Below are 55,625 nucleotides of genomic sequence, written 5' to 3'. Positions count from 1 at the left end.
AACGGATTCGCTTTTTCCTTCAAGGTGTCACAGGAACAGCATCCCGACGCATTTCCTGCGCGTAGTAGGCCCAGAACAGACGTGCCGCGACGCTACGCCATGGCGCCCAGGACGCGGCCAGCGAATCAATCTCGCGGGCGGTCGGGCGCAGCTCGAGACCAAGCCCGTGGCCGATCGCGTTCTGCAACGCGATATCGCCGGATGGAAAGACATCCGGATGCCCGGCACAAAACAGGAGATAGACCTCCGCCGTCCAGCGGCCGACGCCCTTGATGGTCGTCAGCTCGCGGATCGCCTCCGGGGCTTCGACATTGCAGATCGCGTCGAGGTCGATTTCGCCGGCAACGACCACCTGCGCCACGCGCCTCAGCGCATCGGCCTTGGCGCGGGAAAGCCCGATCGTTCGGCAATCCTCGTCGCTGAGTGTCAGGGCGGCAGGCGCGGTGATCTCGCCGAGCGAGGCTTCCATGCGTTTCCAGATCGCAGCAGCACTTGCCTTCGAGACCATCTGCGACACGATGATGCTGGCAAGACCACGATAGCCGGGGTCGGTTCGCCTGAGCGGCACAGGCCCGGCCTTGGCCACGACATGTTCGAGGCGGGCGTCGAGCATCATCAGGCCGGCAAGCCCTGCCTCGATGTCCTCATGTGTTCGGATAATCCGCATGGCGCCTCCAAAAAGCGGATGATTTTTATACCGCTTCCATGTCAAAGGGAAACGATGGCAGACACGTCATCCGTTCAACCCGTTTTCCGTTTCGCACCGAGCCCGAACGGCCTTTTGCATCTGGGCCACGCCCTGTCGGCGATGCTCAACCACGATATGGCAAAAGCGTCGGGGGGACGGTTCCTGCTGCGCATCGAGGATATCGACCGGACGCGTAGCCATCAGGAGTTCGAGACCGCGATCTTCGACGATCTCGCCTGGCTCGGGCTTGAATGGGAACGGCCGGTGCGCCGGCAATCGGACCACCTCGACTTCTACGCATCCGCTCTCCAGCGGCTGAACGACATGGGCCTCGTCTATCCCTCGGTCCTGTCGCGCGGCGAGATCAAGGCGGCGGTTGCCGCTGCGGAAGCAAAGGGCCAGGATTGGCCGCGCGATCCGGATGGCGCACCGCTCTACCCCGGGCGCGAGCGCGATCTGGGACCGGGTGCGCGTAAAGACATCGTTGCAGGCGGCAAGCCCCATGCCTGGCGGCTGGATATGAAAAAGGCGGTGCTTAAAGCCGGCGCAGCGCCCCTGACCTGGCAGGAGACCGGCGGCGGGCCGGATGGAGAGACGGGCACCATAACGGCCGATCCTGCGGCCTGGGGCGACGTCATTCTGTCGCGCTCCGATGCGCCGTCGAGCTACCACCTGTCCGTCGTTGTCGACGATGCGCTGCAGGGCGTTACCCATGTGGTGCGCGGCCGCGACCTCTATCACGCGACCGCCCTGCATCGCCTGCTGCAGCGGCTGCTCGATTTGCCGGAACCGGTCTACCACCATCACCGCCTGCTGCTCGGCGCGGATGGCCGGAAGCTTTCCAAGAGCAATCGGGACACCGGCATCTCCGCCTTCCGCGAGGCCGGCCGCACGCCGGCCGACATCCGTGCTTTGGTCCTCTGACGGAATTCAGTCCTCGGTCGTGCGGCCCTGGAAGCTGCGCCGCACCATGCGCTTGACCCGGTACTTGAGGATCGCGGCATTGATCTCGGCACCAATGATGAAGATCGCCGCGACCATATAGAGGAACACCAGCACGATCATGATCGAGGCCAGACCGGCATAGGTCGAGACATAGGTCGCAAAGGTCGAGAGATAATAGGCGAAGGTGTAGCCGCCGATCGTCCAGCAGAGCAGTGTCAGGAAGATGCCAGGCAAGACATCGACCACCTTGCGGTGGCCGTCCGGCAACCACAGATGCGACATGAAGAGCCCACCCGTCACCACGACCAGCGCCAGCGGCAGGCTCCAGTTGTCGACCGTCGCCAGAACGCCGTCGAGCCAGGGCAGCCATTCGCCGGCATAACGAAGCGCCAGCGGCACGGCGACGAGAAGGATGCTCAGCGCCGCCAGAATCAGCACCCCGGCAATCACGAACCCAAGGCTCGCCAGGCGCGTCACATACCAATAGCGGCTCTCCGTCACCCGGTAGGCGCGGTTGAGCGAGACGCGCAGGGCCTCGACGCCATTCGACGCGAAATAGGCGGCCGCGAGCACCGAAACGGTCAACAGGCCGCCGCGGGGAATGGTCAGCACCTGGACGATCTCGTTGGCGATCGGCGTCGCGATCGATTCCGGCCAGGCGTCGAAAATGAGATGGACGGCAGTCTCGGCAAACTGGTCGGCGCCGAGGAAACTGCCGAGCGCGGTGCCGAAAATCAGGAAGGGGAAGACCGCAAGCAGGGACGACAGCGCCACATGGCTCGCCATGGCCCAGCCGTCGTCCAGACTGAAGTGCCACAGCGCATCGAAAACGACTTTCCAGGTGATGCGAATAAACGCTGGCATTTCCACTCCGGCCCTGTGGGCGCCGCGGTCGCCTGCTTTCGCATGCGGGTCCCGCGGCGCCGTTCCATGGCATTGGCGCACATTCGCCCGTAGCAACGTCCACGGGTTTGGGCTCGCGCAATTCAATTGTATCCCGCCGATGAATATGGGAAACGGGGGCAGGATTTCTACAGGAATCGACAGGATGTCCGATCGCCCCACAGTCATTGTCACCGGTTGTTCATCCGGGATCGGCGCCCATTGCGCCCGCGCGCTGCATGCGGACGGCTGGCGGGTCTTTGCGACTGTGCGCCGCGACGAGGACCGAAGCGCCCTTGAAAGCGAGGGCATCGAAACCTTCCTGATGGACTATACCCAGCCGGAAACGATCGCCGCCCTGGTCGAGGCGGTCATGGCGCGCTCCGGCGGCCGTATCGATGCGCTGTTCAACAACGGCGCCTACGGCCAGGCCGGCGCGGTCGAGGACCTGCCGACCGAGGCACTTCGGCTGCAGCTCGAAACCAACGTCATCGGCTGGCACGACCTGACGCGGCGGGTGATCCCGGCCATGCGCGCCCGCGGAAGCGGCCGCATCGTACAATGCTCCTCCATCCTCGGCATCGTACCCTATCGCTGGCGCGGCGCCTACAACGCCTCGAAATTCGCGATCGAGGGGCTGTCGCTGACCCTGAAGATGGAACTGGCCGGAAGCGGCATCGACGTCAGCCTGATCGAGCCCGGGCCGATCGCCTCCAGGTTCACCGCCAATGCCGTGACCTATATCGAGCGCTTCATCGACCTGAAGAATTCCGTGCACCGCGTAGAGTACGAACGGCAGCTGCGACGGCTGAAGGGCGAAAGCAAGCCGGCTGCCGGCAAGCTCGGACCGGAGGCGGTCTACGCCGTGCTCAAGCATGCGCTGACGGCAAAGCGACCGAAGCCGCACTATATTGTAACTAGGCCCGCCAGGCAGGGTGCGCTCCTGAAGAAGCTCCTGCCGGCAGCACTGTTTTACCGCATTATCGGCCGGCTAGGCTGATCGTAAACGCAAGGAAGCATTCGATGTCCAGTTTCTTCACCGGCCTGACCCTGCTCGTCATGGGCCTGGTCGTCATCGTTCTGATCCGCGGCCTCGTGAACATGGCCAAGGGCGGCAGCGGCAACACGTCGAACAAGCTGATGCAGGCCCGCGTCCTGCTGCAGGCAATCGCCATCGTCCTGATCATGCTGACGCTGTGGCTCACCGGCGGCGGTCGCCCATCCTGAGGAACGTGACGACACCATGGTCAAGCTCAACAAAATCTACACCCGGACGGGCGACAACGGCACCACCGGGCTCGTCTCCGGTCCGCGCCGCCTGAAGAGCGATCTGAGGGTCGATGCCTATGGCGCGGTCGACGAAACCAACGCCTTTGTCGGTCTTGCACGGCAACACACCGCCGATGTCGCCGATCTCGATGCAATCTTGATGCGGATCCAGAACGATCTGTTCGATCTCGGCGCCGATCTCGCCACCCCGGACACCGGCGAGAAGCCGGAATACGAACCGCTTCGCATCGTCGCAAGCCAAGTCGCCTGGCTCGAAACCGAGATCGATCGGCTGAACGCCGATCTCGACCCCCTGCGTTCCTTCGTGCTGCCGGCCGGCAGCGCCGCATCCGCAGCACTGCATGTGGCGCGGACCGTCGCCCGGCGTGCCGAACGGCAGATGGTGGCGCTTGCCCAGATCGAAGCCGAAATCGTCAGCCGCGAGGCGATCGCCTACATCAATCGGCTGTCGGATTTCCTGTTCGTCGCAGCCCGCTTGGCAAACGACAAGGGCCGTGCCGACGTCCTTTGGATTCCCGGGAAAAACAGATAACGTTTCCCCACTGCACAATCTCAGCCTCAAGCCGGGTTCGATCTAAGGGTGAGATTATGCAGTCAATCAAAGTGTTACAGCGACCTTTGCGCCTGGACAGGCGCGCGCTGTAGAATCACGCTTCGGGAGACCGCATGTTCATACCGCTTCACGATAAGAACACCCTGAAGCACATCAAGGTTCAGTATGTGACGATCAGCCTGATCGTCATCAACATCGTTGTCTGGCTGATAACCGGGCCGATCGCGACGGAAGAGTTCGCCAACGCGACGCTGCTGGGCTTCGGCTATATCCCGGCGCTCATCTTCGATTATGCCCAGCTCGATCCGTCGCTGATCATCGTGCCCGACGGCTTCACGTTCATCACCTATTCCTTCCTGCATGGCGGCTTCATGCATCTGGCGATGAACATGCTGTTTCTCTGGGTGTTCGGCGACAATGTCGAAGATGCGCTCGGGCATTTTCGCTTTCTGCTGTTCTATCTCGCCTGTGCCGCTGCCGGTGCCCTGGCACATGGCCTGCTCGACCCGGCATCGGAAGCGCCGCTGATCGGCGCATCGGGTGCGATCTCCGGCGTGGTCGCCGCTTATTTCCTGTTGCATCCGAAGGTACGCGTCTGGGTTCTGGTGTTTTTCCGCATACCCTTGCCCCTGCCTGCGGCCATTCCGCTTGCCTTCTGGATCGGTCAGCAATTCTTCATGCTGGCGGTCGATCCGGGCAGTGGCGTCTCGTGGAGCGCCCATGTCGGCGGCATCATCGCCGGGCTCGTGCTGGTGGTCATTTTGCGACGCCGCGGCGTCCCGCTCTTCGACCGAACGATCGTCACGCCGCGCGCCGTCGAACACAAGGTGGAGTCCGTCGTCGTCACGCCGCAACCCACGCCGGAAACGCGGAAACCGCCGACACCCTGGGGTCGACCAACCGCTTGAACCCACCGGCTTGGCATGTCTCCCTTCCCGCTTTCGCCATTATTTCAAGGGTTTGAGCGCCACCGCATGATCGGGAATGAACCCTCATGCCGCATCCGCGAAGAGGTCTTGTCAGGTCACTTTCTTACGTGTACGTAAACGTTATTCCAATTCTCGGGGTTATATCGATTTAGCGCCATGCACAGTGATTGTAATTGGAGAAAAAACGCGTATCGATGTCGCCAACCGACAATCAGGCGGCTCCGTTAAGGCGCATTTTCCTGCGAAAGCTCTTGGAGGGAAGAATCCATGAAAATACTTGTGACGGTCAAGCGGGTGGTTGACTACAACGTCAAGATCCGGGTGAAGGCGGACGGCTCGGGTGTCGAGCTGGCGAATGTGAAGATGTCGATGAACCCGTTCGACGAGATCTCGGTGGAAGAGGCGCTGCGGCTGAAGGAAGCCGGCAAGGCCGACGAGGTGGTGGTCGTCTCCGTGGGTCCGGCCAAGGCCGAGGAGACGCTGCGCACGGCGCTGGCCATGGGTGCCGACCGGGCGATCCTGGTCGAGACCGACGACCAGGTCGAGCCGCTCGCCGTCGCCAAGATCGTCAAGGGCGTGGCCGAAGCCGAGCAGCCGGGACTGATCATCGTCGGCAAGCAGGCGATCGACGACGATAGTAACCAGACCGGCCAGATGCTGTCGGCATTGCTCGGCTGGGCCCAGGGCACCTTTGCCTCCAAGGTCGAGATCGGTGACGGCAAGGCGACAGTGACGCGTGAAGTCGACGGCGGCCTGCAGACGATCGACATCAAGCTGCCGGCGGTGGTGACCACCGACCTGCGCCTCAACGAGCCGCGCTATGCGTCGCTGCCGAACATCATGAAGGCGAAGAAGAAGCCGCTCGACAAAAAGACACCCGCCGATTTCGGCGTCGACACGACGGCGCGGTTGAAGGTGCTGAAGACCGAGGAGCCGGAAGGCCGCAAGGCCGGCATCAAGGTCAAGTCGGTGGCCGAGCTGGTCGAAAAGCTCAAGACCGAAGCCGGCGTATTGTAAGTTCAGGAAAGGGAGATTTTATCATGGCTATTCTGCTTCTGGCTGATCACGACGGCAGCCACCTTTCCGACCAGACCGCCAAGGCGCTGACGGCAGCCGCCAAGATTGGCGGCGACGTGCATGTGCTGGTGGCCGGTGCCGGCGCCAAGGCGGCGGCCGACCAGGCTGCCAAGCTATCGGGCGTATCCAAGGTGCTGGTCGCTGAGGACGCCTCGCTTGCCAACAACCTGGCTGAACCGCTGGCAGCGCTGATCGTCTCGCTGTCGGGCAATTACAACACCCTGCTTGCCGCCGCCACTTCGGTCGGCAAGAACGTCATGCCGCGGGTTGCAGCCCTTCTCGATGTCGTCCAGGTTTCCGAAATCACCGAGGTTGTCTCTTCCGACACCTTCAAGCGTCCGATCTATGCCGGCAACGCCATCCAGACGGTGCAGACAAGTGAAGCGAAGAAGGTGATCACCGTGCGCACCGCCTCGTTCGCGTCGGCCTCCGAGGGCGGTTCGGCCTCGGTCGAGACGATTTCGGCGGCAGTCAATCCCGGTCTGTCGACCTTCGTTGCCGATGCGCTGTCGTCGTCGGATCGTCCGGAGCTGACGTCGGCGAAGATCATCATCTCGGGCGGCCGGGCGCTCGGTTCGGCGGAGAAGTTCCAGCAAGTGATCCTGCCGGTTGCCGACAAGCTCGGCGCTGCCGTCGGTGCCAGCCGCGCTGCCGTCGATGCCGGCTATGCGCCGAACGACTGGCAGGTCGGCCAGACCGGCAAGGTGGTCGCCCCCGATCTCTACATCGCCTGCGGCATCTCCGGTGCGATCCAGCATCTGGCCGGCATGAAAGACTCGAAGGTTATCGTCGCCATCAACAAGGACGAGGAGGCACCGATCTTCCAGGTCGCCGACTACGGTCTTGTCGCCGACCTCTTCGAAGCTCTGCCGGAGCTTGAAAAGGCGCTGTAACCATTCGCCAACCGCACTGCCCGAGCCTCAAGGAAAAGGGCTGGCAAAAGCGCTGACTTGGCATTAACAATCTACCGGGCCGGCCAGACCGGCCCGGTATTTTCGTATGTGACGGCGGCATGGCCGCCAAAATTCTTGAAGATGGATGTTCGCCGCGATGATCAAGACGGTCGGAGTTATTGGTGCCGGGCAGATGGGCTGCGGCATTGCGCATGTTTCGGCCATGGCCGGATACAAGGTGCAGATCTACGATCTTGCCGCTGATCGCATCGAGGCAGGCCTTGCCACCGTCAACGGCAACCTTGCCCGCCAGGTGTCGTCCGGCAAGATGACCGACGAGGCACGCAAGAGCGCGCTGGCGCTGATCAAGGGCTCGTCCGACATCAACGACCTGTCGCAGGTGGACCTCGTCATCGAGGCCGTCACCGAAGACGAAACCATCAAGCGCAAGATCTACGGCCAGGTGTGTCCTATCCTGAAGCCGGAAGCGCTGCTGGCGACCAACACGTCGTCGCTGTCGATCACCCGCCTGGCCTCGGCAACCGACCGCCCGGAAAAGTTCATGGGCATCCACTTCATGAACCCGGTTCCTGTGATGAAGCTGGTCGAGCTCGTGCGCGGCATCGCGACGGACGAAGGCACGTTCAAGGCCGCCAAGGAATTCGTCGGCACGCTCGACAAGACCGTGACGGTTGCCGAAGACTTCCCGGCCTTCATCGTCAACCGCATCCTGCTGCCGATGATCAACGAAGCGATCTACACGCTCTATGAAGGCGTCGGCACGGTCGAGGCGATCGATACCGCCATGAAGCTCGGCGCCAACCACCCGATGGGCCCGCTGCAGCTCGCAGACTTCATCGGCCTCGACACCTGCCTGTCGATCATGCAGGTCCTGCACGACGGCCTGGCGGACTCGAAGTACCGCCCCTGCCCGCTCCTGGTAAAATACGTCGAAGCCGGCTGGCTCGGCCGCAAGTCCGGGCGCGGCTTCTACGACTACCGCGGCGACGTGCCGGTACCGACCCGCTAATCGCCCATCCCCGAAATTCAAAGCCCGGCGAAACGCCGGGCTTTTCTGTTTTCAGAGGGTGATGGCCAGCTGATCAGCTGCCGGCAGCCGGGGCGATTGCCGCACTGATCAGCGCCTTGGCATCGTCGCTGTCCCATGCGGCCGGGCCATTCATCGAGCCGATCAGGCATCCCTTGTCATCGATGAGCAAGGTTGCCGGCAGGCCGAAGGCCAAACCTTCCTTTTTCAGATTGTTGAAGACACCCATCGACGCATCGCGGTAGTAGCGAAGGTCATGCACGGCGGTCTCGTCGAGGAAGGCCTTCGGTTTTTCATCGTCGCCAACATCGATGTTGATCGCGACCACCTCAAACTTGTCGCTGCCAAGAGACTTCTGCAGCGCGTTGAGGGCGGGCATCTCCTCGCGGCAGGGGCCGCACCAGGTGGCCCAGAGATTGACGAGCATCGTCTTGCCGGCAAACGCGGCAACCGTCGTCGGCTTGCCATCCGGGCCGTTGAAATCGAGCGCAATCGGGCGCGGCGACGCAGCCGGCGACATCGCAGCCACCTGGCCCTTCATGAACGGCGTCAGCGAGGCGACCTTTTCGCCGGTCAACGGGCAGACGGCAGCAGCCGTTTCGGTCGGCTCGGCATTGCCAGACCCCGTCTCCTTCACGTATACCGCAGCCGCACCGACGATCACGCCGAATACGGCGGCGAGCGCGAACAATTTCACGGCTGGGGGGGATTTCTTCTGGTCGGGCATTTCATTCTCCAAGGCGGGCATTCTTCATGGCTGATGGCAATTCCGAGACGAAATCCTCCAACCAGATGTGGGGCGGTCGCTTCGCCTCGGGTCCGGACGCGATCATGGAGGAGATAAATGCCTCGATCGGCTTCGACAAGAAGCTCTATGGCCAAGACATCCGCGGCTCAATAGCGCATGCGACCATGCTGGCGCATCAAGGCATCATTTCGACTGACGACAAAGACAAGATCGTTCACGGTCTCAACACGATCCTGTCAGAGATCGAAAGCGGCCAGTTCGAATTCTCGCGCCGCCTCGAAGACATCCACATGAACATTGAGGCTCGGCTTGCGACCCTGATCGGCCCGGCCGCCGGCCGGCTGCACACGGCCCGTTCGCGCAACGACCAGGTAGCGCTCGACTTCCGTCTGTGGGTCAAGGAAGAACTGCAGAGAACCGAAAAGGCGCTGACCGGCCTGATCGCCGCCTTCCTCGACCGCGCCGAGGAACATGCCGAGACCGTCATGCCGGGCTTCACCCATCTGCAGACGGCCCAGCCCGTCACCTTCGGCCATCATTGCATGGCCTATGTCGAGATGTTCGGCCGCGACCGCTCGCGCGTGCGCCACGCCATCGAGCACATGGACGAAAGCCCGATCGGTGCGGCCGCCCTTGCCGGCACCGGCTTCCCGATCGATCGGCACATGACTGCCAGCGCACTCGGCTTTGCCGGCCCCACCCGCAACTCGATCGACACGGTTTCGGACCGCGACTTCGCGCTCGAATTCCTGTCGATTGCCGCAATCGCCGCCACACACCTGTCGCGCCTTGCAGAAGAGATCGTCATCTGGTCGACGCCGCAGTTCGGCTTCATCCGTCTGTCCGACGCGTTTTCGACCGGCTCCTCGATCATGCCGCAGAAGAAGAACCCCGATGCCGCCGAACTGGTGCGCGCCAAGACCGGCCGCATCAACGGCTCGCTGATCGCACTTCTAACCGTCATGAAGGGCCTGCCGCTCGCCTATTCCAAGGACATGCAGGAAGACAAGGAACAGGTCTTCGATGCGGCCGAGAGCCTCGAACTCGCCGTTGCCGCAATGACCGGCATGGTGCGCGACATGACCATCCGGGCCGACCGGATGAAGGCTGCTGCCGGCTCTGGCTATTCGACGGCAACCGACCTTGCCGACTGGCTGGTGCGCGAGGCGGGCCTGCCCTTCCGCGACGCCCACCATGTCACCGGCCGCGCCGTCGCCCTTGCCGAACAGAAGGCCTGCGACCTCGCCGATCTCTCGCTGGAAGACCTGCAGTCGATCCATCCTTCGATCACCGCCAAGGTGTTCGACGTGCTGACGGTCGAAGCCTCCGTCGCCAGCCGCACATCCTTCGGCGGCACTGCACCGAACGAGGTTCGCAAGCAGATCGCCTGGTGGCGCGCCCGCAACTGATGCTTGTCACCCGAAACTGCTCAGCAGTTTCGGGACAACGCCGGGCAGAAGCGCAAGGGCCTGAAACAGGTCGAAGAATCAGGGTGCACAAGCGCCGGAAAAATCGATAAGACATCGCACCAGCATCAGTCCCCGCGAAGGAAAATCACGATGACATTCACGAAGGCGGCCCGGTTTGCGCTTCTTCTGGCGATCCCCGGGCTGGTTCTTGTCGGTTGCGGACGCAAGGGCGATCTCGACCGACCTGGCTCGACGGCACCGATCAATACCTTGACGCCCGCCGGAACCGTCGAAAAGAAAGAACAGGTAGACGACCGCCGTTTCCTGCTCGATCCCCTCCTCTAAGCCGAGCCACGCCCCGTGAACCATTTCGAATACCGCGACGGAATTCTCTACGCCGAAGACGTGCCGGTGACCGACATCGCCCGTGCCGTCGGAACGCCCTTCTACTGTTATTCGACAGCAACGCTCGAGCGGCACTACAAGGTCTTCTCCAAGGCCTTTGCCGACGTCGATGCGATGGTCTGCTACGCCATGAAGGCCAACTCGAACCAGGCCGTGCTGAAGACGCTTGCGCGTCTTGGCGCCGGCGTCGACGTCGTGTCGGGGGGTGAGCTGCGCCGCGCACTGGCCGCCGGCATTCCGGCAAGCCGCATCATGTTTTCGGGCGTCGGCAAGACCCCGCAGGAAATGGACCTGGCGCTCGAGGCCGGTATCTACTGCTTCAACGTCGAGTCCGAACCGGAACTCGAGGTCCTGAACCAGCGCGCCGTTCGCGCCGGCAAGCGTGCGCACGTCTCCTTCCGCATCAATCCGGATGTCGACGCCCGCACCCATTCGAAGATCTCGACCGGCAAGAAGGAAAACAAGTTCGGCATTTCGTGGGAGCGCGCCCGCGCCGTCTACGCCCATGCCGCGACGCTGCCCGGCATCCAGGTCACCGGTATCGACATGCATATCGGCAGCCAGATCACCGAACTGCAGCCGTTCGACGACGCTTTCAAGCTGCTGCGCGAACTGGTCGACACGCTGCGTGCCGATGGCCACGCAATCGACCACGTCGACATCGGCGGTGGCCTCGGCATTCCCTACAAGGAAGACAACAATCCGCCGCCGCTACCCGACGCCTATGCCGAAATCGTCAAGAGCCAGCTGCAGTCTCTCGGCTGCAAGATCGTCACCGAGCCGGGCCGGCTGATCGTCGGCAATGCCGGCATCCTGGTGACCGAGGTCATCTACGTCAAGGACGGCGGCGACAAGACCTTCGTCATCGTCGACGGCGCCATGAACGACCTGATCCGCCCGACGCTCTACGAGGCCTATCACGAGATCCGGCCGGTTCGCATCTCGGCTGCCAATGCGCCCCGCATCAAGGCCGACGTCGTCGGTCCCGTCTGCGAGACCGGCGACTACCTGGCGCTCGATCGCGAGATGGCTATGCCGAAGCCTGGCGATCTCTTCGCCATCAGCTCTGCCGGCGCCTATGGCGCTGTCCAGGCCAGCACCTACAACAGCCGGCTGCTGATCCCGGAAGTGCTGGTCAAGGGCGATCGTTTCCATGTGATCAGGCCTCGCCAGAGCTACGAAGACCTGATCGGGCTCGATTCGGTTCCAGATTGGCTCGACTGAGCAACCTTTCGGATCGGACGATGATCTGTGGATCGCCCGCGCGGGCGATCACGATTTTGTTGTCGCCCTCGTCTTCGCCACAAACGATGTTATCCTGATCATTCAATAGGTCGGTCACGAGCGGTCATGAGCGACCGAAAGGGAACTTGGGCGGATGACGCAATTCCGGCAGGATGAAACGCCACAACCGAAGTCGTTTGCCAGAACTCTGGCGCTGAAGAGGTTTGTCGCGCGGGCGGTGTTGACCGCCGAGCAGGTTTTGCCGCGCGCCCTCGTTCCCGCTTCGATCGTGCTCCTGTTTCTGTCAGCCGCCTGGCTCGGTCTCTTCCGCATTGCTCCGCTTTGGCTGCATGCCACCCTGCTTCTGGGTTTCCTGGTCGCCTTCATCGCCTCCCTCGTTCCGCTGACCCGGCTGAGATTGCCTGCGAATGTCGATGCCGATCGCATGCTGGAAGAGCGCAACGCCCTTCCCCACCAGGCGATCCGCGTCCAGGACGACATTCCGGCAACCGGCGGCGCCTTCGGCGAGGCGCTGTGGCGCGAACACCAGACACGCATGGCGAGGATGATCCGCGCGCTCGACACGGGCCTGCCACGTCCCGACATTGCCCGGCACGATCCGTTCGCGCTGCGCGCGCTGCCGGTTCTGATCGCCTGCGTCGCTTTCGCCTATTCCTATTCCAACCGCGCGGGGCTTCTCTCCGACGCGTTCCACCTGCCGCAGGCCGCAAGCGAAGTCGCCGACATCCGGGTCGATGCCTGGGTGACGCCGCCCGCCTACACCGGGCGTGCGCCGGTCTTCCTCACCGGCCGCCAGGGTGTCGCGTCCCCATCTGACGAAACGGCGGCAATCACCATTCCGCAGTTCAGCGATCTGACCGTGCGCGTCACCGGCGCCGGCACGGAAGAAACCGTCCGTTATTCGGAAGACGGAGCGGCAGAGCCGATCATCATCCCGACCGCCGGGGAAAAGCCGGACGAAAAGACTGCGTCAGCGGAACCGGCGGCCCAGAAGGCGCCCGACAATGCCGTGCGCAACCACCTCTACAAGATCGTCAAGGACGGCGAACTATCGGTAGGCGGCCAGAAATGGACGTTCAAGATCACCCCCGACAGCGTGCCGCAGATCGCCTTTGACGGCCTGCCGAAGCCCACCCCAAATGCCTCGCTCGACATCGCCTTCCTGGCGACCGATGACTACGGCATCGCTCAGGCCTGGGCCGAGATCAAGCCGTTGGACGAGCAGGTGAAGGACGCACGACCGCTCTATCCGCTTCCCGAGTATCGTCTCGACCTGCCGCGCCGCAACGCCCGCGAGGCCAAGGGCACGACCAGCCGCAACCTCAGTGAACATCCCCTTGCCGGCAAGCGCGTTCGCGTCACCCTTGTTGCCCGCGATGCCGCCGGCCAGGAGGGACGCAGCGTGCCGCAGGACATGATTCTTCCGGCGCGGCAATTCTTCAATCCCCTGGCGGGCTCCGTCGCCGAACAGCGACAGGTCTTTGCACTCAACGCCAACGACCTGCCGCGGGCAATCGACCTCAATGACGCGATCGCCAGCTTCGCCGAAGAAACGATCCCCAACCTCACCCATTTCCTGCTGTTGAAATCGGCGCGTTCGCGCATGGCGCTGGCGCGCAACGACGACATGCTGCGCGACGCCGCCAAACATCTCTGGGAAATCGCGCTTGGCATCGAGGATGGCGATCTGTCGCTCGCCGACCGCCGCCTGCGCGATGCGCAGCAGGCCTTGTCGGACGCGCTTGAGCGCAACGCACCCGACGAAGAGATCGCCAGGCTGATGAAGGAGCTGCGCGAAGCCATGCAGGAGTATATGCAGGCGCTCGCCAAGGAGGCTGCGAAAAACCCGCGCATGGCGGCCAATCCGGATCAGAACAATGTTCTGCGCCAGCAGGATCTCGACAAGATGATGAACCAGATCGAGAACCTGGCGCGATCGGGTGCACGCGACCAGGCCCGTCAGATGTTGTCGGAGCTTCAGCGGATGATGAACAACCTGCAGGCCAACCGCGGCCAGCAGCAGATGGGCGAGCAGAACAACGCCATGCGCGAGCAGATGGACAAGCTCGGCCAGCTGATGCAGGAGCAGCAACGGCTGATGGACGAGACGTTCAAGCTCGACCAGGCGCAGCGCGACCGCATGCAGCGCGGCGACCCACTGCAGGGCGAGGACAACGAGCTTTACGGCCAGGAGATGCCTCAGGACCCCGGTCAGCGCGGTGACGAGAACGGTGAGCAAAACCCGCTCGACGACATGACCGCCGAGCAACTGAAGGACGCGCTGAAGCAGCTGAAGCAGCAGCAGGATGCGCTGGGCAAACAGCTCGGCGAGTTGCAGAAGGGCTTGGAAAGCCTGGGCATCAAGCCCGGCAAGGGGTTCGGCGACGCCAAGCGCGAAATGGAGGGCGCCTCCGGATCGCTTGGCAAGGGCCAGGGCGAGCCGGCCGTCGGCAGCCAGGGACGCGCGCTACAGGCGCTGCGCGAGGGCGCCCAGGACATGATGAACCAGATGCAGGCGCAGGGACAGGGACCCGGCCAGGGCGTTCCGCAATATGGCCAGAATGGCCGCGATCCGCTCGGCCGGCGCCAGCAGAATGCCGGCCCGGACTTCGGCGACCAGGTCAAGGTACCGGATGAAATCGACACCCAGCGGGCGCGCGAGATTCTCGACGAAATCCGCCGCCGGCTCGGCAACACCTTGTCGCCGGAAGCCGAGCGCCAGTATCTCGAGCGCCTGCTCGACATGCGCTGATCCGCGGCCTGCAAGGACAGACGGAAACGGCAACGCCCTTGGAGCGGAAACGCGCCAAGGGCGTACTTAATTTGTCAGATCGTCAAACCCGTCAATGCCCTGCCCGGGGACGGGCAGTCGGAGAGAACGGTCAGGCGGCGAGCGCCAGCGCCACGGCCTTGCGGATGTCAGGCAGGGAGAAGGGTTTGGAGATAACGTCGATGATCTTGTCGGCGAGATCGTCGGCACGCTCGCGCTGCTCGGCATAGCCGGTCATCAGCAGGATCTTCATCGCCGGAAAGGCGGCGGAGGCCTGATGCGTCAGCTCGATGCCGTCCATGACAGGCATGCGGATGTCGGACAAAAGCAAATCGAAATTCTCGGTCTGCAGGCAGGCAAGCCCGTCTGCGCCGTCTCCAGCCTCCACGGTCTCATGTCCATCGAGCCTCAGGGCCCGGGCGACGAAGGAACGCAATGCATCCTCGTCCTCGGTAATCAGGATCTTCGCCATCATGGCCTCCCGCGTTCGCTGCGACGGCACGGCTCTCGCGCGAAGAGGCCGGCCCATTCCAATGGATACGGCAACGCTCACAAGAATCGTGATGGCAGGCCGCAGCGGCACGCAGCACCCTCAGCGGGACGAAGCGCGACACGGCCCCAAACAACCAGCTTTTTCTTTGTGTTCGGTAAACGCCGGGCGGCTGGATTTCGGAATGCTCGTTTTGCAGCGCCCCTGCTCCGAGCGCTGAACGCGGCCCGCAGGCCGTTACAGCGCTGCGATCTCAGAGGCCGCAGCGCCGCACATTCTCATCCCTACTCGGCGTCGCCAGTGACCACGCCGACGAAGGGCAATTCGCGGAATGCATAAGCCACGTCCATGCCGTAGCCGACGACGAAATGATCCGGGCATTCGAAGCCGACATAATCCGCCTCAAGCTCGACCTTGCGCTTGACGCGCTTGTCGAGCAGCACCGCGATGGTGACGTTGCGCGCGCCGCGCTCGTACATCAGTTCCTTGGCAAAGCGCAGGGTGCGCCCCGATTCCAGGATATCGTCGATCAAAAGCACGTCCCGGCCGTGCACGTCGCTATCAATGTCCTTGATGATCTTCACGCCTTGGGACACCGTGCCGAGCCCATAGCTCGACAGCGTGATGAACTCGACTTCCGGTGCAAGGCCGGTATTGTGCATGGCGCGGATCAGGTCTGCGGCAAAGATAAAAGAGCCCTTCAACACCGCGATCACCAGAAGGTCCTTGTGCGGACCAGTGACGATCATGTCGGCAAGCTCATTATTGCGCGCGGCGATCGTCTCTGCCGTATAAAGGGGCTCGATATTCTTTCCGCGAACGACGGGCATGCGGCTTCTCCAGCGTTTCATCCGGAAGACAAACGCCTTCCCTTTTGCGCCCGCTTAGCACAATCAGCGCACGGAGACACCGTTTTCGGCGAAGGAAACCTTCACCTCGGGCATTTTTCCACCTGCATATGGGAGCCTGGTCACGAAGCGGCGGCTCTCGCCGGGTGCGATTGCTGCACCCTCCGGCATCAATCGCGTCGCCGTAACCTTGCGGCCATTGCTGATCACATCCACCACGACCAACGGCAGGCGCTGGAGCGCGGAGGAGGAATTGTCGATGGCGCCGTAGACCGAAAGCACCCGCATGCCGCCGGAATAATCGAGTGAGGCGGTGACGTCGGTGATCGCCAGCGGCTCGCTTTCCACCCCGTCACTGGTCGAAAGGGCGATGATCCCTGCAAACGCCGCCAGGGCGAAAGCTGCGACGAGCCCGGCAAACTGGCGTGCCGGCATGGCGCGCAACCGCGTCTCGGCGAAAGACAACAGGCGCCGGAGCAGCACTTGTTCGTCGCGAATAACCGTCAGCGTCGGGCCATGGCGTCGGGTTTGCTGCCGATTGTCGTTGAAAACAGGATAGGGATTGCGGCGGGCCGTCGGCGAAACGGTCTCGAATTCGGCGTCGACATAGTCGATGTGGCGCGTCGCGGCTGCAGCCTTGCGCGGACCGCGGTCCGGTGGCAGCAGATCGGCATAGGTCGCAGCGTCTGCCGATTTCGTGCGGAATGCCTGCATCGCGTTTTCCTCCTGGATCGCGGGCGGGCCTGCCGTCCCATGCGAAACCATCGGGCAATGCGCCGATCCCGAACGGTGCAAGAATCAGGGCATTGCATCAAATCTTTCCGACACGTAAACCGAAATGGTTAATGCTTCGGAAAGAGGCCGTGAAACCGGCGCCTTTTCATGAAAAATTAACCGCTGCTTAACCATGGTTCTGCTGGCGGTTTTGCCTTTCGGTGGTTGTCGTCCTATGCGCAGATGGCCGGCCTTCAGGAAAACTGCACGGGTCGTGAGAGAGACTGGGCTACCCTTTGATTCATTTTGAGAACGTCGGACTGCGTTATGGTATGGGGCCGGAAATTCTCCGGGACCTGACCTTCGATATTCCGCGCCGGTCGTTCCAGTTCCTGACCGGTCCGTCCGGCGCCGGCAAGACGACGCTGCTGCGCCTGCTCTTCCTTTCGTTGCAGCCGACGCGCGGGCTGATCCGCATGTTCGACCGCAACATTTCGTCGATCCCGCGCGAAGAGTTCCCGATGCTGCGCCGGCGCGTCGGCATCGTTTTCCAGGACTTCCGCCTGCTCGACCATCTGACCACCTACGAAAACGTCGCTCTTCCCTTGCGCGTGCGCGGCAAGGACGAATCGAGCTACCGCGCCGACGTGCTCGAACTGTTGAAATGGGTCGGGCTTGGCGAGCGCATCAATGTGCTGCCGCCGGTCCTGTCAGGCGGCGAGAAGCAACGCGCGGCAATCGCCCGCGCCCTGATCGACCGCCCCGAAATCCTGCTAGCGGACGAGCCGACCGGCAACGTCGACCCGCCGATGGCCCGCCGCCTGCTAAATCTCTTCCTCGAACTCAACCGGCTCGGAACTGCCGTCGTCATCGCCACCCACGATCTGTCCCTGATGGATCAGGTCGAAGCGCGACGCATGATCCTTTCGCAAGGGCGGCTCGATATCTATGAGTGAGGGCCGCACCAAACGCACCCACGAGGTGCCGGAGCAGCAGCCGGAACCGCAGCAGCAGCCGCGCCGCACAGAGATGCGCGTGCGGCCCATGGGGCCGATCGTGCCGTCCACGAACGTGTCCGGTCATGCGCTGATGTGCGTGATCGCGATCATGTCGTTCCTCGCCTGCCTGACGCTCGGTGGCGTCAGCATGGTGCGCGCCACAGCCCAAAGCTGGCAGAGCCAGATTTCCCGCGAGATCACCATCCAGATCAAGCCGGACGACAATCTCGACATGGAAAAGGCGCTTGCCGACGCGCGCGATCTGGCTTTGACCTTCAGCGGCGCGACCGGCGGCAACATCGTCGACCGCGCAGCAACCGCCCGCCTGCTCGAGCCGTGGCTCGGGGAAGGCCTCGATCTCGACGAATTGCCGGTTCCCCGCCTCGTCATCATCACCATTGACGAAAACAACCCGCCCGATTTCGCCGCGATGCGCAAGGCGCTGACCGAGATCATCCCCCAGGCCTTCCTCGACGATCACCGCACATGGGTCGACCGCCTGGTGGCGATGGCCAACACCACCGCGATGATCGGCACCGGCGTGTTGGTCCTCGTCTTCTCGACCATGGTGCTGACCGTCATCTTCGCCACGCGTGGCGCGCTCTCAGGAAACCGCCATATCGTCGAAGTGCTGCACTTCGTCGGCGCCGAGGCCGGTTTCGTAGCCTCGGAGTTCCAGAAGCATTTCTTAAGAATAAGCCTCAAGGGCGCCGGGGCCGGCGGGCTGCTGGCGGCGCTGTTCTTTGCGCTGGCAGGCTATTGGCAATCGCGCACGTTGGCGACGCCGGAAACGGACCAGGCGACGGCCCTCTTCGGCACGTTCACCATCGGTTACAGTGGTTATCTCGGCATTCTTGCCATCATGATCGTCATTGCGGTGTTGACGACGCTGACGGCACGGCTCACGGTAACCCGCACGATCTACGAGATCGACCTGATCCGCTCCGATCCCGGACGTACGGATACCTACCAAAGCTGACGCCGAGATGTTTCGCCTTTATTCGATCCATTCCTTGCCGCAATCTGGCGCTATCTGAAGAGAATCATGATGGCGCAAGGACTTCGCGGGAGCGGGATGGCCGGAGGAGGAAAATGGCAAGGCGGGGCCGAGCAGGAACGCCGACCCCGCAGTCCCTTGCGCAAAATTCTCCGCCGCACGTTCTTCATTCTGCTTGTGCCGTTCGCGATCGTGGTCGCAGCCTTCCTCAATTTCGCCGATACCGTCGCGTCCCTGCAGCCGCCGGAAGACCCGAAGGCGGAAGCAATCGTCGTCTTGACCGGCGGCTTCCAGCGTATCGATCAGGCGGTCGACCTCTTGAAATCCGGGGCCGGCAAAAGGTTGCTGATTTCGGGCGTTCACCCGGCAACCACGGGCAGCCAGATCCGTCGCAATACCCAGAGTTCGGCCGATCTCTTCAAGTGCTGCGTCGACATTGGGCATGAGGCGATCGACACGATCGGCAATGCGACCGAGGCGAGCCAATGGATCAGCGACCGCGGCTACAAGCGCGTGCTGGTCGTGACCAACAACTACCATATGCCGCGAAGCCTGCTCGAGTTGCGTCGCGCCCGCCCGGAGACCGAATTCATCGCCTATCCCGTCGTCAACTCGGACCTCAAGACGACGAACTGGCTGCGCAATCCGATGGTGCTGAAATCGATCCTGCTGGAGTTCGGCAAGTATTCCGTCGCCTCCGTGCGCGATATGGCCGGCGCTCGCCCGGCGAGCGGTTTGCGCACCGTTCCCTCGCGAGCGACGCCGGCCGAAGAATAGTCGCTGGCACCCCTTAATCAGCAAAGTGACGACGGGCGGTTTTCCTGCGGCGTTTATTCGTGTACGCAGCGATCCATCGGCCCACGGGCTGTATATCCCTGAACTCGCCTCTCGAGAGCCTGCTGATGATCGTCCTGCGTTCGGTCCTTTTCAATCTGGTCTTCTACGTCAATCTGATCCTGCAGATGATCGTCTTCACGCCGGCCTATTTTCTGGTGTCGAGAAAGACGGCCTGGTTCGTCCCGAAGAACTGGGCGCGCAGCAATCACTGGCTGTTCGAAAAGATGGTCGGCACGACCTTCGAGATCGAGGGTTTGGAGAACATTCCCAAGAGCGGCTATATCTTCGCGCCCAAGCACCAGTCGTTCTGGGATGTCTATGCGCTCCTGCCCTGGCTCAATGATCCCTTCTTCATTCTCAAGCGCGAACTGACATGGATCCCGCTGTTCGGCTGGTACATCCAGAAGCAGCGCATGGTGCCGGTGAACCGCGCCGCCCGTGGCCGTGCTATGACCGAAGTCATGGATCGCACCAAGCAGGAAATGGCGTCCGGCCGCGAGCTGATCATCTATCCCGAGGGCACCCGCCGGCCGCCGGGCGCACCGCCGCACTACAAATACGGCATCGCCCGCCTTTACCGTGACCTCAATGTGCCGGTTGTGCCCGTTGCCATGCATCCCGGCCTGTTCTGGCCACGCCGCAAGTTTCTGCGCTTCCCCGGTCATTTCAAGGTGCGCGTGCTGCCGCCGATCGAGGCGGGCCTCGATCCGGACGAATTTCTCGCCAGACTGATCGAAGTGACCGAGACGGCAAGCGACGAGCTTTTGATCGAGACCGTCAGGAACAACCCGCATCTGCCGCTGCCTCCATCGGCAAGGCAGCGCCTCAGCGAGTTGAAGGCAATGGGTCGCGGCTAAGCAGCGACGGCTCCCATGCCTCCAGCGACGATGCGTTCAGCGTCGCCACGACTTCTTCCAGCCAATGGTCGCGAATGCCCATCTCCTTGAGGTGGGCAAGCGTGTTGAACACGTATTCGCTGTTCGGACCGGATTTTCCTGAGGAGACGGCGACGATCGCCGCCGCCTCCGGCGCGCTCAGCGCACCGGCATACTGCACATGGGCGCGGTCGATCACGTAGGTCAGCGCCGAAACACGCCGCCCGTCGGCAAGCTGCACCGGCATCGTCTTTTCCTTGTAGACATGGGTGACGAGCTCGCGCTCGCGCAGATAGTCGATTACATCGGCCTTCTCGCTGCCGTCGACGCGAAAGGCCGTACCGATGCAGGAGCCGCCATAGTCAAGCCCCAGCACCAGGCCAGGCCGTTGCTCAGTGCCGCGATGGACCCACGAGCGCACGCAAAGCGCCCGACGATAGCCGAATGCCCGCGCCGTCGATCTTTCCTCGAACCGGAAGCCCGGGTTCCACATCAGCGACCCGTAGCCAAAGACCCAAAATTCGTCCATATCCACTGTCATTCAATCCGCGCTGTCTGCTCGTCGCCGAATCGTCGGCTCATCGGTGGTCAGCCATGTCGGTTTTTCTACGGCACAGCATCTCGGCACGGAAGAGACAAGTCGTTCCCGTGCATCGAATGAAAGATAATAAGCAGGATCGGCGGCGCCACCCGAAAGGCGGCCGCGATCTGAGTTTGGTGGAGTACGCCTTATCATGACCGCAACCGCAGTCGCCAACCCCTCTCCGGTCAGCCGGAAGTTTCGCTGGCTGATCGCCGGCATCGTGATCGTCTGCGCCGCCTATTCGGCCGGCTGGTTTGCAGTCGCCGACCAGGTCGAGAAGCGCCTGACGGCCCAACTCGCCGACGGCCGGGTAAACGGGCTTAGCGGCGAGTGCACGAACATGGACGTGCGCGGCTTCCCCTTCCGCATCGGCCTGTTCTGCGACAAGGTCAATCTCGACGACACCCGCCGCGGTGCCTCCGCCTCCTTCGGTGCGCTTCGAACCGCGGCACAGGTCTACCAGCCCGGGCACGCGATCATCGAGCTCGACGGTCCGGCCGAACTGCGCGTGTCGCCCGGCCTCAACGTCTCGGCCGACTGGACGCTGCTGCATGCGAGCGTCAGGGCGACGCTTTCCGGGCTCGACCGCAGTTCGCTGACCTATGACAACCTGACCGGCACCGTGCGCCTGCCGCTGACCGGTGACAGTTTCGGTTTCGGCGCGAGCCACGGCGAAATGCACCTGCGTCAGAACGGCAACGACCTCGATGCAGCCTTAAGCGTCGACAAGCTCGATCTTCGCCCGGAGAACGGCGCGAGCTTCGCGCCGCCTGCCAATGTCGCCGCAGACCTCACCTTTGTCGACAAGGCGAGCTGGATGGGCTCGGGCATCCCGACGCCGGCCATGCTGCGCGGCAGCAAGGGTGAGCTGCGCCAGATGACAGTCGATCTCGGCTCGGGCATGAACGCTAAGCTGTCGGGCCCCTTCTCGGTCAACGACCAGGGGCTTATCTCCGGTGAGTTTTCGTTGACGATGACCAATATCGACGCCTGGCGGGAGAACCTCGTCACGCTCATCCCTGATGATGCGAACCTCGTCAACAACACCGCCAACATGTTGAAGGCGCTTGCCAACGGCAAGAACGAGGCGACGGTCAAGCTCAACGTGCGCGACGGCACCGCTTTCCTCGCCTTTATCCCGATCGGCGTTTTGCCGACGCTCTGATCCGGCTACAGTGAAGGGCCGCGACTTCCGGCAGCATTCGCGAGAGTAACAGAGCCCGGGACGTGGATCATTCCATGCTCCGGGCCTTTTCGTTTATCGGCTATTTTTGGTCCATCGCGTGACGGCCGAAGTCCGGCATGGCCGTATCCTGGCCGGCCTGGATGATCGAGCGGCGGATCGCGCGGGTGCGGGTGAAGAGATCGAACAGCTTGTCGCCGTCGCCCCAGCGGATCGCCCGCTGCAGATAGGCCAGGTCCTCGGAAAACCGCGACAGCATTTCCAGGATCGCATCCTTGTTGTGCAGGCAGACGTCGCGCCACATGGTCGGGTCGGATGCGGCAAGACGGGTGAAGTCGCGGAAACCGGACGCCGAGTATTTGATGACTTCGGATTCGGTCACTGCTTCCAGGTCGTCCGCCGTGCCGACGATGTTGTAGGCGATGATGTGCGGCAGGTGCGAGACGATCGCCAGCACCTTGTCGTGATGCTCGGCATCCATTTCCTCGACCATCGAGCCTAGCGTTTCCCAGAACAGCCGCAGCCGTGCGATCGCTTCCTCGTCCTGGCCGGCCGGCGGCGTCAGGATGCACCAGCGACCGCGGAAGAGACCGACGAAGCCCGCGTCCGGGCCGGAATGCTCGGTACCGGCGATAGGATGGCCGGGCACGAAATGAACCGTGTCGGGCAGATGCGGCGCCATCTGGGCAATGACCGAGCCCTTGGTCGAGCCGACATCGGTGACGATCGCGCCGGGCTTCAGGTGGGCGGCGATTTCCGCGGCCACTGCACCCGACGCACCGACGGGCACCGACACGATGACGAGATCGGCACCGCGCACCGCATCGGCAGCCGACAACGTGTAGCGATCGCCAAGACCAAGCTCCTCGGCGCGCGAAAGCGTCGTTTCACTGCGGGTCGAGATCACCAGGGTCCCGGCGAGCTGCTTCTCGCGGATTTCCCGGGCGATCGAAGAGCCAATGAGGCCGATGCCGATAAGCGCGATCGTTTCAAACTGCTGTGTCATCATTTCCGTCCCATGAATTCTGTCAGCGCCGCAATCACGCCCTCATTGGCCTCCTGCGAGCCGATGGTCATGCGCAGGGCATTGGGAAAGCCGTAGGCCGCGACCGCGCGCAGGATGTAACCGCGATGAGTGAGGAACGTATCCGCGTCGTTCGCACGCTTGCCGTCCTCGTCCGGGAAGTGGATGAGCACGAAGTTGGTCACCGATGGCGTGACCTGGAGGCCGATCGCTTCCAGCGCCACACGGACGCGCTCCAGCCAGACGAGGTTGTGGTCGACAGCCTGTGCGACGAAGGCCTGATCGCGCACGGCCGCGGCGCCGGCTGCAATCGACGCCGCACTGAGATTGAACGGCCCGCGCACGCGATCGACCGCGTCGATCACTTCCGGCGGCGCATACATCCAGCCGATGCGCAGGCCGGCAAGCCCGTAGATCTTGGAGAAGGTTCGGGTCATCACAACGTTGCGGTTGGCCGACACCAGTTCGAGCCCGGCCGCATAATCGTTGCGGCGAACATATTCGGCGTAAGCCGCATCGAGCACCAGAAGCACGCCCTCGGGCAGGCCCGCATGCAGACGACGAACTTCGTCGATGGGAATGTAGGTGCCAGTCGGGTTCGCCGGATTGGCGATGAAGACGATCTTCGTGCGCTCGGTGACTGCCGCGATAATGGCATCGACGTCGACCGTGGCGTTCCGTTCCTTCACTGTGACCGGCGTACCGCCGGCGGCCATGATCTGGATCTTGTAGACCAGGAACCCGTGCTCGGTGATGATGCCTTCGTCACCGGGCGCCAGATAGGTGTGGCACAGGAGACCGAGCAGTTCGTCCGAGCCGTTGCCACACAGGATGTTTGCCGGGTTGAGCCCGTGCACGGCGCCGATCCCCTCGCGCAACGCCCGTGCCTGGCCGTCGGGGTAGCGCTCCAGATTGAAGGCCGCCGCCTGGAAGGCCTCGATCGCCCTGGGGCTGGCGCCGAGCGGCGTCTCGTTGGAGGAGAGCTTGTGAACCTTGGCGACACCGGGAGCATGCTCCTTGCCGGGCACATAGGCGGCAATGTCCAGAATGCCGGGGCGCGGCTGCGGGCTCTTGGAGGCAAGGCTCATCGGATCAGCTTTCAAGGCAGGAAATGAGGCCAAGCCAATACCGGCGCAATCGGCATTTGTCGAGGGTCGGCAAGCCCTGCGAGAGCGGCGATCAGGTAGGCGCGCGCGGTCGCTCCCGGGTGCTTGGGATACCCTGCGGCCCCAGCACCGGCACGAACACGCGGCGCGACGCTCGCGCGGCAACCGGCAGGCCCTGATAAAGCCGCTTCTGCGCCTCGACCACGATCACGCCGGAGAAGACCGGCCAGAGCGACCGGCCAAGCCGCTCGAAACCCCGGCGCAGGCGCAGGATCATCTTCAGTTTCGATGGCGGGAAGAACAGCGCCTCCGCCGAGGCGCCGGGCGTAAAGTTCGTCTCGCGCAGAAGCGCCGTCAGCTGGCTGCGCGAATAAGGCCGCCCGGAGCCAAACGGCGTATGCTCCATGCGCGCCCAGACGCCGCGGCGGTTGGGCACGACGATCACCAGCCGGCCGCCCGGCGCCAGCACCCGCCAGATCTCCTTCATCGTCTCACGCGGGCTTTCGGCAAATTCCAGCGAATGCACCATCAGCACCCGGTCGATGGAAGAATCGGGCAGCGGCAGTTCCTCGTCGAACACCAGAGCGGTCGACGACAGCTCGGCAACCGGCCAGTTCACCGCGCCCTGCCCCGCCGGCATGAAGGCGAAGGTCCGCTCCGTATCCTTCCGAAAGCGCTCGAGATAAGGCACGGCATAGCCGAGCCCGACGAGCCGCTCCTCGGGTAGGCGTGCCCAGACCGAGGACAGCGCCATGGTAACGGACTGCTCTGCCATGCGGCCCAGTTCGGAGTGATAGAATTCTCGGAGGTCGACGATATCGGTGTGCATGCGCAACATGTTAGCCTTGAAGCGGTAGACTTCAAGGCAAGCCTCGCTACATTCGGCGGCAGTCACCACAGCACCGCGTGCTCATAGAGCGTGCAAAGAGGCGCTGTAGCGTTAAACTCGCCGCATGATTTGCCCTTCGATCGATCGCGATCGAAGGCTCGTGCAGCAGAAGCCCGATCGGAAAATACGCCATGGCCGCGCTCGAACTTGACCTCTTTCTTTGCCGCACCGACAATTTCGGCGTGCTGCTGCACGACCCGGCGAGCGGCGCCACCGCATCGATCGACGCGCCTGAGGAGCAGCCGATCCTGGAGGCCCTGGAGCGGCGGGGCTGGACGCTCACCCACATCCTCACTACCCATCACCATGGGGACCATGTCGCGGCCAACGTCGCGCTCAAGGATCGTTTCGGCGCCACCATTATCGGGCCGGCAGCGGAAGCCGCAAATATCCCCGGCATTGACGGACGCGTGCGCCACGGCGAACGCTTCGATTTTGCCGGCCACCCGGTCGACGTCATCGAGACGCCCGGGCACACCGCCGGGCATATCTGTTTCCACCTTCCGGATGACAAACTGCTCTTTGCCGCCGACACCCTGTTTGCGCTCGGCTGCGGCCGCCTGTTCGAAGGAACCCCGGATACGATGTGGCAGTCGCTCAGCCGGCTTCTCGCCCTGCCCGACGACACCACTGTTTATTTCGGCCACGAATACACCCTTTCAAACGCCCATTTCGCCGTGACGATCGACCCCGACAACGAGGCGCTGAGGGAGCGCGCGGCCGAAATCGAGGAAACCCGCTGCGATGGCGGCTTTACCGCTCCGACGACCATCGGCCTTGAGAAGCGTACGAACCCATTCCTGCGCGCCGCCGACCCGAAGATCCGCGCGCGTCTTGGCATGGAAGGGGCAACCGACGCGGCTGTCTTTGCCGAAATCCGCAAGCGGAAGGACAATTTCTGATGACAACCGAGCTGGCGCCGGCCGCCATCATCGAGGTCCTTGGGTTGACGCGCCATCCCGAGGGCGGCTGGTACGTGCAGACCTTCCGCGACGGAAACGGTGGACCGCGCGGACACTCGACGGCGATCTACTATCTCCTGGAGCGCGGCGAGCGCTCGCACTGGCATCGAGTGCGCGATGCGGCCGAGATCTGGCATCACTATGCCGGAGCGCCGCTGGAACTCAGCATTGCCGCCGACGGCGAACCTGCAACGGTTCTGCGCCTCGGCCCCGGCATTTTGGACGGCGAACGCCCGCAAGGGCTCGTGCCGCCCAACTGGTGGCAATCCGCCGTCTCGCTCGGCGACTGGACGCTCGTCGGCTGCACGGTGGCGCCGGGTTTCGATTTCTCGGTCTTCGAGATGGCCGCTCCCGACTGGGCGCCGCCTGAGACATAGAGCATCTCCAGGAAAACCGCGAAGCAGCTTTCCTGGAAATGCGTAGGATCAAAGAGAGAGCGGTCCACCGCTACTCCGCCGGCTGCGACGCCGTCCGGCCCTTGCGGAAGATCATGTCCTTGGCCGCCAGCACCGCACCGCCCGTGACGAAGAGGCATGCGGCGGCGATACGCCACGACGGCTCGGCAAAGCCGAACAGGATAAGGATCAGCGTCGACAGAACAGGTGCTGCGTAGCTGGCAACGCCGAGCAGCTGGATATTGCCGTTCTTGACGCCGAAGTCCCAGGCATAGAAGGCCGCCCCCACCGGCAGCAGGCCGAGGCCCGCGACCGCCAGCCACTCGAACGTCGTTTCCGGCCAGACGGTCGTCTCCAGGCCCAGATGGCACACGAACGAGAGGAGCGACGTCGCAAGACAGAAGCCGGTGACGACGTCGGTCGAAACCGCCTCGAAGCGGCGCGTCAAAAGTGAATATCCCGACCAGGTGAAGGCGCACAGCAAGGCGGCGCCGTAACCCATGAGATAGGCGTCGTCAAAGGCGATGCCGTTGCGGGCGATGATCATGATCGTCCCCATCAGGCCCGAGAAAGCGCCGGCAACGTGGTACCAGCGCAGCCGCTCACCCGGCAAAAGCGCGGAGCCGACGACGATCAGCAGCGGCCAGAGATAGGCGATCAGGCCCGCCTCGACGGCCGGCGCGTTGCGAAGCGCGGTAAAGTAGAGAAAGTGATAACCGAAAAGACCGGCGATGCCGGTGATCCAGACCTTGGCCGGCTGCTTCAGCAGTGCAAGCCGCTCGGGCTTCAACGCGAGAACGACCAAGCCCGGAATGCTGCCGATGAGGAAACAGATCGCCGACAGCTGGAACGGCGGCATCTTGCCGGACGCAGCGGTAAACAGCGCCAGAAGCGACCACATCAAAATGGCGGTCGCACCGATCAACGTTGCCTTGAATTTCATGTCTCATCCCCCAAACGGCTCCTTGGCGGAAACCGGCGCGGATAAAATCACGACTCGTCGCGAAATGTTAGTGGCGATGGTCGCCCGCTGGCGGCTTCAACCACCAAATCGCGTCGCCGAGACCGTCACGGGACCAAGCTTGGTCGGGATGCGCACATAAACGGGCGCATAGACATCGACGGCGTCCGACTTGGCAAACCAGATTTCCATGGTCTGCAGCCGCCTGAGATATTCGACGTCCTCACGCCCCTTCTTGTAACCCGCCTTCGGGACGAAACGGATGCCGCAGACGATTGCCTCGCCCTCAAACCCCTTGGTCTTGAACGGCCTGGTCCCCTTCGCCGACAGCTTGATGTCCAGACGCGATTCGCCGTCGAAGATCGGCAGCGTATTGGGGCAGACGCGGGCCTTCCCCGGAATGATCAGCCCCGACAGCGGATCGAGCACGTTGCGCATGTCACGTGAGGTCACCGGCACCCAGTTCTTCGGCAGCGGCGTCCGTTTCGGTGTCATGCTGGCATGCACGACGTTGCCGTTGGCGTAGCTGACGTTGATCGCCCGGCCCTTCTTGCCGCTGCGATAGGACATCGAATATTCGTTTGCGCGCAGATGGTCGCGGCCGATGACGCCGGAAACACGGGTCTGGCCCGAGGTCCGGCTGAAAATGTCGACAAGGCCCGCCGAATGCAGCGTCCCTGATATCGTATAGCGATTCTTTTCAAGCGCCGTATGGAACGACGCTCTCGCAAGCGGCAAACCGGCAAGCGAGATGCTGTAATCCGTCTGATGCTCGACATCCGCAGCAAGCGATGCTGTGGAAAACAATGCCACTGACAACAGCGCTACCGCGCGAGAACCGATGCGCAACTTCATGCCTTGAGAGATCCATTACTCGAATGCCGTCGCAATGCCTTGGAATGCAGGGCGTTTACGGCTTTTCTACGCCTTTCCCGAGAGATCCGACCACATGGCCACCGACCGCGTCATGGACGTTCTGCTGCATCCGTAAGACTACAGATAGCGCATCATAAACCGGTTGGAATGGCTCGCGTGAAGCATTATTGTGACCGCGATCGAGCTTGCCTGATGCAGAAACGGCCGCAAGAAACGGCGGTTTTCCGAGAATGCAAGAGGTTTGGCTTGACGGGCGGGCTGTCTCTGACTATAGAACCGCAACTTTCCAATAATGGCCAACAGGAACGCGGCCTGGGCTCTGGGCCCGCTACCGCATCGTCCGGCGGCGATAAAGAGAATAGGTGTACCATGTCCCGTAGTTGCGAATTGACCGGCAAGGGCGTCCAGTCGGGCAACAATGTCAGCCACGCCAACAACAAGACCAAGCGCAAGTTCCTTCCGAACCTGTGCAACGTCACGCTGATTTCCGATGCTCTCGGCCAGCGCTTCCGCCTGCGCGTTTCCGCAGCGGCTCTCCGCTCGGTTGAACACCGCGGCGGTCTCGACGCTTTCCTCGTGAAGGCTGACGAGAACGAGCTGAGCATGCGCGCTCGCCTGCTGCGCCGTCAGATCGTCAAGAAGAACGCTGAAGCCGCCGCCGCTTAATCGGCGCCAGCGTCTGTCTTCGACACGACTTTAAAAAGGCTTGCGGGTTTATCCGGCAAGCCTTTTTCTCGTGTGTAAATTGCATATTTCATCGGCCCGGCGTCCAAGCCTGGCTTCCGCTCAACTGGTGGCATCTCCCAGGATAAAAAAATGCTGATCAACCGCACGTTCTTCATCTATGTTGCGCTCATGACCCTGGTGGTCGTGGCCTCGAACTTCCTCGTTCAATACCCGCTGCCGGGCTCGATCGCCGGCATGCAGCTCGGCGACCTCCTGACCTGGGGTGCCTTCAGCTATCCCTTCGCATTCCTCGTCACCGACCTGACCAACCGCCACTTCGGCCCGCGCATTGCGCGTCGTGTCGTCGTGGTCGGCTTCCTCGTGGCGATCGTTCTCTCCTTCTTTGCAGCCACGCCGCGCATCGCGATCGCCTCCGGCTCCGCCTTCCTGTTCGGCCAGCTGCTTGATATCTCGGTGTTCAACAAGCTCCGCCGCCAGAGCTGGTGGCATGCGCCGCTGGCAGGCTCTCTGATCGGCTCGGCGCTCGACACGGCCATGTTCTTCTCCTTCGCCTTTGCGCCGTTCTTCGTGTTCTTCGGACCGAATGACAGCTTTGCTCTGGAGACAGCCCCGCTGCTCGGCATCCTGGCAACCGAGGCTCCACGCTGGATTTCCTGGGCTTTGGGTGATCTGACGGTGAAGATCCTCTGCGGCATCGTTATGCTGCTGCCCTACGGCGCACTGATGAGCGTGATCAAGCCCATGCCTTCAGGCAAGGCTGCGGCCTGAGCCCATCGGACACAACTGATTGATGACGGGGCCGAACGGCCCCGTTTTCATTTGATCAGGCGGAATTCCAGCATCAGATTGCGCTCGAGGATCGAGTGGTTGTCATCGGAGACGACGATGACGCGGACATCGCCATTGGGGCCAGCGACAACGTCGAGGCCCTCCATGTTGTCGATCTGGTAGCCCATGTCGGCTTCGAGGATGACATCGCCGTCGACCACGGCGCCCGGCCGGATGGTAGCGCCCGGGATGCGGCGGATGCGCATGCCGAGACCGGAGGCGAAATTGAACCGCCGCTCCAGCAACAGAAGGTCGCCATCGGGCAGGAAGGCGCCGTCTGTGACGGCGTAGGGATCGGTCCGGGTAACGGCAAAGGCGCCCTTCATCGGGCCATCGAGAATGCCTGCCAGAAGATTGTCCGCCTTGTCGACGCTACGCTCGGACACAGTGACGGCAGCGCCGCCGAGCGGGCCATCCTTCGGCGAAATCGCCACGGTCTCAAGCCCGCCATTGTTGCGCAGCTCGGTCATTGGAAACGGCAGCGGCATGCTGCCGGCCGGCCCCGAAGTTGAGAACCCCGGATCCGGATAGATATCGATGCGATGCGCCTGTTCGTAGCTGACGATCACCTCGCCCTCACGCAGCGCCAGCCCCTCCGAATCCACCTTCCACTTTTCCAGCCCGACCGCACCGCTTCTGTCCGCCATCGGCGTTGCCGTCAGGTCCGTCAGGCCGTAAAGCCTGCCGGCAGCGTCGCGGATCACAGCGCCTTCGAGCCAATGGCCCGTATCCATGACGGCGACGAACGAGGATCCATCCGGCCGGAAACGGATCGCCGAAACCGCGCCGAACAGCGCGTTTGGAGACGTCATCTCCAGGCCGCCGATGAATTCCAGCTGACCGAACCGCGTCTGGTTCGAGCCGACCTTGAAAGCGTCTATTTGCCGGCTGGCAATGGGCAGCGTCTCGCTGCCACCGGCAGCCCACGCCACGCCAGTCGAGGCCAACAGGGAAAGAACGAGGAGACCGCGGCCAAGCATCTGAGGGAGTTCCTTCGGGCGGCAGAATAGGCAGGGAGGAGATGGCAACCGCGGCTGCTGCCAAGGGGATGAACGGGGCGACGGAAGGTCGCCCCGGTTTTCGCGAAAGATTATCCTGCGCGGCGTATCCGCCCCGGACGGCGGCTCATGCTTTCGTCTTCAAACAGATCGGCCAGCTGCTCGGTCATCGCACCGGCCAGTTCGTCCGCATCGACGATCGTCACGGCGCGGCGATAGTAACGCGTCACGTCGTGACCGATGCCGATTGCCAAAAGCTCGACCGGCGAGCGCGTCTCGATCTGCTCGATCACGGCGCGCAGGTGCCGCTCGAGATAGTTGCCCGGATTGACCGACAGCGTCGAATCGTCGACCGGCGCGCCATCGGAGATCATCATCAGGATGCGGCGCTGCTCGCGCCGCGCCATCAGACGCTCATGCGCCCAGATCAGCGCCTCGCCGTCGATGTTTTCCTTGAGCAGGCCCTCGCGCATCATCAGGCCGAGATTGCGGCGTGCACGCCGCCACGGCGCATCGGCCGACTTGTAGATGATATGGCGCAGGTCGTTGAGCCGGCCCGGCGATTGCGGCTTGCCGCCGGCCAGCCACTTCTCGCGCGATTGCCCACCCTTCCACGCCTTGGTGGTAAAGCCGAGGATCTCGACCTTGACGCCGCAACGCTCAAGCGTGCGCGCGAGAATGTCGGCGCAGGTCGCCGCAACCGTGATCGGCCGGCCGCGCATGGAACCGGAATTGTCGATCAAGAGGGTCACGACCGTATCGCGGAAATTCGTATCTTTCTCGCGCTTGAACGACAGCGGCTGCATCGGATCGATGACGATGCGCTGCAGGCGGGCGGTGTCGAGATAGCCCTCTTCCAGGTCGAATTCCCAGGACCGGTTCTGCTGCGCCATCAGGCGGCGCTGCAGCCGGTTAGCGAGCCGCCCGACAGCACCTTGAAGGTGTGAGAGCTGCTTGTCGAGGAAGGCGCGCAGCCGGTCGAGTTCCGCCTCGTCGCAGAGCTCTTCCGAGGCGATGGTCTCGTCGAACTCGCGGGTGAAGACGGTGTAATCGACCTTTTCGTTGAAGTCGGCGAACGGCTGGTTCGGGCGCTTGACCTCGCCGGGCGTCTCGCTGTCCTCGTCGCCCTCGTCCTGCAGGTCGTCGTCGGAAATCTCCGCGCCGTCCATTTCGCCTTCTTCCATCTGCTCTTCGGCAGCCTGGTTTTCGTCGGCAGGGGCCGCATCGTCGCCGGCTTCCTCGTCGCTGGCGTTTTCGTCCTGCTCCTGGCTGCGCGGCTGGTCCTCGTCGGTCTCGCTTTCCTGCTCGTCCGGCTCGATGTCGTCGTCGCCGTACTTCTCGGCAACATCCATCGACGTCAGCATGTCGCGCACGACGCGGGCGAAGGCCTGCTGGTCGTTGAGCGCCGCCGAAAGGTTGCGCATGTCGCCGGCGGCCTTTTCCTCGATGAAGTCGCGCCAGAGATCGAGCACCTTGCCGGCCGATGCCGGCGGCTTCTCGCCGGTCAGCTTCTCGCGCACCAGCAACGCCACGGCCTCGCCGAGCGGCGCATCGGCCTGCTTGCTGATCGCGCCGAAGTTGGCCTTGGAATATTTCTCCTCGAGCATGGAGCCCAGGTTCTTGGCAACGCCCTCCATACGCAGCGAGCCGATCGCCTCGACGCGCGCCTGCTCGACGGCGTCGAAGATCACCCGCGCATCGGCGCCCTGCGGCGACATCGTTGCGTGGATGCGCGCATCATGACAGGCCTTGCGCAGCGCCATGCTGTCGCCGAGACCGCGCGTCACGGCAAGCTCCTGCCGCGTCGGCCGCTTGGAGATTTCGGGCAGACGGATGCGTTCGCCGGTAATGCCCGGCCGCTCGTTGGCAAAAGCCACCTCTACCTCGGCATCGCCCGCGATCGATCGGATGCAGCCGGAAAGCGCCCGCTTGAACGGTTCGGCTGCATTTTCGCGCGTGGTCGGCTTTGCCTTGGAGTTCGAGCTCACGACAGTTCCTTCTTCAGCCAGATGCGGTGAAATCCCGGCGGGAAATCATCGAGTTTGCCATAAACGTCATAACCCAGCTTCTGATAGAAGCCGTCGCCCTGGAAGCTGAACGTGTCGACATAGATGTAGCGGACGCCGCGGCCTGCGGCGACTGCCTCGACACGCGCAACGAGCTCACGCCCGCTGCCCGAACCTCTCAGCGCCTCGTCTACCCAGAGCAGTTCGATGAAGCACCAGTTCCAGGCGGTGTAGGCGACGATGCCGCCCACGATCTCGTCACCACCGTCACGCATCGAAATGGCGAAGCGCTTGTACTTCGCGCTTCCAGCCTTTTCGAGGTTGAAGGCCTTGAGGCCCTTGAACACCGCATTGGCGGTCTTCGAAACGCTCCTCTCCTCAACGAAGCGAAGCGCCGGTGCGCCCTTCGCCTCCGCCATGGCTCAGGCCGTGGCTTCCAGTACGATATTGGCGGCGCTCTCCTTGAGCTCGACGCCGAAAGCACGCTGGTAATGCTCGGCCACCAGTGCCCGCTCCAGCTCGTCGCACTTGTTGAGGAAGGTCACGCGGAAGGCAAAGGCGATATCGCCGAAAATGTAGGCGTTCTCGGCCCAGGTGATGACCGTACGCGGGCTCATGACCGTCGACAGATCGCCGTTGATGAAGGCGGCGCGGGTAAGATCGGCAACGCGCACCATCTTGGAAACGGTCTCGCGGCCCTTGTCGGCAGTGAAGCCCTTGACCTTGGCGGCGACGATATCGACTTCCTTATCATGCGCCAGGTAGTTGAGCGTCGTGACGATCGACCAGCGGTCCATCTGCGCCTGGTTGATCTGCTGCGTGCCGTGATAGAGGCCGGTGGTGTCGCCGAGGCCGACGGTGTTGGCGGTCGCAAACAGGCGGAAGGCCGGGTGCGGGCGAATGACGCGGCTCTGGTCGAGCAGCGTCAGGCGGCCGGAGGATTCCAGCACCCGCTGAATGACGAACATCACGTCCGGACGGCCGGCATCGTATTCGTCGAAGACGAGCGCGACATTGTGCTGGTAGGCCCAGGGCAGGATGCCGTCCTTGAACTCGGTGACCTGCATGCCGTCCTTGACGACGATCGCGTCCTTGCCGACGAGGTCGATACGGCTGACATGGCTGTCGAGGTTGACGCGCACGCACGGCCAGTTGAGGCGCGCTGCGACCTGCTCGATGTGGGTTGACTTACCGGTACCGTGATAGCCCGAGACCATCACGCGTCGGTTATGGGCAAAGCCTGCGAGAATGGCGAGCGTGGTTTCGCGGTCGAAAAGGTAGTCCGGATCGAGATCCGGCACGTAGGCGTCGGCCTTCGAGTAGGCGGGAACGCGCAAATCCGTGTCAATGCCGAAAGCTTCCCGAACCGATACGGTCGTGTCGGGGAGGTTGGAAATGTCGAGGTCAATCTTGCTCATCATGTCTCCAGAGCGGCCACCGGACGGCACCCGCGCATTCGCCTGCAAAAGTGCTTCTGTAATAATCCGCGTTGTTAGCAGAAACCAGCCTGTTTTAACAATTGGTAGGCTTGAATTACTGCTCGAAAACGCTCCTCCGATCCCCTGTCTCCGCCATTGGCGTCCGGGTGGTGTTTCTTGACCAGATCCTTATAGGCCGCCTTGATATCGCTGGCGTTCGCAGAAGCGCTAAGGCCGAGCGTTTCATAGGCCTTGGCCTCGAGCGTCTTCAGCTTGCGCTGGCGCGGCTCGGGACGGCCGGCGCGCGCTTTTGCCTCACTGACGAAACCGAAGGGATCGCGCATGCGCGCCTGCGCCCCTGCAGAGCCCGAACGGGTCTGCGATTGGGTCGGGCTATTCTTGGCATTCTTGTTGACGCCGACCGTCCAGGTCGGGCGATGGCCTGTTACCGCTTCCTTCTGGTAGCGTGCGACCTCGTTGTCGGACAGGCCCGAGAAATAGTTGTAGCCCTTGTTGTATTCCTTCACATGCTCGAAGCAGAACATGAAGTACTGCCCTTCGGCGTTGCGGCCGACGGGTGCGCGATGGACGCCCTTCTTGTCGCAGCCGTCCCACTGGCAGGTGGGCGCGGTCGGCTCTGCGCGCGGCTCGACCTTGCGCCGTGTCCGAATGCGATCGAAGTATTTTGAATCAAGTCTCATGGCGCTCATTATGGGGGTTGGCCGAGGCCACAACAAGAATTGACAAAGCGGAATGTTACTGGCTTTGTGCGGGCCTTTTGCGCCGCCAAGGCCGCGCTGCCGGACCCGACCAACACAAGGCCATCCAGCAACCAAGGAAATGGGACGGAAGAATGTCGCTGCGCGATACGATCGAACAGAAATTGACCGAAGCCTTCCACCCCGAACGGCTGGCCGTGATCAACGAAAGCCACCTGCATGCGGGCCATCAACCGGACTTCGACGGCGGCGGCGAGACCCACATGCGCGTCCGCATCGTTGCCGACGCCTTTGCCGGCATGAGCCGTGTGGCGCGCCATCGCGCCATCAACGACCTGTTGAAGCCCGAACTCGATGCCGGCCTGCATGCGCTGGCTGTGGAGCCGGCTGCCCCCGGCGAGCCGACGCGCTGGTAGGTATCAGCCGATCGGCGTCTGGTCCTCGGCCGGGCGAATCCTGAGTTTCGTGATCCTGTTCTTCACCCGCTTCATCACGATGAAGCGCTTGCCGTGGAAGGTGAAGGCCTGGCGCTCCTCCGGGATGCTCTTCGACTCGTGGATGACCAGACCGGCCACCGTCGTCGCTTCCTCGTCCGGCAGCGACCAGTCGAGCGCGCGGTTTAGATCGCGGATCGGCACCGAGCCGTCGACCACGATCGAGCCGTCCGCCTCCTGGCGAACACCCTGGATATCAAGATCGTGCTCGTCGGCGATATCGCCGACGATCTCCTCCAGAATGTCCTCGAGCGTCACAAGTCCCTGAACCTGGCCGTATTCGTCGACGACGATGGCAAGATGCAGCTTGCGGCGCAGGAAGGCGTTGAGCTGGTCCTTGAGATTCGTGGTGTCGGGAACGAACCAGGGCTTTTGCGCAATCTTGACGATATCGAGGTTTTCCGGCTCGACATCAGGTTCGGCAAGCGCGCGCAGCAGATCCTTCGAATGTACCACGCCGATGATGTTGTCGGTGGCACCCCGCCACAACGGCAGGCGCGTAAACGGGCTTTGCAGGATATCGCGCACGCAGACTTCCGGCGGATCGTCGGCATTGATCGCCCGCATGTTGGTGCGGTGGATCATGATATCAGAAATCTCGAGTTCCCCGAGGTCGAGCACACCGCCGAGGCGATCCCGGTCGGCCTTGATGACCGAGCCCTCGCGGTGCAGCAGATCGACCGCGCCGCGCAGTTCGTCATGCGCCGAAAGCATCGACATGTCGGAGGAAAGATTGACACCGAAGAGCGACAGGATACGGCGGACGATGCCGTTGACGAGGCTCGACAATGGCCCGACCACGGCGACGAAGGGACGCACGGCCGGTGCCACTGTCAGCGCGAAACGATCCGGCGACGCGATCGCCCAGCTCTTGGGCAGCACTTCGGAGAAGATGACCAGCAGCACCGTCATGGCGACGGTCGCGATCGCCACGCCCGAATTGCCGAACAGGCCGATCAACAGGCTCGTCGTCAAGGACGTGGCGAGAATATTGACGAGATTGTTGCCGATCAAAAGCGCGCCGATCAGCCTGTCGCGGCGCTCGATCAGGCGGTTGACGATGCCGGCCCGCACATCGCCATTGTTCTCAAGCGTGTGCATGCGCGAGCGCGATGCCTCGGTCAGCGCCGTTTCGGAGCCCGAGAAGAAGGCGGAAAACAACAGCAGGCAGAAGACCGCGACAATCGACAGCCAGTATTCGCCGAGAAACGCCAAGAATGCTTCGCCGGTCATTGCGGGTGTTTTTCCCTCAGGAAGTTCAGAACCTCGGAGGCCGGCACGTCGTCGGCAACGAAGGACTGGCCAATGCCCCGGGTCAGGATAAAGGTGAGCTTGCCGCCCTTGACCTTCTTGTCCTGGGCAATCGCGTCCATCAACTTTTCAGCTGGCGGCAGGCTGCCAGGGATTTCGGCCATGCGCGTCGGCAGGCCGACTGCTCTCAAGTGCGTTTCGACCCGGGTCGCATCATCGGCGCTCGCAAGGTTCATGCGCGTCGAGAACTGATGGGCCAGCACCATGCCGATCGCCACCCCCTCGCCATGCACCAGGCGGGCACTGTCGTATCCGGTGGCGGCCTCCAACGCGTGGCCGAAGGTGTGGCCGAGATTGAGCAGCGCACGCAGGCCGTTCTCGCGCTCGTCCGCAGCCACCACATCGGCCTTGGCCTGACAACTGACCGCAATCGCCTCGATGCGCGCGGCCCCGCCGGAAAACACCGCCCGCCAGTTCGTCTCCAGCCAGGCGAAGAAGTCCGGCTTGTCGATCAGACCGTATTTTGCAACCTCGGCATAGCCGGCGCGGAACTCGCGCGGGCTCAGCGTGTCCAGCACGTCCGTGTCGGCGAGCACCAGATCCGGCTGATGGAAGACGCCGATCAGATTCTTGCCGTGGGGCGAGTTGATGCCGGTCTTGCCGCCGACCGAGGAATCGACCTGGGCCAGCAGCGATGTCGGGATCTGGATGAAGCGCGAGCCGCGCCGCACGATGCCGGCCGCAAAACCGGTCAGGTCGCCGATGACCCCGCCGCCAAGCGCGATCACCGCGTCGTTGCGCTCGATCCGGGCGCCAAGAATGGCTTCGCAGGCGGGTATGAGATGCTCGAAGCTCTTGGTCTTTTCGCCGGCCGGCAACACCAGCGACACGGCCTCGATGTCTCTCTGCTTCAGGCTCGCCATCAGCGGTTCGAGGTAGCGCGGACCGACATTTTCGTCGGTGATGACGGCCACCTTGCGCCCGTTGAGGCGCGAAGCGATCTCGTTACCGGCTGCAGCGATCAGCCCCGGTCCGATCAGAATGTCATAGGAACGTTCGCCGAGGTCGACCCGAACCTTGCGCTCGGCAGCAGGCATCACATGGCTATTCATCATTTGGCACTTTCCGGAAATCTATGACGGCGGTGAGAACGTCCTCCACCATCGTCTCCTTGTTCACATCGCGCGACATCACCGTCAGATCGGCTTCGGCGTAGATCGGGTAGCGGGCGCGCATCAGGTTTTCGAGCGTCTGCTTGGGGTTCTCGGTCTTCAACAGCGGCCGCGTGTCGCGCTTGTTGACCCGCTCCCAGAGCACGTCCAGTTCGGCATTGAGCCAGATCGTCAGGCCACCGCGCTTGATCTGGCGGCGCGATCGCTCGTTGATATAGGCACCGCCGCCAGTGGAAACGACACGGGGGCCGGTGCGCAACAGGCGTTTCAACACGCGTGCTTCCAGCGCCCGAAACTCGTCCTCGCCGTAGCGGGTAAAGAGATCGCTGATCGTCATGCGCGAAACGCGCTCGATCTCATGGTCGGAATCGACGAAGGGAATGCTGAGCGCCTGCGCCGTCAACCGGCCGATCGCCGATTTTCCGGCGCCCATCAGGCCGATGAAAACGAGATTGCGTTTACCGAGCGCAAGCTTCGCCCGCTCGGCAAGCGTCGCGGAAACCGGTTCGATCACGTCATTCATTGGACTTCTTATTCCCCATTCCCTTCCGGTATCGACAAATCGGGGTGGAGCGTCAAGCCGTCGCGCGCGTCCGTGCATGCTTCTTGAACTTGGCGAAAGGGGCGTTCATATAGATCGGGCATCCGCCAAAGTGCGGCACGTCCGCTATGACGCGCACAAGGTTGCGCTAGCACATTCAACGGCTGCATGATTTTATCCTTAAATTCGCTCCGGTTTAAGGGATCCTGCAGAGGAGACTGAAATGCCCACCCTGTTCCGGTTCCTGTTCTTCTGCGGCGTCATCGCCGGGCTGATCTGCGGCACGATGATTGCGCTCGTCACCTTCGTCGAGCCGGTCGAGCGCAACGTGACCGTGAAGATCCCGTCCGAGCGGGTCAACAAGACACAATGAGCGATCTTTCCGCGGCACATGTCGAGGCTTTCCTCGAAATGATGAGCGCCGAACGCGGCGCCGCCGTCAACACGCTGCAATCCTACGAGCGCGATCTGGAAGACGCGTTGTCCCACATGCGCGGCAGAGGAACGGGGCTGACGAGTGCGGCGACCGACGATCTCCGGCACTACCTCGCCCATCTGGCGGGCCAGGGCTTCAAGCCGTCCTCGCAGGCGCGCCGGCTGTCGGCGCTTCGGCAATTCTACAAGTTCCTCTATGCCGAAGGCCTGCGCGCCGACGACCCGACAGGCATTCTGGACGCGCCGAAGAAAGGCAGAAGCCTGCCGAAGACGCTGAGCATCGACGACGTCTCGCGGCTGATCGGCCAGGCAGAGACCGAGGCAGAGGCGACAACAAGCGAACCGGAGCGGCTTTCCAAGCTGCGCATGCATGTCTTGATGGAGCTTCTTTATGCCACCGGCATGCGCGTCAGCGAACTGGTGTCGCTGCCGGCAAGCGTGCTGGCGCAGGATGGGCGTTTTCTCGTCATCCGCGGCAAGGGAAACAAGGAGCGGCTGGTACCACTGTCCCAGGCAGCGATCCGCGCATTGCGCGCTTACGGTACGGCTTTGGCAGAAGAGTTTGCGAAGGCGGACAGGGGCGAGCGCGAAAGCCCGTGGCTGTTCCCATCATCGGCAAAAGCCGGCTTTCTCCCCCGCCAGGTCTTTGCTCGCGAGCTGAAATCGCTGGCGGCGCGTGCTGGCGTCCGCGTGGCGACGATCTCGCCGCATGTGCTGCGTCATGCCTTCGCCAGCCACCTGCTTGCCAATGGTGCCGACCTTCGTGCCGTGCAGGAACTGTTGGGTCACTCGGACATTTCCACGACACAAATCTATACACATGTTCTGGAAGAACGGCTTCACGACCTCGTGCAAAACCATCACCCTCTTGCCAAACAGGCGAAAAAACAGGATTAGGACCGCCGGGCAGGCTGGTTTCGGCCGGCAGATCCTTGTGGCAAAACGATCGGAAACGCATCTCATGCACAACTATCTCGATTTCGAAAAACCTATCTCCGACCTCGAAGGCAAGATTCTCGAATTGAAGAAGCTCGCCGGCGAAGACGAGAGTGTGAACACTTCGGATGAGGTTGAACGGCTCGAGACGCGCGTCCGCGATGCGATGGCCGAGATCTATTCGAAGCTGACGCCGTGGCAGAAGACCCAGGTCGCCCGCCATCCCTCGCGTCCGCATTTCCTCGATTACTCTGCGGAACTCTTCACCGAATTCACGTCGCTTGCCGGCGACCGCAACTATGGCAACGACGAGGCCATCCAGGCCGGGCTTGCGCGTTTTCGCGGCATGCCGGTCGCCGTCCTCGGCCAGGAAAAAGGCAGCGATACCAAGTCTCGCATCAAGCACAACTTCGGCAGCCCGCGCCCTGAAGGCTACCGCAAGGCGATCCGGGTCATGGAAATGGCCGATCGTTTTGGCCTGCCGCTGATCACGTTGATCGACACTGCCGGTGCCTATCCCGGTGTCGGCGCGGAAGAACGTGGCCAGGCGGAAGCCATCGCCCGTTCGACAGAAATGTGCCTGAACGTGCGCGTGCCGATCGTCACCGTCGTCATCGGCGAAGGCGGCTCCGGCGGCGCGATCGCAATCGCCACCGGCAACCGCGTCTATATGCTCGAGCACGCGATCTACAGCGTCATCTCGCCGGAAGGTGCCGCCTCGATCCTCTGGCGCGATTCGACCCGCGCCAAGGAAGCCGCCAGTAACATGAAGATCACCTCAGAGGATCTGAAGGCGCTCGGCGTCATCGACGGCATCATTCCCGAACCCGTCGGCGGCGCGCACCGCGATCCGCAGTCCGTCATCGCCCGCACCGGAACGGTGATTGCCGACGCACTGAAGGAATTGTCCGGACGCAACGGCGACGAACTGCGCACCGATCGCCGACAGAAGTACCTGAATATCGGCCGGAACCTCTGATCCGACGCGATTGTTCGGCGAAAATTCGCAACCACAAATCGGACTGTGGCCAAATCTTGGCCATATTCGTGCGGTCATGAACAACGGCGTGCGCAGCGTGCCCTGCAGGGTTAAGAATTCGTGAAGTATAATGGCTTACTGATTCCCTAAGAGCCCTTCTGCGAACGCGGCTCTCACTGACGAGTTTTGGTTTGAACGGGCTTTCGCTGATGCGCTTGAGAAACCTTGTAGCCACCGCCGCTGTTGCCGCCCTGCTTGCCGGCTGCACCAACGATACCCTGGACACGGCGGCAGTCGATCTTTCGACTGTCAAGAACAAGACCGAGTACCAGCTTTCCAGCAAGATGGCCGCCAAGATGAGCGAGCTCGGGATGCAGAAGACATCGCCGATCGCGCTGCGCATTTTCAAGGAAGAAGGCACGCTCGAGGTCTGGAAGGCCAATACATCCAATCGCTTCCAGCTGCTGAAGAGCTACAAGATCTGTGCCTGGTCGGGCAAGCTCGGCCCGAAGGTGAAGGAAGGCGATCGTCAGGCGCCGGAAGGCTTCTATCCGCTGTTCCCGCAACAGCTGAACCCCAATTCGAAATATTATCTGGCGATCAACACCGGCTACCCCAACACCTATGACCGCGCCAACGGCCGTCAGGGTACGCATCTGATGATCCATGGCGCCTGTTCGTCGTCCGGCTGCTACTCGATGACCGACGAGCAGATGATCGAGATCTTCGCCATGGCGCGCGACGCCTTCAAGGGCGGACAGCAGAGCGTCCAGCTGCAGGCATTTCCTTTCCGCATGACCGCCGAGAACATGGCGCGTCATCGCAACAATCCCAACATCGATTTCTGGAACATGCTGAAGGTCGGCTACGATCAGTTCGAAGTCACCAAGCGTCCGCCGGAAATCAATGTCTGCGAGAAGAAATACGTCTTCAACCAGCAGGGCAGCGCCGCCTTCAACCCGGGTGGAACATGCCCGGCGATGTCGACTCCGCCGGCCCTGCAGATGGCCATGTCGACGTTCGAGAAGGGCTACAAGCTCGACTACGACAAGGCCATGAAGAAGTATGACGGCATGGTCTGGTATGAGCCGAGCGAGGCCGAGCGCAAGGCAATCGTCGCCAAGCAGCGCGCCGGCCGTGAGCTTGCCTACGCGCCGACCGGCAGCTCGATCGATGCCGGCAAGCTGATGAAGGCAAGCGACCTCGAAAAGAAGCTGGCCGCGCAGAAGGAGGCCGAAGAAACCAAGCTGGCTGTCGAGATCCAGAAGAAGGAACTGGAAAAGGCGACACAGGGTGGCACCCACGTGCCGGTTCCCGCCGCCAATCCGATCCCCCAGCCGGTGCTGCAGGCAGCCGTCGAGCAGCCGGCCAAGAAGTCCTTCTGGAGCCTGTTTTCCAGGAGCGAGCCCGCAGAACAGGCGCAGGCCCCCGCGCAAGCCCCGGAGCAGCAGGCTGCCGTTCAACCGCAGGTGCAGCCGGCAGGAGCGGCGGCGAAGCAGGCGCGGACGGCCGGAGCACCACAAAAGGCTCAGCCTGAGAACACCGCCGTGGCATCGGCAAATGCTGAAGGCACCGTCGAGCCGACGACTGATGCACCTGTTGCCGTGGAAGAACCACCGAAGAAGCGGCCGTTCTGGAAGATCTGGGGCAATTGATGCCTGGCGAAGAGAAGACGATTTACGACCTCAGGGGGCTTAAGTGCCCCCTTCCCGTTTTGAAGGCCCGCAAGCGCATCGCCTCCATGGCCGCAGGCGCGCTGCTCGAGATCGAGACGACCGATCCGATGGCGGTGATCGATATCCCGCATTTCTGCCGGGAAGACGGCCACAGCCTCGAAGCGGCCTCGCCGGCTGAAGGCGGTCATCGCTTCCTGATCCGCAAGGGCGCGTGACGTCAACGTTCGACACGACCGCCCCATCATCACGTGACACATCCTTTTCCTCGACCCATGATGATTGTAACTAATTTGACTGGCTGCAGAATTCGCTTGCATCGGTTCCGGTATATGGAATCTTTTGTCGATGGCGCCGGAATTGGCGGACGCATTCCTAAGGAATAGAGAATATAAAGGCGCCAGCACGGGATCGGGCAAATCTCATGGACTCCGCCAGGAACGATACAGATACGGCCAAGCAAAGCTTGCTGCTGAACGTGAGCCGACCAGCCGCCTTGAGAAACCTGCTGTCGGCATTCCAGCGACTGCGGCTTGAGGTTCAATTCATCATCATCGCCTCCTTCGTCGTCGTGGCGCTGATGATCGCGCTCGCGATCTGGACGACGAACCGCCTGGAAAAGACCGTCTTCAATAGTGTCGGCTCGCTCGGCGCTGCCTATCTCCAGACATTCGTTGCGCCATTGATCTCCGAGGAGGACATCAAGCGCGGGGTGCTTCCGCCATTCGTCGAAGACAAGCTCAAGCAACTGCTCGGCACCAGCGCCCTCGGCCAGCATGTCCACGAGCTGAAGATCTGGGGGCCCGACGGAAGCCTGATGTATGCGACGTCGGGCAAAGAGATCGAGGAGGAAGTTGTCTTCGACGAGCTGGAGCGCGCCCTGGCGGGCGAGATCGTCGTTTCGCGCACGATGATCGAGAAACACGAATATACCGGTGACGAGCAGCGTGGCATGTATATCGAGGTCTATGCGCCGCTTGTGCGAAACGAAGCCGGCAAGGTGCTGCTGGTTGGCGAATTCTACGAGCGCCCCGATTTCCTGGTGGGCGAGTTGTCGACGGCCTGGCGGGAAACGATCAGCATCGTGCTCCTCGTCTCGGTCCCGATGCTGGCGCTCCTCTTTCTGATCGTGCGCAGCGGCAGCCTGCTTATCGATCGCCAGCACGCGGCCATTCGTCATAGTCTCGGAAGGGCACTCGAACTTTCCAATCAGAACCGACGGCTGCGCGGGGCTGCGGAAACGGCTCGACTCGAGGCCGGCAAGCTCAATGAGATGATCCTCGACCAGATCGGTACGGATCTGCACGATGGCCCGGTCCAGCTGCTGACCTTGCTGAAGCTGAGGCTGAGCGATATGGCCGCGCAACCGGCCGGCGGCCAGTCCGCGGCCCCGGTGAGGCGGCAGGATATCGACAAGCTGGTCAGCACGGTTACGACGGCACTTGAGGAGCTGAGGAATATTTCGACCGATCTCGTACTGCCGGAGCTCGACGACATGTCGCTCAGCGACACGATCCAGCTTGCGGTAAGGCGGCACGTGGATGTCATCGGCCGCGAGATCGATGTCGTGGGGCTGATCGCCTCGCAGACCGTCGATCCGCACCTCAACATCTGCGTTTATCGTTTCATCCAGGAAGCCCTGATGAACAGCGAGCGGCATGCGCCGGGCAACCGCCAGCATCTGCGCTACGGCACGCGCCATAATCGCCTTTTCATCACCGTGGCCGATGTGGGCGCCGCACCATCGACGACCGCCCTCCTGCGCAGCGCCGGCCGCACGGGGCTCGGCACCATCACGCAGAAGCGCCGCATCCGCGCCTTTGGCGGTCGCATGCGGACCATCCGCCGGGCGAACGGAACGGTGGTAACAGCGGTTTTGCCGCTTGATCACAGCGGCGGCTCGTTCGATCGCCAATAGGCCTGAGTGAAACTTCGCGCAGTGGCGGCAATGGCCGAAACGCCTACAGCGCCGCGCGTCTTATCAGACGCGCAAAGGTCGCTGTAGCACTTACCCTTAAATCGGCTACGATTTAAGGAAACATGCAGTAGAGCGTTTCGGCATTGGACGGAATCGCAAAAACGCTCTATCTCTTTGTTTTTACGCATTTCCTGAATGCTTTAAGACGCCGCATTCACGTTGAATGCGGCGTTCTCGGCAATCAGAGGCTGGTCGCCTAGTTGATGCGCCGTGATGCACTGCGTTCGGCAGAGCCGTCCGGCAACACATCCAGGCGCTGCGCTGCCAGCACCACTTCCACACGGTTCCTGACGTCGAGTTTCTGCATCAACACCGTCATGTAATGCTTGACGGTCTTTTCGCTGATATCAAGACAGGCCGCTATTTCGCGGTTGGTGCTGCCACGCATGAGATGGCGAACGATCTGCTCTTCGCGCAGACTCAGGCGTCGTTGTGCCTGGGACCGCCGACGGATTTCCGCTGTCTTCATGGCCATGATGACCTTGGTCGCGAACCCCGCCGTGATGAACGTTTCGCCGTCATAGACCGTGCGTATGGCCTCGTGCAGGTCGCTGGCGCTGCTGCCCTTCAGCACATAGCCAGAGACCCCGTAGTTCAGGACTTGTATCGCGGTTTCAATGCTTGAATTTGCGGTGAAGACGATGATCCGCGTGTCTTTGTATTTTTGCGCAACCAGCTCGATAGCCGCAATGGCGTCGCCGGGCATGCTCAAATCGAGCACGAGAACTTCAGGTGAAAATTCTTCAACTATTTTCAAAGCATCGACCGCGTTTTCGCCCTTCGCGACGATCTCGAGGTCACTTTTTCCAGAATATAAACTGACCAGTCCTTCCAGAAGGATCGGATGGTCGTCAACAAATGCAACTGATATCGACATGGTCGTTGCTCTCCCTCCGCAACAAACATGCTAGTTCATCAGATCAGCGTTTTAAAGAAGACACTTAACTTCTAGTTAATTTGGAAAGCGCAGAAATATTGTTCCAACGTGGCTAAAGGCGCGGACGAAACATCCGCAATAGCGCGCAAATACTCGCCCTTTTTGATTTAGGAGACCGACAAACACCGTATGGGAAAAAACGGCTACAGGTTCACTGACTTCAATCTTTACAGGCAGTTAGAGATCTGATGCCGCATCTTGACTGGTGATTCCACACGTCCGTGACACAAACATCGCCATTCTCAGGATGCTTTCGGCAAGTTAAAAGTAACGCCAAAATATTAGCCCAAAAATGTTTACACTCCCGCTGAAACATCGCCCGAAAGTACTACAGATTTTAACCGCTTTCCGCGCCTTTTGCAGCAAAAGACGACCGGCAGCACGCAAACAACTCTAGAATTTCATTCCAGGCACAACCAGAGGGTTGTCGGAAAGCGCCTGAGCGTCGGGACGATCAATGCGTGGCTTTCCCGTAAAGGCATCGAAAAGATCGCGCACGAACGCTTCGCTGAGCCCCTTGGTGATCAGCACCATACGCGTTCGCCGATCGCCACGGTCCGGCCAGGCGGAAAGCCGCTCCGGCGTGTGAAAGACATTCTGCACGCCATGCAGGACCAACGGCCGCTCCGGATTGTCGCAGACGGCGACGATCGCCTTCATCCGCAACAGCTTCTCGCCATGGGCCGAGCGAAGAAGGTCGACGAACATGTCGAGCGCCATCGGTTCGATCGGCCTGTCATGCATGATGCTGAACGAACGAATGTCCGCACCATGGCGTGTCGCATCGTGGTGATGGCGGTGATGATCATGGTCATGGTCGTGATGGTGGCCATGATCGCCGTCATGGTGATGGTGATCGTGGAGATGATGTCCGTGATCGGCCTCGTCCTGCAACCAGCGGCCGACATCGGCGATCTTCGACGCAGGGTCGTAAAGACCGCAGGCAAAGAGCGCGCTCCGCCCCGCTTCGGAACTGTCGCCATTGACGAATGGCGCCCGCGGATTGAGCGCTTGCAGACGCAAGCGCAGTTCATCCAACTGTGCCGGATCGGCAAGGCCGGCCTTGCTGACGACGATGCGATCGGCGACCGCGACCTGCTTTACCGCTTCCTCGTGGTTGGCGAGCGTCTGCAGCCCGTTGACCGCATCCACAACAGTCACCACACCGTCGAGACGAAAGCTCTGGGCGATCACCGGATTGCCGATCACCGATTGCAGCACCGGCGCCGGGTCGGCAAGCCCCGTTGTTTCGATGACGACGCGCTTCAGCGGCTTGATCCGGCCGGTCTGCATCCGGTCCATGAGATCGGCAAGCGTATCCACCAGTTCGCCGCGCACCGTGCAGCACAGGCAGCCATCGGAAAGCTCGATGACGCCGTCGCTTGAAGCTTCCACCAGCAGGTGGTCGATCGAGACATCGCCGAATTCGTTGATGATGACGGCCGTATCCGAGAGATCCGGATCCTTCAGAAGCCGGTTCAGCAGCGTCGTTTTGCCTGCACCGAGAAAACCGGTCAGGATCGAGACCGGCACCGCCGGCAGTGGGCTAACCATTGCAAACTCCGATCAGAGGCTCGGCCGCGGCACCGGGATCGGCACATTGGCGACATCGCCCTGGCCGGCCGGATCGGCACCCGCCTTCGCCAGCTTGTCGCCGCTGCCGGGGATGAGGCCGGCAAAGGCCAGCTTCAGCGGACGGCTGATCTCGTGGATGTACGGCGAGAGCAGCTTCTGCCGCCCGGCTTCGTCACGCCCTTCGCTGCGCACCTTGGCGGCAGCCTTCGAGCAGATCTGCTTGCTGACATCGGCAACCAGGTCACGGGTCTCGCCATACGGCGCGATCTGCACCAGCGACGGCTTGGCGGTTCCGGATGTCGTCAGCGCCGTCTGCAACAGGCGCGCGGATTCGTCGGCACGCGCGCCGAGGCTGTCTTCGCCAAGCACGACGGAAACGACGCTACGGCCATCGCGCGTCGCCGAGGAGACCTGGTTGAAACCGGACGCGCAGATGAAACCGGTCTTCATGCCGTCAGCGCCTTCGAAGCGGCCGATCAGCATGTTGTAGTTCGGATAATCCTTCTTGCCGGTGGTAAACCCTTCCAGCGAGAAATAGGGCGCGTATTCGGGGAACTCACGCTTCAGCGTGATCGCGAGCACGGCAAGGTCGCGCGCGGTGGTGTACTGGCCAGGCCCAGGCAGGCCGTTGGCATTGATGAAATGCGACGACGTCATGCCGATGCGGCGCGCTTCGGAATTCATCCGGTCAATGAAGGCGGGCTCGGAACCCCCAACGGCTTCGGCGATTGCAACCGCCACATCGTTTGCCGACTTCACCAGCATCATCTTCAGCGCGCTGTCGAGCGTCATCGCCTGACCGGGCTTGTAGAACATCTTGCTCGGCGGCTCCGAGGCGGCGTTCTTGGTCATCACCACAGGGCTTGTCAGCGCCAGTTGTCCCGACTTGATCGCCCGGAAGGTGGTGTAGGCCGTCATCAGCTTGGTCAGCGACGCCGGGTACCATTTCTGGAAGATGTCCTGGTGCTCGTAAACCTTCAACGTATTGACGTCGACGACCAGCCGCGGATTGGCAACCGCCGGCAAAGCCATGAGAAGGCTCGCGCAGGCACCGGCCACGATACCCACTGCTCTTGCCTTGCCACGCATGAAAAATCCTGCTGTCACCACCATAGTCCTCGAAATTCCGCTGTTGCCTCGTCTCGTCCGGCTATTTAGCCTATATGGCGAGGAGATGGCAAAGCCCATTCGTTGGCTGCTGCGCCAATCCACCGCAGATAGATGTGATCGAACAGACCGACAGGACTTAACTCATGCCGATTCTCAACCGTGCCGCCGAACTCCAGAACGAAGTCACCGAATGGCGGCGTCATCTGCACAAGAACCCCGAGCTCCTGTTCGCGGTGGAAAATACGGCAGCCTTCGTCGAAATGAAACTGAAGGAATTCGGCGTTGACGAAATCGTGACCGGTCTTGGTCAGACGGGCGTCGTCGGCCTGATCAAAGGCAATCTTGGCCCCGGCCGCACCATCGGCCTGCGCGCCGACATGGATGCACTGCCGATCACCGAGACGACCGGCAAGCCCTGGGCGTCGGAAACAACAGGCAAGATGCACGCCTGCGGCCATGACGGCCACACAGCCATGCTGCTCGGCGCGGCAAAGTACCTTGCCGAAACCCGCAACTTCGCCGGCAGCGTCGCCGTGATCTTCCAGCCGGCCGAAGAAGGCGGCGGCGGCGGCAACGAGATGGTCAAGGACGGCATGATGGAGCGCTTCGACATCGCCGAAGTCTACGGCATGCACAATATGCCGGGCATGCCCGTCGGGCATTTCGGCAGCCGCGTCGGCGCGATCATGGCCTCGACCGACGAGTTCACCATCACCATCAAGGGCCGCGGCGGCCATGCCGCCCAGCCGCACAAGACGATCGACCCGATCGTCATCGGCACGCAGATCGTCACCGCGCTGCAGACGATCGCGTCGAGAACGGTCGATCCGCTTGCCTCGGTCGTGGTCTCGGTCACCAAGTTCAACGCCGGCTTTGCCCACAACGTCATCCCGGAGGAGGCGGTTCTCGGCGGCACGGTGCGCACGCTGAAGCCGGAAGTGCGCGATATCGGCGAGACCCGCATCCGGCTGATCGCCGAAGGCATCGCCGACGTTTATGGCGCAACCGTCGATGTCTGGTACAGCCGCAACTATCCGGTCACCGTCAACCATGCGGACGAGACGGGCTACGCGCTGAAGGCAGCGGCGGAAATTGCCGGCGAAGGCAATATCAGGCCGTCGCTCGACCCGATGATGGGCGGCGAGGATTTCTCCTATATGTTGCTCGCCCGCCCAGGCGCCTTCATCTTCATGGGCAACGGCGACACCGCCGGGCTGCACCACCCGGCCTATGACTTCAACGACGAAGCGATCCCGCACGGGATTTCCTATTGGGTGAAACTCGCGGAAACGCGACTTGCCGCCTGAGACGCGAGCGGGAGGCGGCACGATGCATCAGATCGACAAGATAGACCGTAGAATTCTCAACATCCTGCAGGCGGATGGCCGGATCACCAATCTGGAGCTTGCCGATCGCATCGGCCTGTCGCCAACGGCAACCAGCGAAAGGCTGCGTCGGCTTTTGAAGGAAGGGTATGTTTCGGGCTTCGGCGCTCGTCTCGATCCCCAAAAGCTCGGCTTCGGCCTGCTCGTCTTTATCGAGGTCATGCTCGACAAGACGACGCCTGATGTCTTCGATCAGTTTGCGATCGCGATCAAGCAGGCGCCGGCGGTTCTGGAATGTCACATGGTCGCCGGCGGCTTCGACTATCTCGTCAAGACCCGCTTCGAGGACATGGCCGCCTACCGCAACTTCCTCGGCCAGGTGCTGTGGACGCTGCCGGGGGTCAAGGAAACCCGCACCTACGCGGTGATGGAAGAGATCAAGAATGACGGGCCGCTGCCCCTCGTCTGAGGCAAAATAAAAAGCCCCGGGAGCCGCTGGGATCCCGGGGCCGTTTCCGACAGGCTTATGCCGCGTCGAGCGACGCCATGTCGATGACGAAGCGGTAGCGCACGTCGCTCTTGACGACCCGCTCATAGGCTTCGTTGATCTCCTGGATCTTGATCGTTTCGATCTCCGAGACGATGTTGTGCTCGCCGCAGAAATCCAGCATTTCCTGGGTTTCCTTGATCGAACCGATCATCGAGCCGGAAATGCTGCGGCGAGCCGGAACCAGCGCAAAGGCATGAACCGGCACGGCATTTTCCGGAATGCCGACCAGCACGAAATCGCCGTCAACCTTCAAGAGGTTGAGATAGGCGTTCCAGTCGATCTCGGCCGCGACAGTGCAGATGATCAGGTCGAAATTGCCCTGAAGCGTCTTGAAGGTTTCCGGATCGTTGGTGGCGTAGTAGTGGTCGGCACCGAGCTTCAACCCGTCTTCCTTCTTCGACAGGCTTTGGCTGAGCACCGTCACCTCCGCGCCCATGGCGTGGGCGATCTTCACGCCCATATGGCCAAGGCCACCCATGCCGACGATCGCGACCTTCTTGCCGGGACCGGCCTTCCAGTGACGCAGCGGCGAATAGAGCGTGATGCCGGCGCACAAAAGCGGTGCCGCCGCGTCGAGCGGCAGGTTTTCCGGGATCGAAAGCACGTAGCCTTCCTTGACGACGATGCTGTCGGAGTAGCCGCCCTGCGTTGCGGTCTTGCCGTCCGCCTCGACGCCGTTATAGGTCACGACCAGGCCCGGCAGGTAATGTTCGAGATCCAGATCGCGTGTCGCGCAGGTGGTGCAGGAATCGACGAAGCAGCCGACGCCGGCGCGGTCACCCACCTTGAATTTGGTGACCTTGGAGCCGACGGCGGTGACGATGCCGACAATTTCGTGGCCCGGGACCATCGGGAAGGCCGAGTTGCCCCATTCGTTGCGTGCCTGGTGAATGTCGGAGTGGCAGACTCCACAATATTTGATGTCGATCACCACGTCGTCGTCGCGCGGCTCGCGACGTTCGAAGGTGAAGGGCGTAAGCGGTTTCGATGCGTCGGTCGCCGCATATCCTCTTGCAATGGCCATCAGTCTGTCCTTCAATTTTGGGAGATGCGAAAAGGCCGGAGCGTTACCGGCAGATCGCAGGCAGGGACTATGCGTTCGCCACCGACAAAAGCGTTATCGCGATCCTGCAAAGTTTTTGCCCGATCCTGCAATAATGAAAAATGCATAGTGGCAATGGCGCTTCGAAGTCTTATTTGAGCACTGCCTCAGACAATGCTAAGCCGCTGGAAAGACCAAAGAATATGACAGCCATGCGACAGACTGCCAGACAGGACATGATCGACGTCATTGCCCGGATCGCCGGGAAGGACGGAGATCACCGGACCGCAATCCCAGGCTTGAGCATTCATCGCCATTCCGGCGACGCACCGGCCAATTGCGCCGCCTACAAGCCGAGCCTTGCGATCATCGTCCAGGGCGCCAAGCGCGTGGTGCTCGGCGACGAGACGCTGATCTATGGCGCCTCCGATTATCTGCTGACGTCGATCGACCTGCCGGTCCTGTCCCAGGTCTGCAAGGCCTCCATCCAGGAGCCCTATCTCAGCTTCGCCTTCCAGATCGATACGACCAAGATCCCGGCATTGCTCGACTTTCTGGCACAGGGGCCGCTGTCGGCGCCCGCTTCGCCACGCGGCATGACGGTCAGCAAGATCACGCCTGACCTCGAAGATGCAGCACTCCGGCTCCTGCGCCTGCTCGATCGGCCCGACGACATTCCCGCACTCCTGCCGCTGGTCGAGCAGGAAATCCTCTATCGGCTGGTCACTGGCCCGCACGGCCACCGGCTTCGCCAGATGGCGACCGCCGAAAGCCAGCCGCATCAGGTCGGCCGCGCCGTCGCCTGGCTTAAGGAGCACTACTCGCGGCCGCTGCGCATCGACGATCTGGCAAGCCGCGTCTCGATGAGCGTCTCGTCGCTGCACCACCATTTCAAGGCGATCACGGCGATGAGCCCGCTGCAGTACCAGAAGCAGCTGCGGCTGCAGGAGGCGCGGCGGCTGATGCTGGAGGAGAGCCTCGATGCCGGGGACGCCGGCCATCAGGTGGGCTACGAGAGCCAGTCGCAGTTCAGCCGCGAATATGCCCGCCACTTCGGCGAGCCGCCGATGCGCGACATCGGCCGCGTGCGCCGCACTCTGGTCGAGCGTTTCGCCGGCGAGGCGGAGATGCTGAGCGAAGGCTGAGGCGCGTCAGCTTCTTTCGATATCACGCCTGAGCACGATCGACGTCGTCAGGTCCTCGACATTGTCCATGGTCGCCACCTCGTTGCGCAGTTCGTTCAGCGCATTGATGGATCCGACCTCGACCTCGACGACCAGATCGAGTTGTCCGCTGACCGACGAAACCTTGCGCACGGACGAAAAGCCGGCGAGCCGGTCGAGCACGCCGATCGATGGCGTGCGCTGCAGCGTGACAAGCAGGAACGCCTGGATCTGCCCCTCCTCCAGCTGGCCGATATCGGCGCGATAGCCGCGGATGATGCCCGCCTTTTCAAGACGCGTGACGCGCTCCGTCGTCGCACTTCTGGAAAGCCCGATCCGGCCTGCCAGCGACTTCATCGGAATGCGCGCCTCCCGCGACAGGATGCTCAGGATCGTCCGGTCGATCGCGTCTGTGTCCTGCATGGTTTCCGCCTCCGAGCGCGCCGACAAGATGACGGTTATTATAAACATAATGCCGGTGCAACCGGCATATTGCCGGATGCATGCGTCGGCCACCCGTGCAACTCTGCCTGCCAAGACGAGGGTTCCCATGAACGACATGCTGAAGACGACACCAGACTTTTCCATCGATGCGGCGGCAGCACTGCTCCGGCAGCATTACGGCCTTGCCGGTACGCTCTCGCTGCTCGCCAGCGAACGCGACCAGAACTTCAAGGTCGAGGCAGCAGACGGCGCCACCTATATCCTGAAGATCGTCAATGCCGCCGAGCCCGAGGTCGAGAGCGACTTCCAGACGGCGCTGCTGAGCCACGTCGGAACCTTTGCAGCCGAATTGCCGGTGCCGCACATCCGGCCGACCTTGGCTGGCACCAGCCTTGCCGAAACCACCAGCCAGCACGGCGTGCGCCATCGGCTGCGTCTCGTCAGCTGGGTTTCCGGCCTTCCGCTCGCCGAAACCGGCCGCAGCGCCGCAGCACTGCAGTCGCTGGGCCAGATGCTCGGCCGCTTCGACGCCTCGCTGAAAGGCTTCATGCACCCGGGCGCGCTGCGCGATCTCGATTGGGACATTCGCAGGGCCGACCGTTCTGGAAACAGGCTCGGCCATGTAGCGGACCCTGAAGACCGCGCTTTGCTCGAGCGCTTCCTCGCCCGCTTTGCACAGACAGTCGAGCCGAGACTGGCCACCCTGCGCTCGGCCGTCATTCACAACGATGCCAACGACTGGAACGTGCTGGTCGACAAGGCCGATCATGACCGCATTTCCGGGCTGATCGATTTCGGCGACGCGCTTTATGCGCCCGTCATCGCCGAAGTTGCAATTGCCGCCGCCTATGCCGGTCTCGATCATCCCGATCCGATCGGCGCCACCGCCGCCATCGCCCGCGGCTACCACGCGGAATATCCGCTGCTTGAGGAAGAAGTCGATCTTCTCTTCGACCTCATCGCCATGCGGCTCGTCACGTCGGTGACGATCTCGGCCTCGCGCCGGGCCCACACCGCCGACAACCCCTATCTCGCCATCAGCGAAAAGCCTGCCTGGACGCTGCTGCGCAAGCTCGACCGGATGAACCGGCGCTTTGCAACCGCGATCCTGCGAAAGGCCTGCGGTTTCGAGGCGGTGCCCGGAACGCGCGGCGTCACCGCCTGGATCGCCGAAAACCGCAAGGCGCTTGCCCCACTGCTGGAACGGCCGGCCGCCACCTATCCGGCAGCGCTGGTGCCCTATGGCGACCCGAAGCATCCGATGACGGTGAAATCCGCCGGCGAACAACCGGATGAAGCCCAGGCGATCTGGGAAGACCATTGCCGCGAACACGGCATCGATCTCGGCATCGGCCCCTGGGGCGAGGCCCGCACTGTCTATGCCGGCGAGATGTTCATCTCGCGGCTGATCGAGCATACCCGCCGCACCCGCCATCTCGGCCTCGACCTGTTCATGGCCGCCGGCACCAAGGTCTTCACGCCGATCGCCGCCACCGTCGTCAGTGTCGAGATCGAAAAGGACCCGCTCGGTTACGGCTGCCTGATTGCGCTTCGCCACGAGCCCGAAGGCTGCCCGCCCTTCGTGTCGCTCTGGGGTCATATGGCGCATGAGGCGATGGGACGGATCAAGGCCGGCGACAGGCTCGAAGCCGGTGCGCTCGTCGGCGAAATGGGAGCGCCGAAGGAAAACGGCGGCTGGGCGCCGCACTTGCACCTGCAGCTTTCCGTCGATACCAGCCTTTCGGCCACCGAAATCCTCGGTGTCGGCGAGCCTCAATATCTCGACGTCTGGGCCGAACTCTTCCCCGATGCCCGCACCTTCGCCGGCATCGCCGAGGAATTCTACGCCAGAAGCGGCCGCGCGCACGACGAGATCGTCAAGCTGCGCAGGGAATTGCTGCTGCCGAACCTGTCGATCTCCTACGAAAAGCCGATCAAGTTCGTACGCGGCGAAGGTGTCTGGCTGATCGACGACAGCGGCCGCGCCTATCTCGACTGCTTCAACAATGTCTGCCACATCGGCCATGCGCATCCGGCAGTGGTCGAGGCGATGGCGAAGCAGGCGGCGATCCTCAACACCAACACCCGCTATCTGCACGACAACATCGTCGCCTATGCGGAACGGCTGACCGCGACGCTGCCGAAGGAGCTGACGGTCGCCGGTTTCGTCAACAGCGGCTCGGAGGCCAACAGCCTGGCGCTGCGTCTGATGCGCGCCCATACCGGCCGCGAAAACGCCATCACGCTCGACTGGTCCTATCACGGCACCACGCAGGAACTGATCGACATCAGCCCCTACAAATTCCGTCGCAAGGGTGGCAAAGGCCCGAAGCCCCACGTCCATGTGGCCGATGTTCCCGACAGCTTCCGTGCCCCGGCGGACTGGCCGGCCGAAGAACACGGCAGGCGTTTTGCCGAAAGCGTCGCCGAGCAGATCGCCGCCATGCAGGCGAAGGGCGAAGGTCCCGGCTTCTTCATCGCGGAATCGATCCCAAGCGTCGCCGGCCAGGTGTTCCTGCCCGACGGCTACCTCAAGGAAGTCTATCGCCTGGTGCGCGAAGCCGGCGGCGTCTGCATCGCCGACGAAGTCCAGGTCGGCTTCGGCCGCGTCGGCAGCCACTGGTGGGCCTTCGAGACCCAAGGGGTGGTTCCCGATATCGTCACCATGGGCAAGCCGATCGGCGACGGTCATCCGCTGGCAGCCGTCGTCACCACCCGTGAGGTCACCGACAGCTTCAACAACG

57 protein-coding genes (1 of these 57 cut by a window edge) are annotated in these 55,625 nt (G+C 62.4%); 32 read left to right on the top strand and 25 right to left on the bottom strand.

All coding sequences use genetic code 11. The features are described 5' to 3' along the window. Window positions 1-19: 19 nt before the first annotated feature. Window positions 20-667, bottom strand: coding sequence for a DNA-3-methyladenine glycosylase family protein (locus ABIE33_RS10885; protein ID WP_429124652.1), 648 nt, complete (start codon window positions 665-667; stop codon window positions 20-22). A gap of 54 nt (window positions 668-721) precedes the next feature. Here ABIE33_RS10885 and gluQRS point away from each other — a divergent pair, with 54 nt between their 5' ends. Beyond that, a complete protein-coding gene (gene gluQRS, locus ABIE33_RS10880) occupies window positions 722-1,612 on the top strand; it encodes a tRNA glutamyl-Q(34) synthetase GluQRS (RefSeq protein ID WP_429124650.1) in 891 nt (296 codons plus the stop codon). Window positions 1,613-1,618: 6 nt separating this feature from the next. Here the strand turns inward: gluQRS and ABIE33_RS10875 are convergent, their stop codons facing one another. Further along, window positions 1,619-2,497 (bottom strand): YihY/virulence factor BrkB family protein, encoded by an 879-nt coding sequence (locus ABIE33_RS10875; protein WP_429124648.1) that lies wholly within the window; start codon window positions 2,495-2,497, stop codon window positions 1,619-1,621. 184 nt (window positions 2,498-2,681) lie between these two features. Here ABIE33_RS10875 and ABIE33_RS10870 point away from each other — a divergent pair, with 184 nt between their 5' ends. The 7 genes from ABIE33_RS10870 (at window position 2,682) to ABIE33_RS10840 (ending at window position 8,287) form a co-directional block, all read left to right on the top strand. Beyond that, window positions 2,682-3,515, top strand: a complete 834-nt coding sequence (locus tag ABIE33_RS10870; RefSeq protein WP_429124647.1) for an SDR family oxidoreductase — start codon at window positions 2,682-2,684, stop codon at window positions 3,513-3,515. Window positions 3,516-3,538: 23 nt separating this feature from the next. Continuing rightward, window positions 3,539-3,742, top strand: a complete 204-nt coding sequence (locus ABIE33_RS10865) for a twin transmembrane helix small protein (protein WP_429124645.1) — start codon at window positions 3,539-3,541, stop codon at window positions 3,740-3,742. Window positions 3,743-3,758: 16 nt separating this feature from the next. After that, a complete protein-coding gene (locus tag ABIE33_RS10860) occupies window positions 3,759-4,337 on the top strand; it encodes a cob(I)yrinic acid a,c-diamide adenosyltransferase (protein ID WP_429124643.1) in 579 nt (192 codons plus the stop codon). Between the two features lie 134 nt (window positions 4,338-4,471). Continuing rightward, entirely contained in the window at window positions 4,472-5,266 is a 795-nt protein-coding gene (locus ABIE33_RS10855; RefSeq protein WP_429124641.1) for a rhomboid family intramembrane serine protease, read from the top strand. A gap of 288 nt (window positions 5,267-5,554) precedes the next feature. Next, entirely contained in the window at window positions 5,555-6,304 is a 750-nt protein-coding gene (locus tag ABIE33_RS10850) for an electron transfer flavoprotein subunit beta/FixA family protein (protein WP_429124640.1), read from the top strand. A gap of 23 nt (window positions 6,305-6,327) precedes the next feature. Next, window positions 6,328-7,257, top strand: coding sequence for an electron transfer flavoprotein subunit alpha/FixB family protein (locus ABIE33_RS10845; RefSeq protein ID WP_429124639.1), 930 nt, complete (start codon window positions 6,328-6,330; stop codon window positions 7,255-7,257). 157 nt (window positions 7,258-7,414) lie between these two features. Further along, entirely contained in the window at window positions 7,415-8,287 is an 873-nt protein-coding gene (locus ABIE33_RS10840; RefSeq protein WP_429124637.1) for a 3-hydroxybutyryl-CoA dehydrogenase, read from the top strand. Between the two features lie 73 nt (window positions 8,288-8,360). Here the strand turns inward: ABIE33_RS10840 and tlpA are convergent, their stop codons facing one another. After that, entirely contained in the window at window positions 8,361-9,032 is a 672-nt protein-coding gene (gene tlpA, locus ABIE33_RS10835; RefSeq protein WP_429124635.1) for a thiol:disulfide interchange protein TlpA, read from the bottom strand. A 26-nt stretch (window positions 9,033-9,058) separates the two neighbouring features. Between tlpA and argH the strand changes: the two genes are divergently transcribed. The 4 genes from argH (at window position 9,059) to ABIE33_RS10815 (ending at window position 14,864) form a co-directional block, all read left to right on the top strand. Beyond that, complete coding sequence (gene argH, locus ABIE33_RS10830) at window positions 9,059-10,462, top strand: argininosuccinate lyase (RefSeq protein WP_429124633.1); 1,404 nt, start codon at window positions 9,059-9,061, stop codon at window positions 10,460-10,462. Window positions 10,463-10,612: 150 nt separating this feature from the next. Next, window positions 10,613-10,807, top strand: coding sequence for an LPS translocon maturation chaperone LptM (lptM, locus tag ABIE33_RS10825; RefSeq protein ID WP_429124631.1), 195 nt, complete (start codon window positions 10,613-10,615; stop codon window positions 10,805-10,807). 15 nt (window positions 10,808-10,822) lie between these two features. Beyond that, window positions 10,823-12,091 (top strand): diaminopimelate decarboxylase, encoded by a 1,269-nt coding sequence (gene lysA, locus ABIE33_RS10820; RefSeq protein ID WP_429124629.1) that lies wholly within the window; start codon window positions 10,823-10,825, stop codon window positions 12,089-12,091. Window positions 12,092-12,245: 154 nt separating this feature from the next. Further along, a complete protein-coding gene (locus ABIE33_RS10815) occupies window positions 12,246-14,864 on the top strand; it encodes a TIGR02302 family protein (protein WP_429124627.1) in 2,619 nt (872 codons plus the stop codon). Window positions 14,865-14,994: 130 nt separating this feature from the next. On the opposite strand, the gene ABIE33_RS10810 is transcribed toward ABIE33_RS10815, so the two are convergent. The 3 genes from ABIE33_RS10810 to ABIE33_RS10800 all read right to left on the bottom strand — a co-directional run bounded on the left by ABIE33_RS10810 (window position 14,995) and on the right by ABIE33_RS10800 (window position 16,934). Next, entirely contained in the window at window positions 14,995-15,354 is a 360-nt protein-coding gene (locus ABIE33_RS10810) for a response regulator (protein ID WP_429124625.1), read from the bottom strand. A gap of 302 nt (window positions 15,355-15,656) precedes the next feature. Then, the gene (gene hpt, locus ABIE33_RS10805; RefSeq protein WP_429124623.1) at window positions 15,657-16,202 is read right to left on the bottom strand and encodes a hypoxanthine phosphoribosyltransferase; all 546 of its coding nucleotides are present in this window, start codon (window positions 16,200-16,202) and stop codon (window positions 15,657-15,659) included. 63 nt (window positions 16,203-16,265) lie between these two features. Next, complete coding sequence (locus tag ABIE33_RS10800; RefSeq protein ID WP_429124621.1) at window positions 16,266-16,934, bottom strand: hypothetical protein; 669 nt, start codon at window positions 16,932-16,934, stop codon at window positions 16,266-16,268. A 296-nt stretch (window positions 16,935-17,230) separates the two neighbouring features. Here ABIE33_RS10800 and ftsE point away from each other — a divergent pair, with 296 nt between their 5' ends. From ftsE to ABIE33_RS10780, 4 genes are all read left to right on the top strand, one after another. Then, window positions 17,231-17,890, top strand: coding sequence for a cell division ATP-binding protein FtsE (gene ftsE / locus ABIE33_RS10795; RefSeq protein WP_063934108.1), 660 nt, complete (start codon window positions 17,231-17,233; stop codon window positions 17,888-17,890). Window positions 17,891-17,963: 73 nt separating this feature from the next. Further along, window positions 17,964-18,911, top strand: a complete 948-nt coding sequence (locus ABIE33_RS10790; protein ID WP_429124735.1) for a cell division protein FtsX — start codon at window positions 17,964-17,966, stop codon at window positions 18,909-18,911. Window positions 18,912-19,007: 96 nt separating this feature from the next. Beyond that, window positions 19,008-19,706, top strand: coding sequence for a YdcF family protein (locus ABIE33_RS10785; protein ID WP_429124734.1), 699 nt, complete (start codon window positions 19,008-19,010; stop codon window positions 19,704-19,706). A 125-nt stretch (window positions 19,707-19,831) separates the two neighbouring features. Continuing rightward, a complete protein-coding gene (locus ABIE33_RS10780; protein ID WP_429124619.1) occupies window positions 19,832-20,623 on the top strand; it encodes a lysophospholipid acyltransferase family protein in 792 nt (263 codons plus the stop codon). On the opposite strand, the gene ABIE33_RS10775 is transcribed toward ABIE33_RS10780, so the two are convergent. After that, window positions 20,592-21,182: a gamma-glutamylcyclotransferase gene (locus ABIE33_RS10775; protein ID WP_429124617.1), complete on the bottom strand. Its 591-nt coding sequence runs from the start codon at window positions 21,180-21,182 to the stop codon at window positions 20,592-20,594. The two genes, ABIE33_RS10780 and ABIE33_RS10775, sit on opposite strands and share 32 nt — an antisense overlap. A gap of 193 nt (window positions 21,183-21,375) precedes the next feature. Here ABIE33_RS10775 and ABIE33_RS10770 point away from each other — a divergent pair, with 193 nt between their 5' ends. Continuing rightward, window positions 21,376-22,389, top strand: coding sequence for a DUF2125 domain-containing protein (locus tag ABIE33_RS10770; protein WP_429124615.1), 1,014 nt, complete (start codon window positions 21,376-21,378; stop codon window positions 22,387-22,389). A gap of 100 nt (window positions 22,390-22,489) precedes the next feature. Here the strand turns inward: ABIE33_RS10770 and ABIE33_RS10765 are convergent, their stop codons facing one another. From ABIE33_RS10765 to ABIE33_RS10755, 3 genes are all read right to left on the bottom strand, one after another. Beyond that, a complete protein-coding gene (locus ABIE33_RS10765) occupies window positions 22,490-23,416 on the bottom strand; it encodes a prephenate/arogenate dehydrogenase family protein (protein WP_429124613.1) in 927 nt (308 codons plus the stop codon). Beyond that, window positions 23,413-24,519 (bottom strand): histidinol-phosphate transaminase, encoded by a 1,107-nt coding sequence (hisC, locus tag ABIE33_RS10760; RefSeq protein WP_429124612.1) that lies wholly within the window; start codon window positions 24,517-24,519, stop codon window positions 23,413-23,415. The genes ABIE33_RS10765 and hisC overlap by 4 nt, the downstream gene beginning before the upstream one ends. 91 nt (window positions 24,520-24,610) lie before the next feature. Continuing rightward, on the bottom strand, window positions 24,611-25,375 hold the full coding sequence (locus tag ABIE33_RS10755) for a class I SAM-dependent methyltransferase (protein ID WP_429124610.1): 765 nt from the start codon (window positions 25,373-25,375) through the stop codon (window positions 24,611-24,613). A 182-nt stretch (window positions 25,376-25,557) separates the two neighbouring features. Here ABIE33_RS10755 and gloB point away from each other — a divergent pair, with 182 nt between their 5' ends. Both gloB and ABIE33_RS10745 read left to right on the top strand, forming a co-directional pair. Then, the gene (gene gloB / locus ABIE33_RS10750; protein ID WP_429124608.1) at window positions 25,558-26,328 is read left to right on the top strand and encodes a hydroxyacylglutathione hydrolase; all 771 of its coding nucleotides are present in this window, start codon (window positions 25,558-25,560) and stop codon (window positions 26,326-26,328) included. Next, window positions 26,328-26,765, top strand: a complete 438-nt coding sequence (locus tag ABIE33_RS10745) for a cupin domain-containing protein (RefSeq protein WP_429124607.1) — start codon at window positions 26,328-26,330, stop codon at window positions 26,763-26,765. Before gloB ends, ABIE33_RS10745 begins: the two co-directional genes overlap by 1 nt. Before the next feature lie 70 nt (window positions 26,766-26,835). Here ABIE33_RS10745 and yddG read toward each other — a convergent pair whose 3' ends face one another. Together yddG and ABIE33_RS10735 are read right to left on the bottom strand one after the other, a co-directional pair. Next, window positions 26,836-27,726, bottom strand: a complete 891-nt coding sequence (gene yddG / locus ABIE33_RS10740) for an aromatic amino acid exporter YddG (RefSeq protein WP_429124606.1) — start codon at window positions 27,724-27,726, stop codon at window positions 26,836-26,838. A gap of 96 nt (window positions 27,727-27,822) precedes the next feature. Next, window positions 27,823-28,599, bottom strand: coding sequence for a DUF3108 domain-containing protein (locus tag ABIE33_RS10735; protein ID WP_429124604.1), 777 nt, complete (start codon window positions 28,597-28,599; stop codon window positions 27,823-27,825). Between the two features lie 390 nt (window positions 28,600-28,989). Here ABIE33_RS10735 and rpmB point away from each other — a divergent pair, with 390 nt between their 5' ends. Further along, complete coding sequence (gene rpmB / locus ABIE33_RS10730) at window positions 28,990-29,286, top strand: 50S ribosomal protein L28 (RefSeq protein WP_025424653.1); 297 nt, start codon at window positions 28,990-28,992, stop codon at window positions 29,284-29,286. A 150-nt stretch (window positions 29,287-29,436) separates the two neighbouring features. Beyond that, on the top strand, window positions 29,437-30,075 hold the full coding sequence (locus ABIE33_RS10725; RefSeq protein ID WP_429124601.1) for a VUT family protein: 639 nt from the start codon (window positions 29,437-29,439) through the stop codon (window positions 30,073-30,075). Between the two features lie 47 nt (window positions 30,076-30,122). On the opposite strand, the gene ABIE33_RS10720 is transcribed toward ABIE33_RS10725, so the two are convergent. The 5 genes from ABIE33_RS10720 to ABIE33_RS10700 all read right to left on the bottom strand — a co-directional run bounded on the left by ABIE33_RS10720 (window position 30,123) and on the right by ABIE33_RS10700 (window position 35,267). After that, window positions 30,123-31,115 carry an esterase-like activity of phytase family protein gene (locus tag ABIE33_RS10720; protein WP_429124599.1) on the bottom strand — a complete coding sequence of 331 codons (993 nt, stop codon included), beginning with the start codon at window positions 31,113-31,115 and terminating at the stop codon, window positions 30,123-30,125. A 110-nt stretch (window positions 31,116-31,225) separates the two neighbouring features. Then, window positions 31,226-33,121, bottom strand: a complete 1,896-nt coding sequence (cobT, locus tag ABIE33_RS10715) for a cobaltochelatase subunit CobT (protein WP_429124597.1) — start codon at window positions 33,119-33,121, stop codon at window positions 31,226-31,228. Next, window positions 33,118-33,558 (bottom strand): GNAT family N-acetyltransferase, encoded by a 441-nt coding sequence (locus ABIE33_RS10710; protein WP_429124595.1) that lies wholly within the window; start codon window positions 33,556-33,558, stop codon window positions 33,118-33,120. Before ABIE33_RS10710 ends, cobT begins: the two co-directional genes overlap by 4 nt. Window positions 33,559-33,561: 3 nt before the next feature. Then, window positions 33,562-34,557, bottom strand: coding sequence for a cobaltochelatase subunit CobS (gene cobS, locus ABIE33_RS10705; RefSeq protein ID WP_429124593.1), 996 nt, complete (start codon window positions 34,555-34,557; stop codon window positions 33,562-33,564). A 74-nt stretch (window positions 34,558-34,631) separates the two neighbouring features. After that, window positions 34,632-35,267 (bottom strand): J domain-containing protein, encoded by a 636-nt coding sequence (locus ABIE33_RS10700; RefSeq protein WP_429124591.1) that lies wholly within the window; start codon window positions 35,265-35,267, stop codon window positions 34,632-34,634. A gap of 143 nt (window positions 35,268-35,410) precedes the next feature. Between ABIE33_RS10700 and ABIE33_RS10695 the strand changes: the two genes are divergently transcribed. After that, window positions 35,411-35,692 (top strand): BolA family protein, encoded by a 282-nt coding sequence (locus ABIE33_RS10695; protein WP_025424659.1) that lies wholly within the window; start codon window positions 35,411-35,413, stop codon window positions 35,690-35,692. A gap of 3 nt (window positions 35,693-35,695) precedes the next feature. Here ABIE33_RS10695 and ABIE33_RS10690 read toward each other — a convergent pair whose 3' ends face one another. From ABIE33_RS10690 to ABIE33_RS10680, 3 genes are read right to left on the bottom strand one after another with little or no spacing between them, the layout of a single operon-like run. Further along, a complete protein-coding gene (locus tag ABIE33_RS10690) occupies window positions 35,696-37,003 on the bottom strand; it encodes an HlyC/CorC family transporter (RefSeq protein ID WP_429124589.1) in 1,308 nt (435 codons plus the stop codon). Beyond that, window positions 37,000-38,133 (bottom strand): 3-dehydroquinate synthase, encoded by a 1,134-nt coding sequence (gene aroB, locus ABIE33_RS10685; RefSeq protein ID WP_429124732.1) that lies wholly within the window; start codon window positions 38,131-38,133, stop codon window positions 37,000-37,002. Before aroB ends, ABIE33_RS10690 begins: the two co-directional genes overlap by 4 nt. Further along, entirely contained in the window at window positions 38,126-38,716 is a 591-nt protein-coding gene (locus ABIE33_RS10680; RefSeq protein ID WP_429124588.1) for a shikimate kinase, read from the bottom strand. The genes aroB and ABIE33_RS10680 overlap by 8 nt, the downstream gene beginning before the upstream one ends. 241 nt (window positions 38,717-38,957) lie before the next feature. Here ABIE33_RS10680 and ABIE33_RS10675 point away from each other — a divergent pair, with 241 nt between their 5' ends. The 6 genes from ABIE33_RS10675 (at window position 38,958) to ABIE33_RS10650 (ending at window position 44,675) form a co-directional block, all read left to right on the top strand. Then, window positions 38,958-39,107, top strand: coding sequence for a hypothetical protein (locus tag ABIE33_RS10675; protein ID WP_429124587.1), 150 nt, complete (start codon window positions 38,958-38,960; stop codon window positions 39,105-39,107). Beyond that, window positions 39,104-40,066: a site-specific tyrosine recombinase XerD gene (xerD, locus tag ABIE33_RS10670; protein ID WP_429124585.1), complete on the top strand. Its 963-nt coding sequence runs from the start codon at window positions 39,104-39,106 to the stop codon at window positions 40,064-40,066. Before ABIE33_RS10675 ends, xerD begins: the two co-directional genes overlap by 4 nt. 64 nt (window positions 40,067-40,130) lie before the next feature. Further along, entirely contained in the window at window positions 40,131-41,084 is a 954-nt protein-coding gene (locus ABIE33_RS10665; protein WP_429124584.1) for an acetyl-CoA carboxylase carboxyltransferase subunit alpha, read from the top strand. Between the two features lie 209 nt (window positions 41,085-41,293). Then, window positions 41,294-42,739, top strand: coding sequence for a L,D-transpeptidase family protein (locus ABIE33_RS10660; protein ID WP_429124730.1), 1,446 nt, complete (start codon window positions 41,294-41,296; stop codon window positions 42,737-42,739). Next, window positions 42,739-42,975, top strand: a complete 237-nt coding sequence (locus ABIE33_RS10655) for a sulfurtransferase TusA family protein (RefSeq protein WP_429124583.1) — start codon at window positions 42,739-42,741, stop codon at window positions 42,973-42,975. The genes ABIE33_RS10660 and ABIE33_RS10655 overlap by 1 nt, the downstream gene beginning before the upstream one ends. Window positions 42,976-43,181: 206 nt before the next feature. Then, complete coding sequence (locus ABIE33_RS10650) at window positions 43,182-44,675, top strand: sensor histidine kinase (protein WP_429124581.1); 1,494 nt, start codon at window positions 43,182-43,184, stop codon at window positions 44,673-44,675. A 256-nt stretch (window positions 44,676-44,931) separates the two neighbouring features. Here ABIE33_RS10650 and ABIE33_RS10645 read toward each other — a convergent pair whose 3' ends face one another. The 3 genes from ABIE33_RS10645 to ABIE33_RS10635 all read right to left on the bottom strand — a co-directional run bounded on the left by ABIE33_RS10645 (window position 44,932) and on the right by ABIE33_RS10635 (window position 48,309). Beyond that, entirely contained in the window at window positions 44,932-45,612 is a 681-nt protein-coding gene (locus tag ABIE33_RS10645) for a response regulator (RefSeq protein WP_053249738.1), read from the bottom strand. A 453-nt stretch (window positions 45,613-46,065) separates the two neighbouring features. Beyond that, window positions 46,066-47,226 carry a CobW family GTP-binding protein gene (locus ABIE33_RS10640; protein ID WP_429124580.1) on the bottom strand — a complete coding sequence of 387 codons (1,161 nt, stop codon included), beginning with the start codon at window positions 47,224-47,226 and terminating at the stop codon, window positions 46,066-46,068. A gap of 12 nt (window positions 47,227-47,238) precedes the next feature. Further along, a complete protein-coding gene (locus ABIE33_RS10635; protein WP_429124728.1) occupies window positions 47,239-48,309 on the bottom strand; it encodes a D-alanyl-D-alanine carboxypeptidase family protein in 1,071 nt (356 codons plus the stop codon). A 191-nt stretch (window positions 48,310-48,500) separates the two neighbouring features. Between ABIE33_RS10635 and ABIE33_RS10630 the strand changes: the two genes are divergently transcribed. Further along, entirely contained in the window at window positions 48,501-49,664 is a 1,164-nt protein-coding gene (locus ABIE33_RS10630; protein ID WP_429124578.1) for a M20 aminoacylase family protein, read from the top strand. Window positions 49,665-49,686: 22 nt separating this feature from the next. Continuing rightward, window positions 49,687-50,151, top strand: coding sequence for an Lrp/AsnC ligand binding domain-containing protein (locus ABIE33_RS10625; RefSeq protein WP_025424674.1), 465 nt, complete (start codon window positions 49,687-49,689; stop codon window positions 50,149-50,151). Between the two features lie 55 nt (window positions 50,152-50,206). Here the strand turns inward: ABIE33_RS10625 and ABIE33_RS10620 are convergent, their stop codons facing one another. Continuing rightward, complete coding sequence (locus ABIE33_RS10620) at window positions 50,207-51,256, bottom strand: NAD(P)-dependent alcohol dehydrogenase (protein ID WP_429124577.1); 1,050 nt, start codon at window positions 51,254-51,256, stop codon at window positions 50,207-50,209. 221 nt (window positions 51,257-51,477) lie between these two features. Between ABIE33_RS10620 and ABIE33_RS10615 the strand changes: the two genes are divergently transcribed. Next, window positions 51,478-52,419: an AraC family transcriptional regulator gene (locus ABIE33_RS10615; RefSeq protein ID WP_429124576.1), complete on the top strand. Its 942-nt coding sequence runs from the start codon at window positions 51,478-51,480 to the stop codon at window positions 52,417-52,419. A gap of 6 nt (window positions 52,420-52,425) precedes the next feature. On the opposite strand, the gene ABIE33_RS10610 is transcribed toward ABIE33_RS10615, so the two are convergent. Then, window positions 52,426-52,908 (bottom strand): Lrp/AsnC family transcriptional regulator, encoded by a 483-nt coding sequence (locus tag ABIE33_RS10610; RefSeq protein WP_429124575.1) that lies wholly within the window; start codon window positions 52,906-52,908, stop codon window positions 52,426-52,428. A gap of 79 nt (window positions 52,909-52,987) precedes the next feature. Here ABIE33_RS10610 and ABIE33_RS10605 point away from each other — a divergent pair, with 79 nt between their 5' ends. After that, a protein-coding gene (locus ABIE33_RS10605; protein WP_429124573.1) for an aminotransferase class III-fold pyridoxal phosphate-dependent enzyme crosses the window boundary here: on the top strand, window positions 52,988-55,625 show its 5' portion. Its footprint extends 419 nt past the window's final position; 2,638 of the gene's 3,057 nt are visible here — the first part of the coding sequence; it begins with the start codon at window positions 52,988-52,990; its stop codon lies off the right edge, out of view.

The organism is Ensifer sp. 4252 (genome assembly GCF_050434565.1).
Lineage (GTDB): Bacteria > Pseudomonadota > Alphaproteobacteria > Rhizobiales > Rhizobiaceae > Ensifer.
The sequence above is the reverse complement of the archived record's forward strand: the minus strand, read 5'-3'. Positions and strand labels throughout refer to the sequence as shown.

Coding starts and splice junctions, on each gene's coding strand:
- ABIE33_RS10885 (WP_429124652.1), bottom strand. CDS start 667: ATGCGGATTATCCGAACACATGAGGACATCGAGGCAGGGCTTGCCGGC.
- gluQRS (WP_429124650.1), top strand. CDS start 722: ATGGCAGACACGTCATCCGTTCAACCCGTTTTCCGTTTCGCACCGAGC.
- ABIE33_RS10875 (WP_429124648.1), bottom strand. CDS start 2,497: ATGCCAGCGTTTATTCGCATCACCTGGAAAGTCGTTTTCGATGCGCTG.
- ABIE33_RS10870 (WP_429124647.1), top strand. CDS start 2,682: ATGTCCGATCGCCCCACAGTCATTGTCACCGGTTGTTCATCCGGGATC.
- ABIE33_RS10865 (WP_429124645.1), top strand. CDS start 3,539: ATGTCCAGTTTCTTCACCGGCCTGACCCTGCTCGTCATGGGCCTGGTC.
- ABIE33_RS10860 (WP_429124643.1), top strand. CDS start 3,759: ATGGTCAAGCTCAACAAAATCTACACCCGGACGGGCGACAACGGCACC.
- ABIE33_RS10855 (WP_429124641.1), top strand. CDS start 4,472: ATGTTCATACCGCTTCACGATAAGAACACCCTGAAGCACATCAAGGTT.
- ABIE33_RS10850 (WP_429124640.1), top strand. CDS start 5,555: ATGAAAATACTTGTGACGGTCAAGCGGGTGGTTGACTACAACGTCAAG.
- ABIE33_RS10845 (WP_429124639.1), top strand. CDS start 6,328: ATGGCTATTCTGCTTCTGGCTGATCACGACGGCAGCCACCTTTCCGAC.
- ABIE33_RS10840 (WP_429124637.1), top strand. CDS start 7,415: ATGATCAAGACGGTCGGAGTTATTGGTGCCGGGCAGATGGGCTGCGGC.
- tlpA (WP_429124635.1), bottom strand. CDS start 9,032: ATGCCCGACCAGAAGAAATCCCCCCCAGCCGTGAAATTGTTCGCGCTC.
- argH (WP_429124633.1), top strand. CDS start 9,059: ATGGCTGATGGCAATTCCGAGACGAAATCCTCCAACCAGATGTGGGGC.
- lptM (WP_429124631.1), top strand. CDS start 10,613: ATGACATTCACGAAGGCGGCCCGGTTTGCGCTTCTTCTGGCGATCCCC.
- ABIE33_RS10815 (WP_429124627.1), top strand. CDS start 12,246: ATGACGCAATTCCGGCAGGATGAAACGCCACAACCGAAGTCGTTTGCC.
- ABIE33_RS10810 (WP_429124625.1), bottom strand. CDS start 15,354: ATGGCGAAGATCCTGATTACCGAGGACGAGGATGCATTGCGTTCCTTC.
- hpt (WP_429124623.1), bottom strand. CDS start 16,202: ATGCCCGTCGTTCGCGGAAAGAATATCGAGCCCCTTTATACGGCAGAG.
- ABIE33_RS10800 (WP_429124621.1), bottom strand. CDS start 16,934: ATGCAGGCATTCCGCACGAAATCGGCAGACGCTGCGACCTATGCCGAT.
- ABIE33_RS10790 (WP_429124735.1), top strand. CDS start 17,964: ATGCGCGTGCGGCCCATGGGGCCGATCGTGCCGTCCACGAACGTGTCC.
- ABIE33_RS10785 (WP_429124734.1), top strand. CDS start 19,008: ATGGCCGGAGGAGGAAAATGGCAAGGCGGGGCCGAGCAGGAACGCCGA.
- ABIE33_RS10780 (WP_429124619.1), top strand. CDS start 19,832: ATGATCGTCCTGCGTTCGGTCCTTTTCAATCTGGTCTTCTACGTCAAT.
- ABIE33_RS10775 (WP_429124617.1), bottom strand. CDS start 21,182: ATGACAGTGGATATGGACGAATTTTGGGTCTTTGGCTACGGGTCGCTG.
- ABIE33_RS10770 (WP_429124615.1), top strand. CDS start 21,376: ATGACCGCAACCGCAGTCGCCAACCCCTCTCCGGTCAGCCGGAAGTTT.
- ABIE33_RS10765 (WP_429124613.1), bottom strand. CDS start 23,416: ATGATGACACAGCAGTTTGAAACGATCGCGCTTATCGGCATCGGCCTC.
- hisC (WP_429124612.1), bottom strand. CDS start 24,519: ATGAGCCTTGCCTCCAAGAGCCCGCAGCCGCGCCCCGGCATTCTGGAC.
- ABIE33_RS10755 (WP_429124610.1), bottom strand. CDS start 25,375: ATGTTGCGCATGCACACCGATATCGTCGACCTCCGAGAATTCTATCAC.
- gloB (WP_429124608.1), top strand. CDS start 25,558: ATGGCCGCGCTCGAACTTGACCTCTTTCTTTGCCGCACCGACAATTTC.
- ABIE33_RS10745 (WP_429124607.1), top strand. CDS start 26,328: ATGACAACCGAGCTGGCGCCGGCCGCCATCATCGAGGTCCTTGGGTTG.
- yddG (WP_429124606.1), bottom strand. CDS start 27,726: ATGAAATTCAAGGCAACGTTGATCGGTGCGACCGCCATTTTGATGTGG.
- ABIE33_RS10735 (WP_429124604.1), bottom strand. CDS start 28,599: ATGAAGTTGCGCATCGGTTCTCGCGCGGTAGCGCTGTTGTCAGTGGCA.
- rpmB (WP_025424653.1), top strand. CDS start 28,990: ATGTCCCGTAGTTGCGAATTGACCGGCAAGGGCGTCCAGTCGGGCAAC.
- ABIE33_RS10725 (WP_429124601.1), top strand. CDS start 29,437: ATGCTGATCAACCGCACGTTCTTCATCTATGTTGCGCTCATGACCCTG.
- ABIE33_RS10720 (WP_429124599.1), bottom strand. CDS start 31,115: ATGCTTGGCCGCGGTCTCCTCGTTCTTTCCCTGTTGGCCTCGACTGGC.
- ABIE33_RS10710 (WP_429124595.1), bottom strand. CDS start 33,558: ATGGCGGAGGCGAAGGGCGCACCGGCGCTTCGCTTCGTTGAGGAGAGG.
- cobS (WP_429124593.1), bottom strand. CDS start 34,557: ATGAGCAAGATTGACCTCGACATTTCCAACCTCCCCGACACGACCGTA.
- ABIE33_RS10700 (WP_429124591.1), bottom strand. CDS start 35,267: ATGAGCGCCATGAGACTTGATTCAAAATACTTCGATCGCATTCGGACA.
- ABIE33_RS10695 (WP_025424659.1), top strand. CDS start 35,411: ATGTCGCTGCGCGATACGATCGAACAGAAATTGACCGAAGCCTTCCAC.
- ABIE33_RS10690 (WP_429124589.1), bottom strand. CDS start 37,003: ATGACCGGCGAAGCATTCTTGGCGTTTCTCGGCGAATACTGGCTGTCG.
- aroB (WP_429124732.1), bottom strand. CDS start 38,133: ATGAATAGCCATGTGATGCCTGCTGCCGAGCGCAAGGTTCGGGTCGAC.
- ABIE33_RS10680 (WP_429124588.1), bottom strand. CDS start 38,716: ATGAATGACGTGATCGAACCGGTTTCCGCGACGCTTGCCGAGCGGGCG.
- ABIE33_RS10675 (WP_429124587.1), top strand. CDS start 38,958: ATGCCCACCCTGTTCCGGTTCCTGTTCTTCTGCGGCGTCATCGCCGGG.
- xerD (WP_429124585.1), top strand. CDS start 39,104: ATGAGCGATCTTTCCGCGGCACATGTCGAGGCTTTCCTCGAAATGATG.
- ABIE33_RS10665 (WP_429124584.1), top strand. CDS start 40,131: ATGCACAACTATCTCGATTTCGAAAAACCTATCTCCGACCTCGAAGGC.
- ABIE33_RS10660 (WP_429124730.1), top strand. CDS start 41,294: ATGCGCTTGAGAAACCTTGTAGCCACCGCCGCTGTTGCCGCCCTGCTT.
- ABIE33_RS10655 (WP_429124583.1), top strand. CDS start 42,739: ATGCCTGGCGAAGAGAAGACGATTTACGACCTCAGGGGGCTTAAGTGC.
- ABIE33_RS10650 (WP_429124581.1), top strand. CDS start 43,182: ATGGACTCCGCCAGGAACGATACAGATACGGCCAAGCAAAGCTTGCTG.
- ABIE33_RS10645 (WP_053249738.1), bottom strand. CDS start 45,612: ATGTCGATATCAGTTGCATTTGTTGACGACCATCCGATCCTTCTGGAA.
- ABIE33_RS10640 (WP_429124580.1), bottom strand. CDS start 47,226: ATGGTTAGCCCACTGCCGGCGGTGCCGGTCTCGATCCTGACCGGTTTT.
- ABIE33_RS10630 (WP_429124578.1), top strand. CDS start 48,501: ATGCCGATTCTCAACCGTGCCGCCGAACTCCAGAACGAAGTCACCGAA.
- ABIE33_RS10625 (WP_025424674.1), top strand. CDS start 49,687: ATGCATCAGATCGACAAGATAGACCGTAGAATTCTCAACATCCTGCAG.
- ABIE33_RS10620 (WP_429124577.1), bottom strand. CDS start 51,256: ATGGCCATTGCAAGAGGATATGCGGCGACCGACGCATCGAAACCGCTT.
- ABIE33_RS10615 (WP_429124576.1), top strand. CDS start 51,478: ATGACAGCCATGCGACAGACTGCCAGACAGGACATGATCGACGTCATT.
- ABIE33_RS10610 (WP_429124575.1), bottom strand. CDS start 52,908: ATGTTTATAATAACCGTCATCTTGTCGGCGCGCTCGGAGGCGGAAACC.